The following is a 54,515-nucleotide window of genomic DNA, read 5'->3' as shown; positions in this document are numbered from 1 at the left end:
CCAGGACGCCAATACCAACGGCACCATCAGCGGCGCGAGCGTGGGGCACGGCAGCGTGACCGGCCCGGTCAGCGCCAGCAACGCGATCAACGGCAATGCCGGAATCACCACGGTCTTCCAGAACAGCGGCAACAACGCGCTGATCCAGAACTCGATGACCATCAACGTGACACTGCACTGAAGACAGCCGCGCCGCCGCAGGCAACCGGGACGGCGCGACCGGCGGAAAGGACGACGATGAGCGGGACACAAAGGCACGAGAGGCGGCATCCGGGCGGAATCCCGTGGCGGCGCGCGCTGCTGGCGTTGTTCGGCATCGCCTGCCTCGCGGGCAGGCCGGCGCTCGGCGGCGGCATCCCGGTCAACGGGCTGAGCCTCGGGGCCGGCAGCGTCCGCGTGCCGGTCGAGAGTTTCCAGGCGATGCGGTTCGCGCAGACGATCCACCAGGCCTACGATTTCTCCTGCGGCTCGGCGGCGCTCGCCACCCTGCTGACCTACAGCTATCACCGCAACGTAACGGAGAAGCAGGTCTTTCTCAGCATGATCCGGCACGGCAACCGCCAGGCGATCGAGCGATACGGCTTCTCCCTGCTCGACATGAAGACCTATCTGGCGCGGCAGGGCATTCCCTCCGGCGGGTTCGACGCGCCGCTCTCCCGGCTGGCCGGGCTGCACGTTCCGGCGATCGTGCTGATCAACGACCATGGCTATCGCCATTTCGTCGTGCTGCGCAGCATCGGGGCGGGGCGGGTGCTGCTGTCGGACCCGGCGGTCGGGTTGCGCTCGGAGAGCGTGGCGCGGTTCCGCCGGCAGTGGAGCGGCGTGTTTTTCCTCATCATGAGCGAGGCGGCACGGGCGCAGCGGAGCTTCGAGAACCCGCACCTGTGGCGCGGCAGCCCGCCGGCCCCGACCGACATCGCGCGCTACGCGCTCGGCCTCGCCCGGCTGCAGGAGGTGACAATCCCGATCGCGAACCGGTTCTAGTGTCCCGAACCTGAAATCCTCCGGATTTCAGATTCAAAGTGGACACTAGGAAAATCAATCAATCAGTGTCCTGTTCCTGAAATTCCCCCACGAATTTCAGGGACAAGACACTAGAGCATCATCCGATCAGGTGGATCGGAAACTGCTCTGGCGTCCTGCCCGGAAAGCCCGGCGCGCAGGACGGATCTTGAAAGGAGCCAGATGATGAGACGACTTTGCTCGAGTCCTCGCGCGCTGCTCGGCGGCGGGCTGCTTTGCACCCTGCTGGCAGGCAACCCCGCCATCGCGAGCGCGGCGGCGCCGGCCCTGGCCGGCAATTTCGGCGCCCTGCTGAGCGATGCGCAACTGAGCGATGCGCGGCTCGGCGGAATCCGTGGCGGGTTCGATGTCACGCCTCAGCTGACGGTGGACTTTGCCTATCAGCAGGTGACCAGCGTGAACGGCACGGTGATCGCGGCCATCGCCGTGCCGCAGATCCAGCTCACCTTCGGCGGCGCGGGCGGGCCGCAGCCGGCCAGCGTCATCGCCAGCGCCGCACCCGCGACATCGTCGTTGACGGCGCAGCCTCGGCCGGTGACGGTGACAACGCCATCGCCGGCCGGGCCGGCACTGCTCGCCGGGGTCGCCCACTACGGCGGGGCAAGCGTGGCGACGAGCCTGACCTCCGGCGGGCTGGCGACGGTGATCGCCAATACCGCGAGCAATACGCTGATCCAGAACCAGATCGCGGTGGATGTCGGCACCACCGGCATGCCGGCGCTGCTGTCCACCCAGGCGCACGCGATGATGATTTCACAGGCGATGACCGATGCGAACCGCCGGATGCGTTAGCCTGATCCGCACCGCGGCGCTGCTGGCCGGCCTCGCGGCAACGCTGTGGCAGCCCGGCGCCGCACGCGCCGCCGCGCCCGCGGCGCCGGACGGAAAGCTGGCCGGATTGCGCCTCATCGCCCTGCCGGATGCGGCGCTTGCCCGGGCCACCGGCGAGGGGTTCGCAGCGCCGGCGATCGCGATCCGGTTGCCGGATCGCGGGCGGGTCACGCTATGGGACGAACTCGTGGCGCGGCCCGGCGATGCGGGACTGCCGTCCGGCCTGGTGACGGTGACTGTCAACAGCCGGTAGGGTAGCTCAGACCGGGTCCCAGCAGAACACGTCGCCGCTGAGATCGAGCGGCGTCAGCGCCCCGCGCAAGGCGGGGAAGGCATGATCTCGGATCAGCTCCGGCGTCCAGCCGCCGTTGCGCTGCACCGAACGGGCGGGGCGGCTCTGGTCCATCACGAAAATCTCGTTACGACGGATCGCGAAAATCTGACCCGTGACGTCACCTGAAGCCGCCGAGGCCAGAAAGACCACGAGGGGCACGTTATGGTTGGGGTCGATCTGCTGCAGCCGGGAGACCCGGATCTGTTCCGCTCCCTCGTCCGCGCCGGGCCGGGGCGTGCCGGTCATCCGCGTCCAGGCGCAGGGGGCGACGCAGTTCGAGCGGACATTGTAGCGCCGCATGTCGATCGCGATCGAGCGCGACAGGCCGACGATGCCGAGCTTGGCCGCGGCGTAGTTCGCCTGTGCCTCGCCGCCGATCAGGGCGGATGCGCCGGTCATGTGCACGAAGACACCGGATTGCTGGCGGCGGAACTGCGCGGCGGCGGCGCGGCTGACGAAGAAACTGCCGTTGAGATGCACGCCGATGACCGATAGCCAGTCTTCCGGCATCATTTCGTGAAAGGCGGCGTTGCGCAGGATGCCGGCATTGTTCACGACGATGTCGATCCGCCCGAAGGCGTCCAGAGCGGTCTCGACGATGCGGCAGGCGGAATCCCAGCGGCTGACGGTTTCGCCGCAAACCACGGCGCGGCCGCCGCCAGCCTCGATGATCATCCGCGTCTGCTCGGCGGGAATCGGCGAGCCACCCTCGCCGCCGACCGAAACGCCGATATCCACGATCACCACCGCAGCGCCGGCGGCGGCCATGCCGGCGGCGACGGCGCGGCCGATGCCGCTGCCCGCCCCGGTCACGATGGCCACCTTGCCATCGAGCATCGGCGGGCCCTGGCTCATCGGCCGCCGCCAGCGCGTCGCGGGCAGGCAAGCCGGATCATGCCGCCGCCCCCGGCGCCGCGAAGCGGGCTCGGCCATGATCGACCACGACCAGATCGCGCTCCGCCACCCGGGCGCGGAAGGCGCCGTCGCGCCAGATTTCGGTGCGGATCGTCTCGCCCGGCAGGACCGGGGCGGTGAAACGGAGCGACAGCCCGCGAAATCTTGTTTCGTCGTAATCGCCCAGAACGCGGAGCAGGGCGTGCGCGACCACGCCGAGCGTGCAGAGCCCGTGCAGGATCGGCCGTTCGAAGCCGGCGGCGGCGGCCATCTCGGGGTCGGCATGCAGCGGGTTGTCATCGCCGTTGAGGCGGTAGAACAGCGCCTGTTCCGGCCGAGTCGGCAGGTCGACCACCGCATCCGGCGCACCTGAGGGCGGCGGCGGTGGCGGCGGCACCGGCCCGGGGTCGCCACCGAAACCGCCGTCAGCGCGCAGGAACGTGGTGCTGCGCGTGGTGGCATAGAGGGCGCCGGTGCCGGCATCGCGGAGTTGTTTTTCGGAAAACAGCAGCGCGCCGCGGCCCTTGCCCTTGTCCACCAGTCGGGTGCCCCGGGTGCGCCCGATGATCTCGCCCTCAGCGGGTAGAGGTTGGTGCTGTTCGAGCGCCTGTTCGCCATGGACGAGGCGAACGGCATCGACACCCGTGCGTGGATCGGCCAGCCAGAAGCCCGGATGCCCGAGCACCAGCGCCATCCATGGCAGAACATGCGGCCCGCGATGCGGATCGGCATAGGCGAGCTGGCGCGGATCGGTCGGGTCCTGCCCCATCCCGACCGAGAGCGCATAGAACGCCGCCTCGCGGCCGGTGATGCGCTGGCGAATTTCAGGGATCGGGAAATTCAGCAGAATTTCGGGATCGATCGTCACAAATCCTCCTGAAGTCCGCAGCAGGCCGCCAGATCCGGGCTAATCTCCCGCCGCGCGCCTCGCGGGCACCATATATGGCAACGACGCGAGTCTGCCCCCGGCATTCATCTGTTATCAATTACTTTGCGTTAGCAAAGCGAAATAGCATTCGGAGTCCGGAATGACAATCACTATGGCGAATGTCGATCGCTGAGCGTGAGGCGCGGGACGTGGGCGCCGTGGTTCATGCGGTCCGCATCCTGCGCTACCTGTCGGCCACAGCGACGCCGCGCGGCGTCGCGGCGATTGCGCGGGACACCGGGATCAGCCCGAGCAGTTGCTTCGCGATCCTGCGGACCCTCGCACGATTGCGGTTTGTCGCGTTCGATGCGGTTACCAAGACCTATGCGCCCGGGCTCGGGATCGCGGAAATCGCCGCCGGTTTCGTCGGGCTCGGGCTCGCCGAGGCGATCCGGCCGGATCTCGAACGCCTCGCACGGGACCACGGCGTTCCACTCGTGCTCTGGCGGGTGACCGAGGATGGACATCTCGTGGCGGCGGACCGTGCGCATGGCGGCGTCACGGTGCGGGTGGATATCGCCCCCGGGCTGCGGCTTCCGGCACTGCTCGGTGCCGCGGGGCGCTGCGTCGCCGCGGCGCTCGACCTGCCCCTGACCGAACTGGAACAGCGCTTCGCCCTGCTGCGCTGGCAATCGCCGCCCGACTTCGCGCAATATTGCCGCGAGGTCGCCCTGGCCCGTGCGCGCGGCTGGGCGATCGATGCCGGCAACGCCTATTCCTGCCTGCACGCGGTCGGTGCCGCCATCGTCGATCGCGCGGGGCGTCCGCGTCTTGCGCTGAGCGGCATCGGGCTCGCGGGCCAGCAGGATGGCGCGGCTCTGGAACGGCTCGGCGACGATCTGGGCCAACTCGCGGCCAGTGTCGGGGCGGTGCTGTTTCCGGCCGCCGGCGTGCCTGTGGCATCCACCGGCGAAACCGGCTAGATCGGCGGCGCCTCTTCCTTGCCGGTGTCGCCCGTGATCTCTCCCACGTTCCCCATGCCTGCCCCAATGACGGGATTTCGCGCATGAATCCCGCCGGAATCGTGCATCCGCTGGTTGCCGGGCTCGACATGACCGGCACGCTGGTCTTCGCGATGAGCGGGGCCGCGCGCGGCGTGCAGGAGCGGATGGACCTGTTCGGCGTGCTGGTGCTCGCCTATGTCACCGCGGTGTCTGGCGGCATCCTGCGCGACGTGATGATCGGCGCGGTGCCGCCGGAATCGGTCGCGAGCTGGCACAACCTGGCCATCGCGCTGGCAGGCGGCCTGTTCGTCTTCAGCTTTTTCCGGGTCTTCGCGCGGCTGTCTCATCCTGTGATGTTTTTCGACGCGATCGGGCTTGGCATGTTCGCGGTGGCGGGAACCAGGAAGGCGCTGGACTATGGGATCAACTGGCCGATGGCGGCGATTCTCGGCATGGTCAGCGCGATCGGCGGCGGCATGGTGCGCGACGTGCTGACCATGCGGGTGCCGACCGTGCTGCACGCCGATATCTACGCCGTTGCCGCCCTGGCGGGCGCGCTGGCGGTGGTGTCCGGCGCTGCTCTCGGCATCTCCCAGCCGCTCGCCGCCTGGAGCGGGCTCGCGCTCTGCGTGTTCCTGCGGATGATGGCGATCTATCGCGGCTGGCGCCTGCCCTCGGCGCGGTGATCCTTCGCGCCGGGCGGTGACGACGCTCATCCGCCATGGCGGGGATGATTATTTCATCCGGCGTCGTCATGCAGGCCATAGCCGACGAACTGGGCTATGGCCGCGTCGATCTCGGCGGTGCTGAGAATATGCGGATTGCCGAGCAGCAGCGCGTGATAATATTGCCTGGCGATGGTTTCGAGCTCGACCGCCCGCCACATCGCCTTGTCGAGGGTTTCGCCCAACACGATCATGCCGTGATTGGCGAGCAGGCAGCCCATTCGTCCCTCCAGCGCCGTCAGCGCATGATCCGAAAGCTCCTTCGTGCCGAAGGTGGCATAGGGCGCGCACCGCACATCGGCCCCGCCGAAGGCCGCGATCATGTAATGACAGGCCTCGATGTTGCGCCGGGCGATGGCCAGCGTGGTGGCGAAGGTGGGATGGCTGTGAACGATCGCGTTGACCTCGGGCCGGGCGCGCATGATGTCGAGATGGAAGCGCCATTCGGTCGAGGGTTTCCGCGTGCCCTGCCAGGCGCCGTATTCGCCCGCGATGGGCATGGCGGCGACCATGTCCGGCTCGATCAGGTGATAGGGCGTGGCCGAGGGCGAGATCAGCATCTTGCCGCCATGGCGGACGCTGATATTGCCCGCATTGCCCTGGTTGATGCCGAGCGCGTTCATCTGCCGGCAGGCGGCGATCAGGGCGCGGCGGCTTTCCTGCTCGCTGTCGCCCGGCACGCGCATCAGCCGGCCCGCCCGGCCGGGTGATGATCGCGCCAGAGCTTGCGCGCATACCAGGCAATGAAGACGACGATTGCCAAAGCGGTGAACGCGGTGAAGCCATGCATGAACGATTGCAGTCGCAGTGAGCTGTCCCAGGCGCGGCCGAGTCTGAGCCCGGCATAGGCGAGGCCCAGGCACCAGGGCAGCGAGCCGATGAAAGTGTAGAGCTGGAACGTCCAGAAATTCATCCGCGCGATCCCCGCCGGCAGGGCGATATACGTGCGCACGATCGGCAGCATCCGGCTGATCAGCACGGTCACCGCGCCGAAGCGGGCGAAAAACCGCTCGACCAGCGCGAGTTCGCCGGCATCCAGCAGGATGTACCGCCCCCAGCGCTCGACCAGCGGCCGCCCGCCGGCATAGCCGACCGCCCAGGCCAGGGTCGAGCCGAGATTGCAGCCGATCGCACCCGCCAGCGCCACCGGCCAGAGCTCGAAACGCCCGGTCGAGACCAGATAACCCGAAAACGGAAGAATGATCTCGGAGGGCAGCGGAATGCAGGCGGATTCCAGCGCCATCAGCGCCGCGACCCCGGCATAGCCGAGGTGGAGATGACCGCGGTGATGAGATGCGCGAGCGCGGCGATCAATCGGCCAATCCGGCAAACAGGGCGGTGGAGAGATAGCGCTCGCCATAGGAGGGAATGATGGCGACGATCATCTTGCCGGCGCTTTCGGGCCGCCGCGCCACCTCGACCGCCGCATGCAGCGCCGCGCCCGAGGAAATGCCGACCAGCAGGCCCTCCTCGCGCGCCGCCCGGCGGGCCATGTCCAGCGCCTGGTCGTTGGTCACGCGCACGACCTCGTCGTAAACCCCGGTGTCCAGAATGTCGGGCACGAAGCCGGCACCGATCCCCTGGATCATGTGCGGTCCCTTCTCGCCGCCGGAGAGCACCGGCGAGGTATCCGGCTCGACCGCAACGCAGCGGAACGACGGCTTGCGCTCCTTCAGCACTTGCCCGGTGCCGGTGATGGTGCCGCCGGTGCCGACGCCGGCGACCAGGATATCCGCCGCGCCATCGGTGTCGCGCCAGATTTCCTCGGCGGTGGTGCGGCGGTGGATGTCGGGGTTGGCCGGGTTCTCGAACTGCTGGGGAATGAAGTGATGGGGCCCTGAAGCGGCGATTTCGCGCGCCTTCGCGATCGCCCCGCCCATCCCCTCGGCGCCCGGCGTCAGCACAACTTCGGCACCGTAGCCGCGCAGCACCGCGCGGCGCTCCTTGCTCATCGTCTCCGGCATGGTGAGGATGCAGCGATAGCCCTTCGCCGCGCAGACCATGGCGAGGGCGATGCCGGTATTGCCCGAAGTCGGCTCGACGATCACGCTGTCCGCGTTCAGCAACCCGTCGCGCTCCGCCGCCTCGATCATGGCGACGCCGATGCGATCCTTCACCGAATTGGCGGGATTGAAGAATTCGAGCTTGGCGAGAACCGTGCCGGGCAGGCCTGCGGCGAGGCGGTTGATCCGGACCAGCGGGGTATTGCCGACCAGTTCGGTGGCGTCCTTGGCGATTCTCATGCTTTGCCTCCCTCGAAACGAAAGATCCCCGGCCGCAGCAGCGGGCCGGGGAGCTTTGTAGTGAAGAAGCGCGCGGCGCGAAAGCCGGCCGCGCCCTCGATCAGTTGCGGGTCTTGTCGACCAGCGCGCCCTTCTTGATCCAGGGCATCATGGCGCGCAGCTTCTCGCCGACCTCCTCGATCGGGTGCGCGGCGTTGGCGCGGCGCATCGCCTTGAAGTTGGTCTGGTTCACCTTGTTCTCGAGCATCCAGTCGCGGGTGAAGCGGCCCTTCTGGATATCGTCGAGCACGCGCTTCATCTCGGCCTTGGTCTCCGGCGTGATCATCCGCGGGCCGGTGACGTATTCGCCGTATTCGGCGGTGTTCGAGATCGAGTAGTTCATGTTGGCGATGCCGCCCTCATAGATGAGGTCGACGATCAGCTTCACCTCGTGCAGGCACTCGAAATAGGCCATTTCCGGCGCGTAGCCGGCCTCGACCAGCGTTTCGAACCCGGCCTTGATCAGCTCCACCAGGCCGCCGCACAGCACCGCCTGCTCGCCGAACAGGTCGGTCTCGCACTCTTCCTTGAAGGTGGTCTCGATGATGCCGGCACGGCCGCCGCCGACCGCCGAGGCGTAGGACAGCGCGATGTCGAGCGCATTGCCGGAGGGGTTCTGCGCCACCGCGACAAGGCATGGCACGCCGCCGCCGCGCTGGTATTCGCTGCGCACCGTGTGGCCGGGGCCCTTCGGCGCGATCATGAACACGTCGATATCGGCGCGCGGCTCGATCAGGTTGAAATGGATGTTGAGGCCGTGGGCGAAGGCGATCGCCGCACCCGGGCGCAGATTCGCGGCGAGGCTGTCGCGGTAGAGATCGCCCTGGCCTTCATCCGGCGTCAGGATCATCACAACGTCGGCCCAGGCCGCGGCCTCTTCCGGCGTCATCACCCGAAGCCCGGCGGCTTCGGCCTTGGCCACCGCGGCGGAGCCCTTGCGGAGTGCTACGACAAGCTCCTTCACCCCGGATTCCTTGAGGTTCAGGGCATGGGCGTGGCCCTGGCTGCCGTAGCCGACCACGGCGACCTTCTTCGCCTTGATCAGGTTCACATCGGCATCACTGTCGTAATAAACGCGCATCTCAAGCCTCCCTCGGGCGCTGGGTAACCGGTCCGGCGGATCGAATGGGGGAAAACACGCCGCTTGGCAACCACCCCGGCGCAACATGGCTGGCGTGACGCCGGCTGGCGACGCAATTTTCGGCCTGCCGCGCCCGCCCGGCCCGCATTTATCCGCGTGCCCGCCGCCTCAGCCGACGAGATGGGCGATGTCGTGCCAGGTGACGAAAACGATCAGGCAGACCAGCAGCGCGGCGCCGAATTGCAGCGCGATTTCCTGCACCCGCCGCGGCAGGGCCCGGCCGGCGGCGGCCTCGGCCGCGTAGAACAGCAGGTGGCCGCCATCCAGCACCGGGATCGGCACGAGGTTGATAAGGCCGAGATTGACCGAGAGCAGCGCCATGAAACTCAGCAGGTCGGTCAGGCCATGCGCCACCGCCTGGCCGGAGATCTGCGCGATCCTGACCGGGCCGCCGAGCTGGCTGAGCCCCTTGTGATGGTCGACCAGCTGCCAGAGCCCGTGCAGCGTCGTCACACTCGCCTGCCAAGTCACCGCCACCCCGCGGAGCAGCGCCCGCGGCGGCGAAAGGAGGCGCATCCGCACATCGGCGCCCTCGATGCCGAGCCGGCCGATCTGCCGCCCGCCTTCCGTCACGCTGCCGAGCGACAGATCAAGGCTCCGGGTCTGGCCGCCGCGCTCGTAGCTCAGCGCGATCCGGCCGCCGGGATGGGCGGCGACCATGGCGCTCAGCTGATCGAACGTCGAGATCGGCGCGCCGTTCATGCTGACAATCCGGTCGCCCTTCGCCAGCCCCGCCGCCTGCGCGGGCGAGCCGGCCAGCACCTTGCTGACCACGGGCAGCACCGTCGGCACACCGGCGGTGGCGAAGATCGCGCTGAACAGGACGATCGCGAGCAGGAAATTCGCCGCAGGCCCGGCGGCGACCACCGCCGCCCGGGCCGCCAGCGGCTTGGCGCCGAAACTGCCGGGATCGGCGGCGCCATCGGGCTCGGCGCCGAACTCCGCCCAGCCGCGCATCCGCACATAGCCGCCGAGGGGAATGGCGGAAACCTTCCAGACGGTGCCGTGGCGATCGGTGCGGGAGACCAGGGTCGGGCCGAAGCCGAGCGAGAATACCTCGACGGTCACGCCCCGCCAGCGGGCCACGAGATAATGGCCGAGCTCATGCACGGTCACCAGAACGCCTAGAACGACGATGAAGCCGAGAACGGAACGGAGAAGATCGGTCATGTCGCCTTCGTGTCTGCTGCCGCGGAACCCGCGTCACGATATGGGATTTCCCCGGTTCCGCGATAGGGGGGTCACGCCGCCCGGGTTCCCGACTTTGTCCGCAACTCGGCCTCGGCCACGGCGCGGGCCTCGGCATCGAGGGCGAGCACCGCGGCGAGATCGCCGATCGGCGGCGCGCCGAGGCGCTGCATGGTCCGCTCGACGACGGCGGCGATGTCGAGAAAGCCGATGCGCCGGCGCAGAAACGCCTCGACGGCGATTTCATTGGCGGCGTTGAGCACGGTCGAGGCGCCCTGACCGGCCTCCAGCGCCTCGCGCGCGAGGCGGAGGGCGGGAAACCGCACGGGATCGGGGGCCAGGAAATCGAGCCGGGCGGCCGCGGCAAGGTCAAGCCGGGGCGAGGAGGTCGCGAGACGCGCCGGCCAGGCCAGCGCATGGGCGATCGGGATCCGCATGTCCGGCGCGCCCATCTGGGCGAGCACCGAACCGTCGCGGTAGCAGACCATGCCATGCACGATCGACTGCGGATGCACCAGAACCTCGATCTCGTGCGGCGCGAGGGCGAAAATGCGCGCCGCCTCGATCACCTCCAGCCCCTTGTTGAACAGGGTGGCGGAATCGATCGAGATTTTCGCCCCCATCGACCAGACCGGATGCTTCAGCGCGCTCTCCGGCGTGGCCTCGGCCATCTCCGCGAGACTCGCCTCGCGGAACGGGCCGCCGGACGCGGTGAGGATGATCTTCTCCAGGGCGTCGCGGTTGCCATCGGCCAGCGACTGGAAGATGGCGTTGTGCTCGGAATCGACCGGCAGCAGCGTCGCCCCGGCGGCGGCGATCGCGGCGAGGAACACGTCGCCGGCGGAGACCAGCGCCTCCTTGTTGGCCAGGGCGATGGCGCCGCCATTGCGGGTGGCGGCAAGGGTGGGTTCGAGACCGGCGGTGCCGGTGATCGCGGCCATCGTCCAGTCCGCCGGCTCGGCGGCGGCGGCGATCACGGCGGCGCGTCCGGCCTCGGCGCGGATGCCGCTTCCGGCCAGCGCGTCGCGCAGGGCGGGAAAGGCGCTCTCATCGGCGATCACGGCGATCTCGGCGCGCAGCGCGCGGGCCTGCGCCGCGAGCAGGGCGGCATTTCGCCCGGCGATCAGGGCGCGGACCCGATACGTCGCGGGATCGGCCTGCAGCAGGTCGATGGTCTGGGTGCCGACGCTGCCGGTCGAGCCGAGAATGGTGACGGTCTTCACTGCCATGGCAGTCCCCCTCCGTGGGCGAGCAATGCGAGAGCGGCGGCCACCGGTGCGGCGGCGAGAACGCCGTCGAGCCGGTCGAACAGGCCACCATGGCCGGGAATCGTCCGGCCGGAATCCTTGACGCCAAGCCGGCGCTTGAGCGCGCTTTCCGCGAGGTCCCCGGCCTGGGCGACGGCGCTGAGCACCGCCGCCGGCAGGATGGCCGCCGGCGTGCGGGCAACCAGCAACCCGGCCAGCACGCCAACGGCAAGCCCGCCCAGCGCGCCGCTGATGGTCTTGCCCGGCGAAATCGCCGGGGCGAGCCTGGGCCCGCCGATGAGGCGACCGGCCGCATAGGCACCGATATCGGTCATCCAGACCACCACGAGCAGGAACAGGACGCCGGCAAGGCCGCGCGGCCCGGCCCGCAGCCAGACCAGCGCGAGGCCAGGCACCGCGGCATAGACGACGCCGGCAAGCAGGAAGCGCCGCCGCGCCGCCGGCGCGACGCGACGGCCAAGCCCGATCCACTCCCGCATCAGGCCGGCAAACAGCAGCGCCAGCAGCGCCACCCAGATCAGCCCGCCCCAGGCGAGCGCGCCCAACGCTACCGGCACCAGCACCGCGGCCGAGGCGGCGCGCAGGCCGAGATCGTGGAAGCGTCCGGGCGTGCCGCCGGGCGAGGGCATCGGCGATATCGCGCTCATCCGCCCGCGCCGGCCGCCGGCGGGGGGACCGGTTCGGGGCGGGCGCCGAAACGGCGTTCGCGCCGGGCATATTCGGCGATCGCCTGGCCAAGATTGGCCGCGCCGAAATCGGGCCACAACGCCTCGTCGAACACCAGCTCGGCATAGGCCGCCTGCCAGAGCAGGAAATTGGAGAGGCGCTGCTCGCCGCTGGTGCGGATCACGAGATCGGGATCGGGCATGCCGGCGGTGGCGAGGTGGGTGGCGAAAAGGGTTTCGTCGATCGCCGCCGGGTCGAGCGCGCCGGCCGCGACCGCCGCGGCGATGCGGCGCGCGGCGGTCGCGATTTCCGCGCGGGCACCATAGGACAGGGCGATGACGAGGTTGAGCTTGCGGTTGGCGGCGGTGCGCGCCTCGGCCTCGGCGAGTTCGGCCTGCAAGGAGGGGCCGAAGCGGTCGCGCTCGCCGATCACGTGAAGGCGAACGCCAGCCTCGGCGAGTTCGCGCAGCTCCGCGCGCAGATAGTGCCGAAGCAGGAAGGTGAGATCCGTGACCTCCTCGATCGGGCGCCGCCAGTTTTCCGAGGAAAAGGCGAAGAGGGTCAGCCATTCGACGCCATGGCCGATCGCCGCCTCGATGGTGCGGCGGACCGCCAGCACACCCTCGCGATGCCCTGCCGCGCGCGGCAGGCCGCGCCGCGCCGCCCAGCGCCCGTTGCCATCCATGATGATGGCGATGTGCCGCGGCGCCGGGGCTGGCCGCGCGCCCTGGAAGGGGGAGGACATAGGGGCGGCTCAGACCTGCCGGATGTCCTTTTCCTTCTCGACCAGCAGCTCGTCGATTTTCTTGATCGTCGCGTCCGTCAGCTTCTGCACGCGGTCCGCCCAGTCGCGGCCCTGGTCCTCGCCGATCTGGTGCTTCTTCTCGAAACCCTTGATCGTCTCCATGCCGTCGCGGCGCACGCCGCGCACCGCGACGCGCGCGCCCTCGGCATATTTGCCGGCGGCGCGGGCGAGTTCGTTGCGGCGCTCCTCGGTCAGCAGCGGCAGCGGCACGCGGATGATCTGCCCGTCCGGCTGCGGGTTGAGCCCGAGTCCGCAATCGCGGATGGCGGCGACGGTCGCGTTCACCATGCCGCGATCCCAGACCTGGACGGTGAGCATGCGGCTTTCCGGCACCGCCACGGTCGCCACCTGGTTGAGCGGCATCAGCGTGCCATAGGCCTCGACCTTGACCGGATCGAGCAAAGCGGGGTTGGCGCGGCCGGTGCGCAGGCCGGAGAATTCGCGCTTCAGCGTTTCCATCGCGCCGTCCATCCGGCGTTGCAGGTCGGCGAGCAGGGTATCGAGATCGGCGTCCATGGGAGGCTCCTAGCGCTGTTCCACGATGCGGGTGAACTTGCCTTCGCCCCGCATGACGCTGGCGAAGGCGCCGGGCGCGTGGATGTTGAAGACGATGATCGGCAGGTCGTTCTCGCGGGCGATGCTGATCGCGGCCGCATCCATCACCGAAAGATCGCGGGCGAGAACGTCGTGATAGGTGAGTTCGGCATAGCGTTCGGCGCCGGCCACCTTGCGCGGGTCGGCGGAATAGACGCCATCGACCTGGGTGCCCTTGAGCAGCGCGTCGCACTTCATCTCGACGGCGCGCAGCGCCGCGGCGGTGTCGGTGGTGAAGAAAGGGTTGCCGGTGCCGGCGGCGAAGATCACCACGCGGCCCTTTTCCATGTGCCGCTCGGCGCGCCGGCGGATATAGGGCTCGCAGACGGCGGACATCGGGATGGCCGACTGCACGCGCGTCGCCACGCCGCGCTTTTCGAGGGCGGACTGCATGGCGAGCGCGTTCATCACGGTCGCGAGCATGCCCATGTAGTCCGCCTGGGCGCGGTCCATGCCGCCGGCGGCGCCGGAAATGCCGCGGAAGATGTTGCCGCCGCCGATGACGAGGCAGACCTCGACGCGCATGGCGACGACATCGGCGATGTCCTGGGCGATGGCGGCCACGGTATCGGTATCGAGGCCGTAATCGCGCCGTCCCATCAGGGCTTCGCCGGAAACCTTGAGCAAAACGCGCCGGTAGCGCGTGTGGTCAGTCGGGTCTTGCGGGGTCATGAGGGCGTTTCATCCGATTCCGCTGAAAGACGCAAGGCGGGAGACGTTGTGCGCGGCGCCGTCGGCATGGCGGGAGAACAGCTCGAACAGGCGGCGGGCCACCGGGCCGGGCGTGCCATCGCCAACCGCCGCGCCATCGAGCCGGACCATCGGCTTCACGTAGGAGGTGGCGCTGGTCAGAAAGATCTCGCGCGCCGCGCGCAGTTCCGCCTCGGTCAGGCCGCGTTCCTCGAAGCGGATGCCGGCGGCCTCCATCAGCGCAATCACCGCGGCGCGGGTGCAACCGGGCAGGATGTGATGGTCGAGATGGCGGGTGCGCAGCACTCCCTCGGCATCGACAGCCCAGACGGTGGTGGACGAGCCTTCGGTGACATTGCCGTCGCGGTCGATCAGGATCGCCTCGTAGGCGCCGGCCTCGCGCGCCTTCTGCTTGGCCAGGCAGTTGGGCAGCAGGTTCACGGTCTTGATGTCGACCCGGCCCCAGCGGATGTCCGGCACGGTGACGGCGGTGCCGGTCCAGGCGTCGATATCGCGCGGGAAGGCGGCGCCGTGCCGCGCCGTGATGACCAGCGCCGGCGCTGCGTCGCGCGGGAAAGCGTGGTCGCGCCGGGCGACGCCGCGGCTCACCTGCATGTAGACGATCCCCTCGCGGATGCGGTTGCGGCGCACCACCTCGCGCAGCACGGCGAGCAGGGCGGCATCCTCCATCGGTCTCGCGATGGCGAGTTCGCGCAGCGAGCGGGCGAGACGGGCGAGATGCAAATCGGTATCGATGAAGCGGCCGTCATGAACGTGGATCACTTCATAGACGCCGTCGCCGAACTGGTAGCCACGGTCCTCGACATTCACCGCGGCGTCGCGCTGGGGAACGTAGCGGCCATTGACATAGGCAATGCGACTCATGGTTCAGGTGCCTTCATGATGGTGGGGGTGGGCCGGCTCTCGCCAATCCCGAGCAGGGCAATGCCGAACAGCGCCATCAGCACGCCGATGATGATCACCAGCAGCCGTAGCCGATAGGAGACGAGATTGCTCGCCAGACCCGCATCCTTCGCCACAAGCGCGGCGGCGCGGCTGAGCCCGGCGCGGTCGGGGGCGAGGGTTGCCAGCGTCTTGCGCGCGCTCACGCCCAGCAGCGGGCGCGCGGCGGCGAGGGCCGAGGCCATCGACGCGGGGTCGCCGGAGGCGGCGGCGCGGGCGATCGCCTGCTCGGCGAGAACGCCACGCATGGCCGGAATCGGCGCCGCGAAGGTGGCGAACACGCCGATCAGCGTGATCATCAGGAAGGCGGTCAGCATCAAGCCGATCCGCTGGGCCGAAATCCGCATCCGCTCCGCCATCGTCACACTCCTTGCCGGCCCGTGCCGGTTTCCGTTCCATGCGGCCCGGCCGCCGCCGCGTCAATCGGGGCGGATCTGCGCCGCGGCGGTTGACAGGGGGCGCGGCTCTTTCCATAAGCCGCTGCAACATCCTGAACAGCTCGAGAACCGTGTCATGAAAGTCCGCAATTCACTTCGCTCTGCCAAGACCCGCGACAAGAACTGCCGCGTGGTGCGTCGGCATGGCCGGGTCTACGTGATCAACAAGAAGAACCCGCGGATGAAGGCCCGCCAGGGCTGAGCCGCCGCGCCGGTCCGCCGGCGCCACACCGCTCGAGGAACGACGCCCGGACCGCAAGGCTCCGGGTGATTTCGTTCCGTATCCCCGGCGTATGCCTGAGGATACCCTCTTTCCGTTTCGGCCTCGCGGTATTATTTCACGCGCGGGTGATGGGGAGTGAAAAGCCGTGATAGCCTTGCCGCAGCCGAAGACCGATGTGCTCGACCGGCGCGATGCCGTGCATGAGGGGCTGCGCGCCCTGCTGCCCGCCCGGGCGGTGATCACCGATCCATCCCGGCTCAAACCCTATGAAACCGATGGCCTGTCCGCCTACCGACAGATGCCGCTGGCCGTCGTCCTGCCGGAATCGACCGAGCAGGTGGCCGCGGTGCTGCGCTTCTGCCACCAGAACGGGGTGCGGGTCGTCCCGCGCGGGGCCGGAACGTCGCTCGCGGGCGGCGCGCTGCCGCTGGCCGACGCCGTGGTGGTCGGGATGATGCGGATGAACCGCATTCTCGATGTGAACTACGCCGATCGTTACGCGGTCGTGCAGGCCGGGGTGACCAATCTTGGCATCACCAAGGCCGTCGAGGCGGATGGCTTCTTCTATGCCCCCGACCCCTCCAGCCAGCTCGCCTGCATGATCGGCGGCAATATCGGCATGAATTCGGGCGGCGCGCACTGCCTGAAATATGGCGTGACCGCGAACAACGTGCTCGGCATCAAGCTGGTCACCATCGAAGGCGAAATCCTGGAACTCGGCGGCGCGCATCTGGATACCGCGGGCTATGACTGGATGGGCATCGTGATCGGCAGCGAGGGCCAGCTCGGCATCGCCACCGAAATCACCGTGCGCCTGCTGCGCGCCCCGGAAGGCACAAGGGCGATGCTCGCGGCCTTCAAATCGAACGAGATTGCCGGGCGCTGCGTCGATGCGATCATCGGCTCGGGCATCATTCCGGTGGCGCTGGAATTCATGGACCGCCCGGCGATCCACGCCTGCGAGGCCTTCGCCAAGGCCGGCTATCCGCTCGATGCCGAGGCGATGCTGATCATCGAGGTCGAAGGCTCGGTCGAGGAACAGGATTCGCTGCTCGGGCGGATCAAGGAGATCTGCGGCCGGTTCGACCCGATCAGCCTCAAGGTTTCGCAATCGGCCGAGGAATCGGCGGCGATCTGGAAGGGGCGCAAGGGCGCGTTCGGCGCGATCGGACGGATCAGCCCTGACTATCTCTGCATGGACGGCACGATCCCGACCAGCACGCTGCCCGAGGTGCTGCGCCGCATCGGCGAGATGAGCGAGCAATACGGGCTGGGCGTCGCCAACATCTTCCACGCCGGCGATGGAAACCTGCACCCTCTGATCATGTTCGACGCCAACAACCCCGAGAGCATGCACAAGGCCGAGGCCTTCGGCGCCGATATTCTCAAGCTCTGCGTCGAGGTCGGCGGCTGCCTGACCGGCGAGCATGGCGTGGGCGTCGAGAAGCGCGATCTGATGAGCGTGCAGTTCACCGAAACCGAGCTGGACCAGCAGCGCCGGGTCAAGACCGCGTTCGACGCCGGCTGGCTGCTGAACACGGCGAAGGTGTTTCCGCTCAAGCCCGGCACGGACACGGCGCCGGCGCCGATACCGCACGCGGCATGATCGCCCCCTCCGACGAAGCCGGGCTGGTCGCGGCGATCGAGGCGGCGGCGGCGGCCCGCACACCGCTGACCATCGAAGGGCTCGGCTCGAAGGCCGGTTTCGCCCGCCCGGTGCAAACGGCCGAAACCCTGTCCACCCGCAACCTCACCGGGATTCCGCTGCACGCGCCGCAGGAACTCATCGTCTCCGCCCGTGCCGGCACCACCCTGGCAGCACTCGAGGCGAAGCTGGCCGAAGCCGGCCAGCACCTGATCGCCGAGCCGCCGCATTACGCCTTTCTCGGCGCCGAAGCGCAGACGGTCGGCGGCATAATCGCCACCAACCTGTCCGGCCCGCGGCGGATCGCCTGGGGCGCGATGCGCGACCACGTGATGGGCATCCGCGCCGTCACCGGCCGGGCGGAGGTAATCCGCTCGGGCGGGCGCGTGCTGAAAACGTCACCGGACTCGATCTCTGCAAGCTGTTCACCGGCTCCTACGGCACGCTCGGCGTGATGAGCGAGGTCACGCTGAAAGTGCTCCCCGCACCGGAAGCGACCGGCACCGTGCTGCTGGCCGGGCTTGATGCGGCAACCGCCGTCAAGGCGCTGTCGGCGGCGCTCGGCTCGCCCTTCTCGGTGACTGGGGCAGCACACCTGCCACAGGCCGCGGCGGCGGCGCTGGGCCATGCACGCTCGATCACCATCGCACGGATCGAGGATTTCACCGACTCCGTTCACTACCGCATCGGCCGCCTCGCCGGGATCTGGAGCGGGTTCGGCGCGGTCGAGCAGCTCGATACCACGGCGAGCCTCGCCCTGTGGCGCGCGGTGCGCGATGCCGCGCCGCTTGCCCTGCGCGACGGCGATGCGGTCTGGCGCGTGTCCGTGCAACCCTCCGCCGGACCCGCGATTCTCGACATGGCTCGCGGCGCCGGGCTCGACGGATATCTCGACTGGGGCGGCGGCCTGGTGTTCCTGAGCGGGCCGGGAGGCGAGACGGCGCACGCCGCGATTGCCGCCGCGACGCGGCGGGCCGGCGGCGAATGGTGGCTGCTGCGCGCCCCGGACGCGCTGCGCCATCGCCCCGACGCCTTGCCGCCCGAACCCGAGGCGATGGCCGCGATCCGCCGCCGCGTCGCCGCCGCATTCGACCCGGCCGGGATTCTCAACCCCGGGCGGCTTCACGCCGCCTGAGCAGGAGCAGCGGGCGCCCGCGCCCGAGGACGAGGACACATGCAAACCAATTTCACGCCCGATCAGCTGGCCGATCCCGACATCGCGGTGGCCGACCGGATCCTGCGCTCCTGCGTGCATTGCGGCTTCTGCACCGCGACCTGCCCCACCTTCGTGACCGTCGGCGACGAGGATGACAGCCCGCGCGGCCGGATCTACATGATCAAGGACATGCTGGAGACCGGCGCGCCGGCGAGCGAGCCGGTCGCCTTCCATCTCGACCGCTGCCTGTCCTGCCTGTCCTGCATGACGACCTGCCCCTCCGGTGTCGACTACATGCACCTGATCGACCATGCCCGCACGCGCGTCGAGGAAACCTATGAACGCCCGGCCCACGACCGGGCGCTACGCAGCCTGCTCGCCGCGATCATGCCCTATCCCGCCCGCCTCCGCATGGCCCTGCGCGCCGCCTCGCTCGGGCGGCTCGGCCGCGGCCTCGTCCGTGGCGAGGGGATGCTGATGCGCCGGCTGCGCGCGATGCTCGATCTCGCCCCCGCGCAACTGCCGCCGCCGAGTCCGACCGAGCGGCCCGGCATGTTCCCCGCGACCGGCGAGCGGCGCGCCCGCGTCGCCCTGCTGGCGGGCTGCGCGCAGCAGGTGCTCGATCCCGGCATTCACGACGCGACGATCCGCCTGCTCAACCGCATGGGCGTCGAGGTCGTCGTTGCTGCCGGGGCGGGATGCTGCGGCGCTCTCACCCACCATCTCGGCCGGCATGACGAGGCGCTGGGATTTGCCCGCGCCAATGTCGCCGCCTGGACGCGGGAAATCGGCGCCGGCGGGCTGGATGCGGTGGTGACCGACACTTCCGGCTGCGGCACCGTGCTGAAGGATTACGGCTTCCTGCTCCGCGACACCCCGGAAGCGAAGGACGCCGCGCGGATTTCCGAACTCACGGTCGATATCACGGAACTGCTGCTCCGGCTCGATTACCAGCCGAGCCGGACACCGAAAACACCGCTCACCGTGGCCTATCACGCGGCCTGCTCGCTGCAGCACGGCCAGCGCGTGACCGACGCGCCGAAGACCCTGCTGCGGCGCGCCGGATTCAGCGTTGCCGAGCCAAAGGACCCGCATCTGTGCTGCGGTTCCGCCGGCACCTACAACATCCTTCAGCCGGAAATGGCCGGGCAGTTGCGCGCCCGCAAGCTCGGCACGCTGCACGCGCTGAAGCCGGACCTGATCGCCGCCGGCAATATCGGCTGCCTTACCCAGCTTGCCGGCGATGGACTGCCGACGATCCACACCGTGGAACTTCTCGACTGGATGGCCGGCGGGCCTCGCCCGGCGCGGCTGCCGCAAGGCGCCGGCGGCTGACACCAGCCCGGGCTCGCCGCGTTCATCATGTATTAGGGTCCAGCATGGCATATGCCGGACATGCGCGCTTCGGCTGAGTCTTCGGAGGAGAGGAGAGTGCCGGCGGCGTCCGCCTATGCCGGCATGGCGCTGGCGGCGGCCGCGCTCACCGTTCTCGCCTCCGCCGCGACCATCCCCGCCGTCCTGCACGGAACGCTGATCGACCCTGACAGCTACATGCGGCTGGTGCGGCTCCGCCAGGGGCTGCAGGCCGGTCATCTGCTCAATGTCGTCCGGCGCGACGATTCAGGGCAATTGCTGCTGGTCGAATGGTCGCGCCTGTTCGACGCCTGGATCGTGGCACTCGCCGCGCCACTGGCCCCGCTGATCGGCTGGCACCGCGCGTTGTTCGCGGCAGGCGTCGCCACCGGCCCGCTCTCGGCGGGCCTGCTGGCCGCCGCCCTCGGATTCGCCGCCGCGCCGCTGAGCGGGGGGCGCTGGCTCTGGGCGCCGGCGATCATCGCGCCGCTTTTGCCCGGCATTCGCAGTTTCAACGGCTTCGGCGTGGTGCATTACCATATCGCGCAGGTGGCTCTCGCCGCGCTTGCCCTCGGCTGCACGCTGCGGGCCGGCCTTGGCGCCCGCCGGATGGCCTGGGCCGCAGGGTTGAGCGGCGGTCTTGCCATCTGGCTGATGCCGGAGACGATGCCCTTCGTCATGCTGGGCTATGGCGCGCTGGGCTATGCGTGGCTGTTCCGCCCGCTCGGCGCCACTTTCGCCCGTCTCGGCGCCGGTTTCGCGGCGACCTTGTGGTTCGCGCTCTGGATCGACCCGCCACATGGCGGATGGCTGTCGCCGGAAATCGACCGGCTGTCGATCGTCTATGCCATGCTCGGGCTTGCCGTCATGGTCACGGGCGCCTGCCTTGCCGGGCTCGACCGCGAGGCGCGCGGCAAATGGCGGCTGGGCCTTGGCGTTCTCGCCGCGGGCGCCGCTTTCGCAGCGTGGCTCGCAACCTACCCGACCGTGGCCCTCGGCCCCTATGCGCTGATCCCCATGCGGGAAATGCACGCCTTCTTCGGCGGCATCATCGAAGACCAGCCGGCCACGACGCTGTCGCTGGCAGCAAGCCGCCTCGGGCCGGGATTGCTCGCATTCGCCTATGCCCTGCACCGCGCCTGGCGCTGCCGCCGCGCGCCGGACATTGCGGGGCTCTGGCTGATCTTCATGGCCGGCCTCGCCCTGGCACTCGGCCTCACTGCGCGCATGATGATTTTCCAGCAATATCCTGCCGCCTTTGCCGCGGCGCTGGCGCCCCTCGCGCTGGAGGAGATTTCGCGGCGTTTCGCCGCCCGTCCCAGCCGCGCAGCCCTGCTGCGGGTGGGGCTGGTCTGGGCCCCGGTTGTCCTGGTCTATGTGCCGGGCATGGCCGCTGCGGCGCTCGTGCCGGGAACGCCGAAGCCCGCCGCCCGCTGCTCGCTCCGGTCGGCCACAAACCTGCTGGCGCCAACGGCCGGCCGGGTCGTGCTGACCGATCCGGGTCTTGTGCCTGAACTGCTATACCGCACCAGCGCCATCGGCGTAGGATCGCTCTATCATCATGGGCTCCGCGCCTTCATGCGCGATCGCGCCGCATGGCGGACGCCGGCAGGGTCCACCGAACCGCCAGCGGTGCGGGCGACCCGGGCGGAATTCGTTCTCTTCTGCGCCGCGAAAGGCGATGATTCAGCCCTTGTGCAGGGCGCTCCGCGCGGTGCGCTGTGGCGCGGCCTGGCCGCAAACGCCCCTCCGCCATGGCTCATACGGATGGGGCAGGCAGGTGGTTACCAGCTTTACCGGGTTCGACGACGCGCCGCCCCATGATGGCTGGAAAACTGGTTCATCGCCTCTGAAAGTCACGAATGACTTTCAGAGGCGGATGCTTTGGCGCCGTCCGATCCGGATGGATCGGAACGTGCTCTAATCGACTTCCTGAGGTGGTGCGGATTCTTCCTGATCGCCATCCGGCTTCGGCAGGGCCGGCTTCGGCGCCTCCGCAATGTCAAAGGCGAGTTCGCCGTCGCGGACCGTCACCTTCACCGCGCCGCCGGTGGCGAGACGGCCAAACAGCAGCTCTTCGGCCAGCGGCTTCTTGATTTCCTCCTGGATCACGCGGGCCAGAGGCCGCGCGCCATACAGCGGGTCATAGCCGCGTTCGGCAAGGAACTCCTTCGCCGCCGAGGAAAGCTCGATGGTGACGTTGCGATCGGCGAGCTGGGCCTCCAGCTGCATCACGAACTTCTCGACGACACGGGCGACGATTTCCGGCGTCAGCCCCGAGAACGGGATGATGGCATCGAGGCGGTTGCGGAATTCGGGGGTGAAGAGCCGCTTGATCGCCTCCTCATCCTCGCCGATGCGAACCTCCCGGCCGAAGCCGATCGCGGTCTTCGCCATGTCGGCCGCACCCGCATTGGTTGTCATGATCAGGATGACGTTGCGGAAATCCACCGTCTTGCCATTGTGATCGGTCAGTTTGCCGTGGTCCATGACCTGCAACAGGATGTTGAACAGGTCCGGATGCGCCTTCTCGATCTCGTCGAGCAGCAGGACGCAGTGCGGGTGCTGGTCGATCGCGTCGGTCAGCAGGCCGCCCTGATCGAACCCGACATAGCCCGGCGGCGCGCCGATCAGGCGGGAAATCGAGTGGCGCTCCATGTATTCGGACATGTCGAACCTGGTCAGGTCGATGCCGAGCGTGGAGGCGAGCTGCCGGGCGACTTCCGTCTTGCCGACGCCGGTGGGGCCGGAGAAGAGGTAGCAACCGATCGGCTTCTCGGCGTCGCGCAGGCCGGCGCGCGCCAGCTTGATCGCGGCCGAAAGCGCCTCGATCGCCGAATCCTGCCCGAACACCATCGATTTCAGGTCGCGTTCCAGCGTGCGCAGCGTTTCCTTGTCATCGGCGGAAACCGATTTGGGCGGAATCCGCGCGATCTTCGCGACGATTTCCTCGATATCCCGCAGCGTCACCGTCTTGCGCCGCTTGTTCTCGGGCAGCAGCATGCGGGAAGCCCCGACCTCGTCGATCACGTCGATCGCCTTGTCCGGCAGCTTGCGGTCATGGATGTATTTCGCCGACAGCTCCACGGACGCGCGGATCGCCTCTTCGGTGTAGCGAACCTTGTGGTGCTTTTCGTAGGTCGATTTTAGGCCGCGCAGGATCTTCACCGCATCGTCGATCGTCGGCTCGTTGACGTCGATCTTCTGGAACCGGCGGACCAACGCCCGATCCTTCTCGAAATAGGAGCGGAATTCCTTGTAGGTGGTCGAGCCGATGCAGCGCAGCGCCCCCGAGGACAGCGCCGGTTTGAGCAGGTTGGAGGCGTCCATCGCGCCGCCGGAAGTTGCGCCCGCGCCGATCACGGTATGGATCTCGTCGATGAACAGCACCGCGCCGGGCGTGTTTTCAAGCTCGGTAACGACAGCCTTGAGCCGCTCCTCGAAATCGCCGCGATAGCGTGTGCCGGCCAGCAGCGCTCCCATGTCGAGCGCGAAGATCGTCGCCTTGGCCAATACTTCGGGGACCTCGCCATCGACGATGCGCTTGGCCAGCCCCTCGGCAATGGCGGTCTTGCCGACGCCGGGGTCGCCCACGAAGAGCGGATTGTTCTTCGAGCGGCGGCAAAGGATCTGGATGGTCCGCTCAATCTCGGTATCGCGGCCGATCAGCGGGTCGATCTTGCCAGCCTGCGCCTTTTTATTGAGGTTGACGCAGTAATTCGACAGCGCATCCTGCCCGCGCTTGGGTTTCTGCTCAGGCTCGGCCTCGCTGGACTCCGCACTGCCCGAGGGCGTCCGCGGGACGGAGCGCCCCGGCGACTTCGCGATGCCGTGGCTGATGAAATTGACCGCGTCCAGCCGCGTCATGTCCTGCGCCTGCAGGAAATACACCGCATGGCTCTCGCGCTCCGAGAACAGCGCGACCAGGACATTGGCGCCCGTGACCTCGTCCCGCCCGGAAGACTGCACATGGATCGCGGCACGCTGGACCACGCGCTGGAACCCGGCGGTCGGCTTCGGATCGCCCCCCCGGTCGGTGGCGAGGCCGGCCAGCTCCTTGTCGAGGAACTCGGTCGTCTCGCGGCGCAGCCTCTCGATATCGACACCGCAGGCGCGCAGCACGGTGAGTGCATCGGCATCGTCGATCAGGCCGAGCAGAAGATGCTCCAGCGTGGCGTATTCGTGCCGGCGTTCCGCGGCGAAGCCAAGGGCCCGATGCAGCGTCTGTTCAAGGTTGCGAGACAGCATATCCGAAACTCTCCAAGTCGGACTTCCGTCGGGCCGCCCTTGCCGCCCTGGTCAAGCCCGATGCGGCCGAAACCGCGTTTACATCGCCGGACCAGAGGTTCTGGCCCTCCGCCCGGCCTGTCGCACTACTGACATGATAGACCGAAAAACTTTCGCAATGGTGACTGCGGACAACACGCCCATGCCACAGCCGCGACCCGGAATGGCGGCATCAAGCGCGCTATTCCTTCTCGATGGTGCATTGGAGGGGATGCTGGCTCTGGCGGGCGAGATCCATCACCTGCGTCACCTTGGTTTCAGCCACCTCGTAGGTGAACACGCCGCAGACCCCGACGCCGCGCCGATGCACATGCAGCATGATCCGCTCGGCCTCCTGGCGGCTCTTGCCGAAGAACCGCTCCAGAACGTGCACCACGAATTCCATCGGCGTGTAATCGTCATTGAGCATCAACACCTTGTAGAGCGACGGCTTGCGCGTTTTCGCGCGCGTCCTGGTCGCCACCCCGGTGCCCAGCCCGTTTCCAGTGCCTCTGCGATCCGCGCCTGACATGAACGTATTCTCGAACCTCACACGCTTATCCTATCCACACGTCCCGGCGCTGGGAAAGAGAAAATTTTCGGCCCGACGCCGATTCTGCCGGCCCGCCCTCAGAACCGGACGGATGCGGCCAGCGAACCATATTCATGAATGCCGCCGGTCTGACCATGAAAGCGCTCGGTCTGGAACACCTGTGTATAGGTCAGGCGAACACCGCGCCAGATCACCGCCGCCCCAGCCTCGAAGGAGCCGACGACACGGTTCGGCCGCACCGAACGGCTGGGCTGATAGAGCGCGCCTTGGAGGTATTCGTCATGCGCGACCAGCTTGGCCCCGGCACCGGCAAAGACATACCATGCGAAATGCCGGGCGCTGTAGGCGTCGCCGCCGGACGGCCCCGGGCTGAGCAGGGGCGCCCCGAAATCGGCGTCCAGCCCCTCGCCAATGCGGAAGACCACCCCCGGCTCCGCATAGATTTCGGTCGTGCCGGCCATGGCGGACAGCTGCGGCAGGGCGTCCGCCTGCAGCCCGGCGCCCGATCCGGCCAGCTTCAACCGCCAGATGCGGCTGGCGAACACGTCGAAGGCGGGCTCGCTCGGCAACTGGTAGGCCCAGCCATGGGTCCGTCCCTGGCCGATGATCGCATGGGTGGTATTCTGCACGATCTCGGCCCCGGCATCGCGGCCGAACACGCCGGTGTCGAAACCCATGATCGTCCGGCTGCCGGCGGTGTCCTGAATCAGGCTGAAGCTCGCCAGCAACGAACCCGCATAAGGCTCGTCGTTTGCCGGCGGATTGATGAGCGTTGTCGCCGCCGGGGTGAAGATTTTCTGGGTCAGGCTGATGCTGATCCGCTGCCGGCCCTGGCCGAGCACCGCATGGCCGAACGCGGCGACCGCGCCGGGAACCTCCCCCGCATTCGAGGTCCAGCCGAGATGCACGCCGTTCACATAATAGCGATCGGTCAGGGCCTGCGTGCTGATCGAGGCGTTTTCGTCCTGAATCGTCCAGATGCCGCCCGGAAACGAACCGTCCGCACGGGATGTTGCCGGGATCAGGACGGACAGCGAGGCGGACATGGCAAGAACGGCCAGGGTTCGGTTCATCAGCTTGATCCTGCGTGGAATGCGGGCCGCGGAAGCGGTCCGGCGTTGAAGGCCTGAGCTCAAATCGTCTCAGGCGGGGCGATTGCAAGTCAAGTGCAGGAAATGGGATACAGCCGGCCGGGCAATGCCAGCGGAGACTGCATGGGACATATGACGACGGTTTCAGAGCAAAAGCATCCCGCGGCAACCATGTAAGCGAATAATGCTTTCATCATTCTCAAATATTATACGACGCGATTTACGAAGCTGGGCGAGGCTGTGCTGCCTGTCGGCCGCAGCACTCGCGTGCCTTGCCGGCATTGCCGCCGCAGCACCCGCAACGCAGGCCGTCTCACCCATCGGTGACTGGCTGACGGGCGAAGGCGGCGCCGTTGTCAGGATCGCCCGCTGCCCCGGCGTGAATCATGGCAACCACGCGCTGTGCGGGCATATCGTCGGCATTCTGCTCGATCGCGGCAGCCCGATGCCGACCGACTGGCAGGGCCGCAGCCAATGCGGCTTCGAACTGATCCGCCCCTCGGCGCCGCGCCCCGGCGGCAAGGTCTGGCACGGGCGCATCATCAACCCGCACAACGGCGCGCGCTATCATGCGGAATTCCATGTCGACCGCACCGGATCGCTGGCGCTGCGCGGCTATGTCGGCCTGCCGATCTTTGGCGAAACGCGGCACTGGCTGCCCTTCCACGGCGCAGTGCCGGCATCCTGCCGGCTCGACCAGGCGGCGATCGCCTCGGTCGGGCGCAAAGGGCACGCCGGGGCGCAATAGGGCACTTTCCGATCCATCCTGATCGGATGTGGCGCTCCATGAGATTGATCGGTCACGGCGGAGCGATGCGGGTTTCCGTCTCCAGCCCGACGAGCGAGCCTAGCCGGGCGAGCCGCCGCTCGATCGGATCGCCGGCAAACACCCCGCTCTTGGCGTCGAGAAACAGCACCAGCCGGTCGCGGTCGCGCACCAGGCGGGTGGCGGCGAGCAGGGCCGGAGTGCCGGCCGACAGCGTATAGGCGAGGCGCAGCGCCGCCCCCAGGGTTTCGGCGCGGCGGGCCGTTGCCATGTCGAGCAGGGCGCGCGAGGGCGCGAGGAACGCGCTTTCCACCGGCGCCTCGTAGCGCAGGGCAAGGGTGAGGGCGAGAAAGGCGCGGGCATGATGATCGAGCCCGACGCCGGTCTGCCGCAGGACGCGCAGGAAGGCCTGCTCGGCGCGGTATTCGGGATGCTCGTGATTGCCGATATCGGAGAACCAGCACGCCGCCTCGCGCAGCCGGCGGTGCGAGGCGGGCTCATCAGGGAACAGCGCGGCGGTCCAGGCGATCAGCGCCCCCGGCAGCGCCGGGTCGCGCAGCAACCCCACCGTCAGGTCGCGGCCGGCGGCGATCAGCGGGTCCTGCTGGCGCATCGACTCCGGCAATTGCCGCAGAAACCAGCCCTCGCGCAGGCCATTGGCGCTGAACACGACGCGGCCAGCCCCGGTCGCCCGCAGCAGGCGGCGCAGGATGAGCGCGGCATAGGGCAGATCCTCGATCCGCTTGCGCGCCACTCCCGGCATCCGCTCGATGAGCTTGCGGCTCGCATCGCCGATCACGGCGGAGAGGTCACGCGCCTCGTCCCGCCCGACCGTGTAATGATGGACCATCGCCAGTGGATAACCGGTCTGGGCGATATGGATGCGCGCCAGCGCCCGAAACGCGCCGCCTGACACATACAGATCGCCCCCTTCGCCCTCGCCGAGAAACGGAACGCTGGCCAGTTCATCCGCGACGATCGCCCGCGCCCGGGTCCGGTCCTCGAGCGCGCGCTCGGCAAGGCGGATCACCCCGACCGGCACCGTCGCGGCCGGGCCGATCCGCCCCTCGGACAGACGGACGAGTTCGAGCGAGCCGCCGCCCAGATCGGCCAGAATGCCATCCGCGCCCGGAATGCCGCACAGAACCCCTCGGCGGAGAGCCGCGCCTCCTCCTCGCCGCTCAGCACGATGACCCTGAGGCCCGGAATTTCAGCCTCGAGACGGGCAACGAACGCCGCGCCATTGGCCGCATCGCGCACGGCGGAGGTGGCCAGCGCCTCGAACGGCGCCGCACCCATGGCGCGGGCAATGGCGCCGTAGCGGCGCATCACCGTCACCGTCTCGTCCATCGCCGCGTCGTCGAGCCGGCCGGTGCGGATCAGGCCGCGGGCCAGGCGCGGCACCGCCTTCTCGTTGAAAATCTGCATCGGGTTGCGGGATTCGCCCTGAAAAACGACGAGGCGGACCGAATTCGACCCGAGATCGACCACGGCGCGGCGGCGCGAACTGTCCGGTGCCGTCTCGTGAGACATGCGCGTCATGAGGCCTGCGTAGCGCAGCACGGGCGCGGGCGGTAGAGGGGGATCGGCCCGCCGCGCAGCCCGCCGCAAAGTGCAACCCTGCCGCGCCCGAGGGGTTTCATGCGCCGATATCGCCCCCCGGCGTTTGACTTGGCGGCCCGCCTTCGCACAATAGCGTGGTTGCGAGAGAAAGTGACCACGACATGATCCCTGCCCTCATGCCGAATTACAACCGGATCGACGTGTCGTTCAGCCATGGCGACGGCGCCTGGCTGATTGCCGATGACGGCCGACGATTCCTCGATTTCGGCGCCGGCATCGCGACGTCGTCGCTCGGCCACGGCCATCCCGGCCTGACCAGGGCGATCGCCGAACAGGCGGCGAAGGTGATCCACGTCTCGAATCTCTATCGGGTGCCGCAGGCGGAGCGGCTCGCCGCCCGCCTCGTCGCGGCGAGCTTCGCCGACAGCGTGTTCTTCTGCAATTCCGGCGCCGAGGCCAACGAGGCGCTGGTGAAAGCCTTCCGCAAGACCATGGCGCGCGAGGGCAAACCCGAGCGCTATCGCGTCATCTGTGCGCAGGGCGCGTTCCACGGCCGCACGCTGGCGATGATCAGCGCGACCGGCAACGCCAAGTATCTCGAAGGGTTCGGCCCCGCGGTCGACGGGTTCGACCATGTGCCGTTCAACAATCTCAACGCGCTGCGCGACGCCATAACGCCCGAGACCGCCGGCATCCTGGTCGAACCGATCCAGGGCGAAGGCGGCATCCGCCCGGCCACGGCGGACTATCTGCGCGGCCTGCGGGAGGCGGCCGACGAGTTCGGCCTGCTGCTCGGCTTCGACGAGGTGCAGTGCGGCATGGGCCGCACCGGAAAGCTCTTCGCCCATGAATGGGCCGGAATCGCGCCCGATGCGGTCAGCACCGCGAAGGGCATCGCCGGCGGGTTTCCACTGGGCGCGCTGCTCGCGGGCGAACGCGTCGCCGCGAGCCTGGTGCCGGGCAGCCATGGCACGACCTATGGCGGCAGCCCGCTCGCCTGCGCCGCCGGCAATGCCGTGCTCGACGAAATTCTGGCGCCCGGCTTCCTCGACGCGGTGGCGCGGGCCGGAGCACGGCTGCGCGCCGGGCTCGATGCACTCGCGGCGCGTCATCCGCGGGTATTTTCCGGCGTGCGCGGCCAGGGGCTGATGCAGGGTCTGGTGTGCGCCGTGCCGAATGGCGAGGTGCAGAGCGCCTGCCTCGCCGAGGGTCTGCTGGTGGTCGCCGCCGGCGACAACGTGGTGCGCCTGGTGCCGCCGCTGATCGTGCGGGATGCCGAGATCGACGAGGCCCTCGCCCGGCTCGACGCAGCCTCCCGGCGCTGCGCGCCCTCCGGCGCGCAGGACGCCGCGCAATGAGCGCCGCGATCGAGACCGGACGGTCCGCGCCGGCGCCGCGCCATTTCCTCGACCTGTCGCTCATCGACGCGCCGACGCTGCGCCACATGCTCGACACCGCCGCGCGGTTCAAGCGCGCCGGCCGCGCCCTCGGCCAGCCGCTCGCCGGGCGGGCGCTGGCGCTGATCTTCGAGAAGCCCTCCACCCGCACCCGCGTCAGCTTCGAGATCGGCATGCGCCGGCTCGGCGGCGAGGTCATAATGCTGTCATCGCGGGAAATGCAGATCGGCCGGGGCGAGACGGTGGCGGATACCGCCCGCGTGCTCTCGCGCTATGTCGACGGCATCATGCTGCGGACCGACCGCGAGGAAAAGCTGCGCGAACTCGCAGCACACGCCAGCGTGCCGGTGATCAACGGGCTGACCGAGCGCTCGCACCCCTGTCAGGTGATGGCGGACGTGATGACCTTCGAGGAAAAGCGCGGCGCGATCGCCGGCCAGCGCATCGCGTGGATCGGCGATGGCAACAACATGGCCAAGAGCTGGATCGAGGCTTCGGCGCGATTCGGCTTCCAGCTCCGCCTCGCCTGCCCGGAGGAACTGCCGCCGGACGCGGAAGCCCTGGCCTGGGCGCGCGCGCAGGGCGCCGACATCCTGCTCACCGCCAGCCCGGCCGAAGCGGCCGAGGGCGCGCGCTGCGTGACCACCGATACCTGGGTGAGCATGAGCGACGAGGATGCGGAGAGCCGGCACGCCATCCTCGCCCCCTATCGCGTGGACGAGGCGCTGATGGCCCGCGCCGCGGCAGATGCGATCTTCATGCATTGCCTTCCCGCCCACCGCGGCGAAGAGGTCAGCGCCGGGGTGATCGACGGCCCGCAATCGGTGGTGTTCGACGAGGCGGAGAACCGGCTCTTCGCCCAGCAGGGGATTCTCGCCTGGGCGTTCGGCGCGGCCTGACCAAAGCTCAGGCCGGGTAAACTCAAGCCGGGTAAGCTCAAGCCGGGCGGGGCAGCCGCGCCGCCCGCCAGCGCGGGTAGAACACACTGATCGCGAGCCCGGCGATGACCAGCCCGGCGGCGGCCAGTTTCCATCCCGGCATCGGCTCGCCAAGCCAGACGACGGACGCCGCCATGCCGAAGACGGCACAGCAGCGCCATCGGGCTGACCGTGGCGGAGGGATAGCGCGCCAGCAGAAACGCCCAGCTGCCATAGCCGAACCAGCTATTGCCGACCGACTGCCAGATCACCGCGACCCATCCGGCGGGCGTGGCGTGGGTTATCGCGTGCAGCAGCACGGCCGGCCCCTGGCGCAGCAGCGCGACCAGAAGCAGCGGCGGCGCGGCGAACAGGCTCGACCAGACCACATAGGCCAGGGCGTTGCGAGCGCCGCTCTCGCGGGCGACGATATTGCCCACGGCCCATGAGGAGGCGGCGAGCAGGACGAGCAGCAGGCCGAACAGGGTCGTGGTACCGCCATGCAGGTGCAGCATGATGACGCCGATGCCCGCCACGGCGAGGAGGCAGGCAACAACCTGGAATCCCCGCAGCCGTTCGCCGACCCGCGCCATCGAGAGGAAAATCGTGAAAAAGACCTGGGTCTGGATCATCAGCGAGGCCAGGCCGGGGGAAATCCGCCCATCCATCGCAAAGAACAGCAGGCCGAATTGTCCGGCGCCGATCAGCAGCCCGTAGGCCGCGAGGTTGGGCCACTTCACCCGCGGCCGGGGCAGAAAGAACACGCCCGGCACGGCCGCCAGGGCGAAGCGAAGCCCGGCGAGAAGAAAGGCGGGAACTGATCCAGCGCAAGGCGGATCACGACGAAATTCGTTCCCCACACCGCAACGACGGCGAGGGCCAGCAGCGCATGGCGCGGACTCAGAACTGGCGATTCACTCACGACCGAACCTGTCAGACAGATGACGGCACGGGCGGACGCGCCAGGGGAAGCCGGCCGCCTCGGCGGGTCGTCAGCTCCAGACGGTGAACGCGGCGATCAGCAGAACCGTGACGACCACGCAGATCGTGGTGACGGTGATGAACCGCGAGAAACTGTTCCAGCCCGTCTGGCTGGACTCCTCAAGCTGCTCCAGACTGATTCGCAGCTTGTTCGGGTGTTCCGTGTCAGCCATCATTCCTGCCTTGAACCTTTCTTGCCGTCGCCACCTTGCGTGACCATTCGAAGTCCTGTCCGGTCACACGGAACGTGACGCGCCCTTGACGACGCTACACATCCTTGTGACCTTGGAAGTTGCTATAACGTCCCGACATCAAACGCAAGGGTTGAAAAGCCTGGCCGCCGGGTCGGCCGGAACCGCCGTACCGCGGATGAGATCGCGCAGCGCCATCGGATAGAGAACATGTTCCTGGGCAAGCACCCGGGCGGCCAGCGCGGCCTCGGTGTCACCGGGCAGCACGGGCACGGCCGCCTGCGCGAGGATCGGCCCCTCGTCCATCGTCTCGGTCACCAGATGCACCGTGCAGCCATGCAGCCGCACACCGGCTTCCAGCGCCCGGGCATGGGTATCGAGCCCGGGAAAGGCGGGCAGCAGCGAGGGATGGATGTTCAGCATCCGCCCGCCCAGCGCCCGACGAGAAACGGCGTCAACAGCCGCATGTAGCCGGCAAGGCAGACCAGCTCGCATCCGGCCTCGCGGAGCGCGGCATCGATCGCCGCCTCGTGCGCCGCACGATCGGCACCGAACTCCCGCCCGGGAATCGCGGTGGCCGGAATGCCGGCGCGCCGTGCGGCCGCGAGCCCGGGCGCCGCCGCCCGGTTCGACAGCACGATGGCGATTTCGGCGGGATAATCCGCCGCGGCCGCCGCACCGATCAGCGCCTCCATGTTCGAGCCACGGCCCGAGATCAGGATGCCGACGCGGCGCTTCATGCGAACAGCGTGTCCGCCGGCCCGATCGTGACCGCCGGCGCGCCGTCACCGGCCGTGATCCGGCCAAGATGGTGCGCGACGACCCCCGCGCCGGCGAGCAGGTCGAGCGCCGCCGCCTCATCCGCCGGGCGGACCACCAGCACCATGCCGATGCCGCAATTGAACACCCGCAGCATTTCCTCCGGCGCCACATTGCCGGTCCGCGCCAGCCAGGCGAACACCGGCGGCACCGGCCACGCCCTGTCGATCATGGCCGCGGTGCCCTCGGGCAGCACCCGCGGCAGATTGCCCTGCAGACCGCCGCCGGTGATGTGGGCGGCGGCGCGCAACAGCCCCGCCCGCGCCAGCGCCAGCACCGGCCGGACATAAAGCGCCGTCGGCGCCATCAGCGCCGCGCCGAGCGTCTGTTCCGGCGCGAAGGGGGCGGGCATGTCGAGCCCGATCCCGCCAGCGTCGATGATCCGGCGGACCAGCGAAAACCCGTTCGAGTGCACGCCGGTGCTGGGCAGGCCGAGCAGGATGTCGCCGGGCGACACCCCCTCGGGCAGCAGGCGCCCGCGCTCCGCCGCGCCGACCGCGAAGCCGGCCAGGTCATAATCCCCCGCGCCATACATGCCGGGCATTTCCGCCGTCTCGCCCCGGTCAGCGCGCAGCCGACCTGCCGGCAGCCCTCGGCGATGCCGGCGATGACGCGCGCCGCAATCGCGGGGTCGAGCCGCCCGGTCGCGAAATAATCGAGAAAGAACAGCGGCTCCGCCCCTGCACCACAAGGTCGTTGACGCACATCGCCACGAGGTCGATGCCGACGGTGTCGTGAATGCCGGTATCGATCGCCAGCCGGAGCTTGGTCCCCACCCCGTCGGTCGTCGCGACCAGGATCGGGTCGGCGAACCCCGCCGCGCGCGGATCGAACAAGGCGCCGAACCCGCCGATGCCGCCGAGCACGCCCGCCCGCGCGGTGGCCTTCGCCAGCGGCTTGATCGCCTCGACCAGGGCATCGCCGGCCTCGATGTCCACCCCGGCGGCGCGATAGGTTTCGCCGTTCGACCCGTCCTTGCTGGTCATGCCCGCCTCCGATGCGCTAATCTCGGTTCATGAAAGCTTCGGCCACACTGCTCAGCGGCACCCGCCCGCCCGCCGGGACATTCCCGGCCATCGCGTTGGCGCGGTTATCACCACAGCGCGCGCCTCAAGGCAACACAGCCGGCCGCCATCGCTCATGACCGGCGAACCCCAGGCCGGCTTCCGCTGGCAGCGCTTCGGCTGGATCGTGGCGGGGATCGTCCTCGTCGTCCTGTTCCTGCGGCTGTTCTCGGCGATCCTGCTGCCCTTCGTGGCCGCCGCCGGCATTGCCTATTTCCTCGATCCGGCGGTCTCCGCCCTGAACCGGCTCGGCCTGCCGCGCTCGCTCGGCGCGATCATCATGCTGCTGGCGATGATTGCCGGCGTCGGCCTCTGCGCGCTGCTGCTCTATCCGCTGATTTCCGCCCAGATCAGCCTGCTCGCCCAGCAGCTGCCCGGCATGATCGCGGGGCTCCAGCAATTCACCACCCACCAGATCAGCCTGATCCAGGCTCGCTTCGGCTCCGGCTTCGTCTCGAACAAGCTGCAATCGCTGGTCAGCAACGAGGCCGGCGCGATCGTGAATTTCGCGGGCTCGGCGGCGCGGCAGGTGCTCGGCACCGGCTTCGCGCTGTTCAACATTCTCACGCTCCTGGTGATCACGCCGATCGTCGCCTTCTATTTCCTGCGCGACTGGCCGCTGGTGATGGGGCGGCTCGATTCCTGGCTGCCCCGCTCGTATGAAAGCGTCATCCGCAACCTCGCGCGCGAGATCAGCCGGATCCTGAATGCCTGGCTGCGCGGCCAGGCGATATGCTGCCTGTTTCTCGGCGTGTTCTACGCGCTCACCCTGACGATCGCCGGCCTCAATCTCGGCCTCGTGGTCGGCCTGACCGCCGGACTGCTCTCCTTCATTCCCTATGTCGGCACGATCGTCGGCGCGGTCTCCTCCATCGTGCTCGCGCTCGGCCAGTTCAGCGGGCTCGACCACGTGCTGATCGTCGGCGGCATCTTCGTCGTCGGCCAGTTGCTCAACGACTATGTGGTGGCCCCGCGCTTCCTCGGCGACCGGCTCGGCCTGTCCTCGGTGTGGGTGATCTTCGCCCTGTTCGCCGGCGCCGAAACCTTCGGCTTCCTGGGCGTTCTGCTCGCCGTCCCCGTCACCGCAACCCTTGGCGTGCTCGCGCGGTTCTGGCTGCGCCACTACCTGCAGAGCCCGCTCTATCTCGATCCGCCCCGGCACGGTGCGTAACGAGGGGTACGAGCCGCGGCAGATGGCGCTGCCGTTCGACGAACCGGAGCGCTTCGCCGCGGCCGATTTCGTTGACGCGCCATCGAACGCGCGGGCGCGCGCCGCCCTCGCCGCGCCGGAGAACTGGGTGAACCGCCGTCTTGTCATCTGGGGCGAGGCGGGCGGCGGCAAATCCCACCTCGTCTGGCTCTGGGCCGCCCGCACCGGCGCGATCCGGCTCGACGCCGCGCGCCTGCGCGCGCCCGCCAGCCCAGGGGAAGCGCCGCTGGTGATCGAGGATATCGACGCCGCGGCGGCGCCGCTCGCCCTGTTCGCGACACTCGAACGCGCCACCCAGGCCGCCGTGCCGGTGCTGATGACCTGCCGCACGCCGCCCGCGCGCCTGCCGATCGAGCCACCGGATCTTGCAAGCCGTTTGCGCGCCAGCCTGACCATCCGCATCGAGCCGGCCGAACCGGCCCTGCTCGATGCGCTGTTGCACCGCCTCGCCGCGGCACGGCAGATGAACCTGTCGCCCGCGCTGCACCAGTTCCTGCTGAACCACCTGCCGCGGCGTCCCGCCGTGCTGCGCGAGGCCATCGCCCGGCTCGACCGCTATGCTCTTGCTCTCGGCACGGCCCCGTCGCGCCGGCTCGCCGAACGGCTGGTCGACGAACTCGCCGACCCGGACGAAGGCGCGGCGCAGACCGACCCCGCCGCCCGCATGCCCGACCCGCCGGCCGCCGCCATCACATCTTTGCTTTAGCTGTCAGGGCTTTCATGGCAATGTGCCGGCATGGACGAGGAAACCCTGCCCGAGATCGCCGTTGAGCCGACCCTGGCCGATGGAACGTCGCGCTTCATCAACCGCGAACTGTCATGGCTGGCCTTCAACGCCCGGGTCGTCGCCGCCGCCGACAACCCGCGCTACCCGTTGCTCGAACGCTTGCGCTTCGTCTCGATCAGCGCCTCCAATCTCGACGAATTCTACTCCGTCCGCGTCGCCGGGCTGATCGGCCAGGCCCGCGCCGGAGTCGCCCTGCGGTCATCGGACGGGCTGACGCCCACCCAACAGCTCGCCGAAATCAACCGCTGCGCCAGGACCCTGATGGAAACCCAGCAGCGCGTTCTTGGCAGCGTTCTCGCCGAGCTTGCCGGCGCCGGCCTGACCGTGATCGCCCCGCACGAGCTGAACGAGGCCGACCGCGCCTTTCTCGACCAGCATTTCATGGAGCGGGTCTTCCCCGTCCTCACCCCGCTCGCGATCGACCCCGCGCACCCGTTCCCCTTCGTGCAGAACATGGGACTCGTGCTTGCGCTCAAGCTGATCCGCCAGGACGATTCAGGCGTGATGCGCGCACTCATCCCGCTGCCCGCGCAGATCCGGCGCTTCATCCGCCTGCCCGACCCTCGCCGGCCACGATCCGCTTCATCAAGCTCGAGGATCTGGTGATCCTCTTTCTCGACCGCCTGTTTCACGGCTTCCGCCTCGCCGGCTCCGGCCTGTTCCGCGTCTGCCGCGATACCGATGTCGAGTTCGAGGAAGAGGCGGAGGATCTGGTCCAGTCCTACGAAACCGCGCTGAAGCGCCGCCGCCGCGGTGCCGCGATCGAACTGACCCTGGCCGCCAACATGCCGGACGATCTGCGCAGCCTCGTCATCGACGAGGTGGAAGCGCCGGAAAACCATTTCTTTATCGAATCCGGCATGCTCGGCCTCGTCGATCTCAAGGAAATGATCGTCGACGACCGGCCCGAGCTGCTGTTTCCCGCCTACACGCCGCGCTTCCCCGAGCGCATCCGCGATTTCGGCGGCGACTGTTTCGCCGCGATCCGCAACAAGGACATCATCGTCCACCACCCGTTCGAGAGTTTCGACGTGGTGGTGCAGTTCCTCCGCCAGGCCGCCTCCGACCCGAACGTGGTCGCCATCAAGCAGACGCTGTACCGCACCAGCCGCGATTCCCCGATCGTCGGCGCGCTGATCGAAGCCGCCGAATCGGGCAAGAGCGTCACCGCGATGGTGGAACTGCGCGCCCGTTTCGACGAGGAGGCCAATATCCGCCTCGCCCGCACGCTGGAAGCCGCCGGCGTTCAGGTCGTCTATGGCTTCCTCGGGCTGAAGACGCACGCCAAGCTCTCGCTCGTGGTCCGGCGCGAGGGCAGCGCCATGCGGTCCTACGCGCATTTCGGCACCGGCAACTACCACCCGATCACCGCGCGCATCTACACAGACCTGTCCTTCTTCACCTGCGACCAGCAACTGACGCGCGACGCCGCCCGCCTGTTCAACTACATGACCGGCTATGCCCGGCCCGAACAGATGGACCAGCTGGTCTACAGCCCGATCACCACCCGCCGCGCCATCGGCGCGCTGATCGACGCCGAGATCGAGGCGGCGCGCGCCGGCCGCCCGTCGGGCATCTGGCTCAAGCTGAACTCGCTGGTCGACGAACGGCTGATCGACCATCTCTACCGCGCGTCCGCCGCCGGCGTGCCGGTCTCCTGCGTGGTGCGCGGCATCTGCTGCCTCCGCCCCGGCGTGCCCGGACTGTCGGAGAACATCCGCGTCAAGTCGATCATCGGCCGCTTCCTCGAACACGCCCGCATCGCCGTCTTCGCCAACGGCGCGCGAATGCCCGACCGCGAGAACAAGGTCTTCATCTCCAGCGCCGACTGGATGGCCCGCAACATGGACTGGCGGGTGGAAACCTTCGTGCCGATCCACAATCCCACGGTCCACGCCCAGGTGCTCGACCAGATCATGGCCGTCGATCTGCGCGACGACGTCGATTCATGGGCGCTCGGCCCCGATGGCGCCTGGTCGCGGGTGACGCCGGGCGAGGCGCCGGTCTCCGCGCACGACTATTTCATGACCAACCCCTCGCTGTCCGGCCGGGGCTCGGCGCTGCGCGGCCCGCTCACCCAGCAGCAGCGCGACCAGATCCGCTATCGCAAGACCTTCCTGACCAACGACTGATGGCGCGGCGCTGGCGCCGACAAGGCACCCGGCCGGCGCAGAACGCCGGCCACCGCCGCCAGATGATTGCGGCAGATCTCGCCCGCTTCCCATAATTCCGCGACATAGGTTGCAACCGTCGACTGGCGCCGCGCCACCGGCACAGAAGGCGCCGGCGGGCATGAGAGCAGGGAGGGCGGCACCAGCGGCGTCACGACCCTGATGCGGGTAACGACCCGCGGCGGCGGGGCCGCGCATCCGGCCAGCAGCATGGACGCCACGAGGATGAACCCACCCCGGATCATGGCTTCGCCCCCGCGCCCTGCGCCGCCCCGAGTTGCGAGAGCGCGCCATCCAGCACCGGGGCCACGGGACCATCCTGTTTCGGCGGCGCGGCGGCCACGCTCGTCAGAATCCGCTGCGAAAGCGCGACGCCCCGCGCATCCGCCGCTGCCGCCGTCGTCAGCGCGGTCTGCCAGGCCGCCTCGTCGGCGCGCAAGCGGGCGAGTTCGGCGCGGTTTTCCGCATTCGTCGCCATCAGCCGTGCGATCGTGCCCTGCCCGTCCCGCACCGCGATCCGCGCGGCGCGCAGCGCGACCTCCAGATGCCAGCCATAGAGCAGCAGCCCCGCCACGAGCAGGCCGCCCAGAATCCACGGCGCGAACCGCCCGAGCACCGACAGCATCACGGCTGGCATCGCGCACCTCCGGCGAGCCTGGCCTTCAGTCCCATCCCGAAGGCACCGGCAGCGATCGCCGACCCGAGGCCCATGCCATAGGCATCGGGTTCGAAAGGCTGGCCGCGCACCACCACGGCGAACACACCGAGAAAAATGTAGCTGAGCACGCCCAGCACCGAGAGCAGGGCCATCCCGTCGGATCGCCCCGCGGCGTCCGAGACGATCTCCAGCAGAAAACGTCGCATCCGAATGTCCTTTCAGCCGATGAAACGCAACCAGTGATCGGCGACGCTGCCGATCACCGCCGAAATCACGCCGATCACCACCATGATCACCCGATGGCTGCCCGATTGTTCGCCGCGGAACTGCGCCAGTTCCGAGCGGAACTGCGCGAAGGCCTCCACCAGCTCGTCCGATTTGTCGATGAAGCGCTCCTGCGTGCCGGCCACCTGCAGCTCGAAGCGGTTGCGCCAGGCCTCGAGCGCCAGATGCCGCGCCTCGATCGCGGCGATTTCACGCCGGGCGGAGGCGATCTCGGCCTGGAGCATGCCGACATCCGAACGCAGATCCCCGAGCGCGTCCCGCAAGAAGGCAATCGTGTCTTCCGCCATGGCGCTCACCCGGGCGCGGTCGAAAGCGGAACGCCGTAGGCGGTCGCCTGCAGCGGCATGTCGATGGCGAAAGCCTCCCCCAGATCCGCCGCCATCGACCATCCGGCCGGCGGCGCGAGGCTGGCGAGATTGTCGGTCACCGCATCGCCCCGGCCGATCTGCGTACTGCCATAGGGATAATAGAGCAGGCACGACGCTGCCGGGTTCACCGGCGCGCGCTGCAACGTCACCGCGACATGCGTCGCATCCACGCGCGTGGCGGCGATGGCCGGGATCATCGGACCCGGATTTGCCACTGTGCCGCCATCCATCACCGCGAACCCCGCGCCGTTCGCCGCCTGCAGATTGATCTTCAGATCGGTGCCGGCATCGTGCCGGATGGTCAGGACGATCTGATCCGGCGCCGCCTGATACGCATGTGCGATCGCCGGCCCGCCCGCCACCGGCAACCCGCTCGCCGGCACGGCAGATGCCGGAATGGTGTCCGAAAGCCCCAGCGCCAGCGCCGCCCGCGCCGCCGCATGCGCGCCGATCCGGCCATAGCGCAGCAGGTCCGGCTGGTCCCGATGCTGCGGATCGCCACCGGAAAAAAGGCCGGTCGCCGGGTTCCAGGCCGCGTTCAGCGGGTTGGAATCCGCCGTCTGCGCGGCGAAGATCACGGCGTTCCCGGTCGGGTCGAGCGACAGATCGAGCACGCTCTCGCGCACCATCTGCACCCCCTGATCGGTCTCGTAGGGAATGGCGCTCCAGAGCAGCAGCGGCAGCGAGGCAACACTCCGCCCCAGAATCTGCCGCGTCAGCGCTGCGAGCCGGCTGACGCTCTCCTTGTAGAGCGTCTTGTTCGCGTAAGGCATCGTGCTGTCCTGCTCGCTCCACGGCCAGAGCAGGAAGGCGATATCCGCCTCGTCCACCGCCGAGACCAGCGCCTGCGCGCCGGTCAGATAGGCCGCGAGCGCCTGCCCGTCCGGCCCCGGCGCCCAGGTCGCGGGTGAGGACCCGTCGCCGGGATTGGTCAGGAACGTGCCGTTGCCCGCACCCGGCGGGAACAGCGGCGGCGAGGAGTTCGACACGGGATGCCCCGCAATCATCGAATACCGCGCCGGGCTGACGACATTCCCCGCCGGCAGCGACGTCGCCGCCCAGGCGGCCGCTCCCAGATACCAGGCCACGCCCTGCGCCAGCGCCAGCGCGCCGCCAGCCTGCACGAACCACTCGGCGTTCGACTGGCCCATGACCAGCAGGTTGACGCCCCGCCGCGCGCCCAGCACCCACCGCCCCTGCGCGGCCAGCAGCGTCACGATCTCCGCCGCATCCAGCGCCCGGGTCCAGCACGCCGCCTCGTGAAACCAGCACTGCGCCGAGCCCTGCACCGTATTGTCGTGGAACAGCAGCACGTTGCCCGCCGCCGCCGCCGGCAATGGATTCGCGGCAGCGCTGGCCACCTGTGTGCCGTCGAGCCACACATCCACACCGGCCCCCGGCGTGTTGCGCAGGATCAGCGCATGGGTATGCCGCCGTTCGATCGTCGTGGTGATGCCGCGACTCGCGGCGGTGCCGGGAAACAGCGTCAGCCCGCCGCCGCCCGGCCCGCCGGCCTCGATGATCGTCGTTCCCGTCGCCATCGCATGGATCAGCGGGATCGGCGCATTGTCGACCTGGATCGTGCCCTGCCGCCAGTTCGGCCGGGTCCAGACGAGATAGAGCGTCCAGGCCGTGTCGCTGCCGAGGTCGAACCCCGCGAGCGTCAGCCCCCAATCCGGATCGAGCGTCGGTCCGTACTGCGCGATGGCCGGGTCCGGACTGCCCGCCGCACCGAGAAACCCGTTGACCCGCGGCACCGCCATCATCGCCGCCGGCGCGGTATCCGCCGCGATGTGAAAGGGCAGCAGGGTCCGTCCATTGCCGGACTTGTCGGCCAGCGCCGCCGCCGGGGCGTTCCAGGCGCCAAGCGGATTGCCATTGGCATCGAGAACGGCGCCGAGCGCGCCGGCATCCCACCAGCCCGCCAAACCGGCAATCGCGGCCGGCGTCGGCCCGGCGAAGGCGCTCCCCACCGGCACCGAACCCGCTGTCTGGGCGCGGGCGAACAGCCGTCCCGTCCCGTCGCGCAGCGGCGCCGCCGGGCGTACCGAAATCAGGTTCATGCTCAGGTCACCGTGATCGTGAAGCCGGACACCGAAGCCGCCTGCCCCGTCGCGGTCTCGACCCACACGTAATAGGCCCCCGGCGTCGCCGGGACCGTCGCATAGACCGCCCAGAGTGCGTTGTTGTCGATGATCGAGGCCGCCTGCCAGCCGCTCGCAGGCGGCGCGGCGTTCGAGGTCGAGAACGCCACCTGGGTCGCGATCGCCTGCGCCGGGCTGACGCCGCCATTCAGCGCCAGCGTGCCCGATCCGGCGGCGACCGAAACGGCCGCGGGCTGGTTGATCGTGTACGTCACGACAGGCGCCGCGGCCATCACCGCGATCGCGCCGGACACCGCCTTCACGGCTGCGTCCGCCGTCTGCTCGGCCCATAGATAGACCGTTCCCGCCGCGCTGCCCGCCGGCAGCGTGGCCGACCAGGTGCCGCCGCTCACCGTCGCGGCGATAAAGCTTGCCGGCGGCGTGGCCGCGCTCGCCGAAAGCCCGACCTGCACCGCGGCGCCGGCCGGGGCCACGGTGCCACTGACCGCGATCGTGCCACCCGCCACCGCGCTGGCCGGCACCGCCGCGAGCGCGACCGCCGCCGTCGCCACGCTGAACGGCGCGCTCCGGCCAACCACGCCGGTCGCGTTATGATCGCGCACCGAGATCGTGTAGCTGCCCGCTGGCAATCCCGGGACCTGAAAGGAATACGACCCGGCCCCGATCATCGGCGATGCCGCAGCGGTCCACGTCACCCCGTCCGTCGAATAGTCCAGCGCGGTCGGGGCCTCATCGAACAGGGCGCCACTCAGCGTGAACACGGTGTTGGCCGTCAGGCTGCCGGGCGCGTTCACCGTGATGGTCGGCGCCGGCAACGCGACCCCATCCCACCAGACCAGCGATCCGCCGGAATAGGTCAGCGCCGTCAGCTCCGCCCCGGTGCCGGGCGGCAGCGCGGTCACCCCGGTGCCGGAGCTGATGCCGGTGCCCATCGTCACCGGCCCGGCGGCGAGGTTGATCACCCGGCAGGTAAACCCGCTGCCCATATTGGTGAAATTCGCCGTCAGGGTGATCGGCTGGCTGACCACCAGAATCCGCTGGTTATGCGTCGTCGCGTCAAGCACCGTGTTGCTGTTCAGCTCGACGACCTGCCGCCGCATGGTCGGAATTTTCTGCGCCACATAGGTCCAGATCGCCGCGAAGCTCTGGCTCGCCAGCGCGTTGCCGCCCTGCGCGACCAGCAACAGGTCGGAATCCGCCGCCGGCCCCGCCGCGGGCAGCTGGTCGATCGTCTGCCCGCCCACCAGCTTTTCGTAGGATATCCAGGCATTGGCGCCATTCTGCCAGATCGCGACGAAGTCGGCGCCGCCGATCGTGCTGGCCGAATTCGCAGCCCCCGGCGCGCTCAGCCCGGAACCGGCAGGCCCCGCCGGCCCCGCAGGACCGGCAGGGCCGGCAGGACCCGCAGGCCCGGTCGCCCCCGCGATCGCGCTGGCCGTGACGCTCAGCGTGCCGTTGGCATCGATCGCAAGGCCGGTCCCCGCTGAAAACAGGCCGCGCAGGGCCGCAACCGGAAGCCGGCCCGGCGCGCCCTGGGCATTGACCACCACCTCGTCGGTCGTCGAAAGCGCGCCGAGCAGCGGAAAGCCGAGATGATCGGCCCCCGTGGCCGCAAGCGTGCCGGCGCCGAGCGCAAGCCCGGTCCCCGGCGTCACCGCCTCCGGCGTTCCCGCCCCGGCGCTGTTGCGCCCGAGCAGATCGCCGGTCGGCAGGCTGATCTCCCGCTGTAGCCCGGCGGTCACCTGGGCGACGCTCGCGGCATAGAGCATGCCGTTCTGCGACAGCGCCAACAGGTCGGTCGGCCCCACGCTCGCGGCGGTGGGCAGTTGCGGTATCGTCGTCATGGTTCGGGAATGTCCTCTCGCGCTGCCTCAGGCGATCGCGGTCCAGCCGGTCGCGTCGGTCGCGGTCTGCTTGATCCAGAAGGTTGCCCCGGCGCCGCCGTCGAGGTTGCGATAGCTCGATCCGGGCGGCGCGGTCACCGCACCGAGCGGCGAGCCCCGCCCGATCAGCGCCACGCACCCGGTCGGCTCGGTCGGCGAGATCAGCCGGACCGCGCCACCCGTCGCCGGCCCGAGCCGCACATCCCCAGCCTGGCTGCCGAGCGTGACGCTGCCATCGGCGGACGGCGCCAGATAGTCCGACTGGATGAACCGCGCCGCCTGCCAGGCCCCGGCATGCCCCCGCCACTCGATTGTCGCGCCGGCCGGCACGGTCAGCGGCGCACCGGTCCAGTTTTCCTGCGCCGGCACGCTGCCGGCGGAAGCGAAACGCACCGGCGCAAGACATTCGATCTCCAGCCGCCGGCTCTCGAGCACCGGCAGCCCGACCTGCACGCTCGCCGTCGCCCCGGTGCCGTCGCCGCTGATGTTCACCTGCGTGCCCGCGCCATAGCCGCTGCCGGCCGCGGTGATATACACCCCGATGACGGCGCCGTTGGCGATCCAGGCGCCCGCCGCCGCCCCGCTGCCCGTCCCACTGATCGAGACGGTGGCGGTGGTGTAGTTCGCTCCGCCGCTGGTCACCTTACTCAGCAGTCGGTAATATAGGCGACAGTTGGTGCTTTGAAGAATGATTGCACGAGACGTGGTTTGCGCTTGATGGCGGCGAGTTGGGCTTCGATTTTGTCCTGAAGCTTTTCGCCTTGGCGTAGCGGAGTCCGGGCGACGCCCGTCCGCTTCATGTGGCTCCAGACCAGTTCATCTGGGTTCAGGTCAGGGGCGTAGCCTGGCAGAAAATGCAACGTCAGCATTCCATTGGTCGACGCCACGTAGGCTTTCACCAGCGCTGTTTTGTGGGCAGGCAGCCCGTCGAGGACCAGGTGCACCGGCCTCGTGCGGTGCCGCATCATCCGGCGTAGCAGCGCTACGAACAACTCAGCATTCAGGCCGCCTTCATAAGTGCAATACCAGAACCCGCCGCGGGCTGTCACCGCCGAGGCGGCGCTGATCGATTGCCGTTGGCCCGGACGCTCGACGATCGGCGTCTGTCCCTTCACGCCCCAGGTCTTGCCATGCACGGCGTCGGCCCGAAAGCCGGACTCGTCCCAGAAAAAGACCTCGCCGCCACAGGACTTGGCCTGCCTGGCGATTTCAGGAAACCGCTCACGTCGCCATGCCTCGATCGCCTCCGGATCGCGCTGATAGGCACGCTGCAACGGCTTTTGCGGCGTCAGGCCCAGTTTCGACAGCAGTTCGCCCACAGCCGTCACACCGAGTTTGATACCAAACTTGCGCTCGATCAGTTCGGCCACAACGTGCCGGGTCCACAGCCCGAAATCCAGGCCGTATTGGCGCGGATCGCGGCCATTGATCCAACGCAACACCTGCTGCTCCTGGCGCGGCGTCAGACGCCGCGGCCGGCCGGTTGCCGGCCGTGACCGCAAGGCTTTCACCCCGACCCCAGGCTTCGATGCCGCGCTGAGCCATTTATAGATTGTTGTGCGGCTGAACCCGTATGAGGCAATCACCAAAGAGGCCGCTTCGCCCTCGCGCACCCGCTCTACAGCCATCAGCCGGATGGTTTCCAGGGTGCGATGATCAAATCTGCGACCGTCCCGTTTCATGCCAGAATTATATCATCCCCGCAAACATACGACTAGCAAAATGTCGTCTTAATTACCGACTGGTGAGTAATATAGCTGATCGTGCCCGCGCTCCGCTGCGCGGTGGCGCTGACGATCGACTGCACCTCGCCGGTGCCTTGCGATACCGTCAGCCGGTCCACCAGATCGGGATAGACCAGCGCGTTCAACCCGTTCGATACCACGGGATTGACCGCGAAACCGTCCGCGAAATTCAGGATGTTGTTCCGCAGCACGACCGAATCGGTATAGGCCAGCAGCGCGTTGAACGGATCGCCCCCGGTGCCGGAGGAGACGATATTGTCCCGCACCACGACCAGCTGCGGCGCGTCCTTCAGAACGATGCCATAACCGCCGGGGCCGTAATTGATCCGGTTTCCGGCAATCTCCAGATTGTTGCAGGCGATGCCGAAATTGGTTCCCCGCCCGTCGGATTCGACGTTCAGCGCCTCGATTCCGGTCGTGCAGTCCTGGATGAAATTGCCCCGCACCGTGCAGTTCTGGCTGCCGCCGATACCGATGCCGATGGTCTGGCCATCGCAGTAATTGCCGGACAGCTCGACATAGACCGACCCGCCCGCATCGATCCCGAACCCGCCCGAATTGGTGATCATGTTGTCGGCCACGCGGCAATAGCCGGAATTTACCAGCATCCCGCCGCCGGCCGGCCCGTTATCGACCAGCAGGTTCCCGGTCGCCAGGATGTTCCGGCCCGAAATCGAGATGCCGTAGCTGGTGTTGGCAAAGGCGCAGTTCTGCGCGACCAGCGCACCGAGCACGTCGGGATTGGCATTGCCGTAGGTGCCCGGCTGAAGGTTCGTCTGGTTGAAATTGCCGACCACGATGCCGGTCTGGTTGTTCCAGCACGTGTTGCCGACCACCTGCACATCGCGAATCTTCAGCGTCAGCGTCGGGTCCTGGTTATCGACATAGATGCCGTTGCGGGCGTTGTCGTGCGCCCGGCAGCTTGTCACCGCCACCGCGTCGGTCGCCGCGATCCAGAGCCCGTCCACCGCGTTGGCGGTGAATTCGCAGTCATGCACGTGATGCTGCGTCACCGCCGGATCGCTGGGCGCGATCGCGAGGCCCCAGCCAAAGATCGATCCCTTGGCATTGCGGAACTGCGAGCGCGTGACGATCGACGCCGTGCAACCTGCCTGGATCACCACGCCCCAGGTCTGCGCCGTGATCGCGGCATTGGCGTCGAAGATGATGCCATCGGCGGTGAAGGTCGCAGCATTCACGCTGATCCACGCCGCCTGGCTCGATGTGCCGGCAACACTCTGCGCGCCGCGCGTCAGCACCGTCTGCCCCGGCACGCCGATCAGCGTCGCGGCGGCGCCGGCAATGTCGCACTCGCCGTCGATCCGATAGGTTTTCGGCCCGAACCTGACCGCGCTGCCCGCGGCGAGTGCCGCGCGCAACGCCGGCGCGTCGTCGGTCACCCCGTCGCCCTTGGCGCCGAAATCCTCGATCGCGACGGCGTTGGCCGCCAGTGCGGCGACCGATCGCACCGCGCTCGCGCCCGCCGCGACCGCCTCGAACCCGTCCGCCCGCACGCCCTGCACGGATGATATCCCGCCCATGAAGGCGCCATAGCTCAGCGCGACATTCGCGCCTCCCTGGCCGAGCGGCACGGAATCGCCACTGGCAGGAGCATTCCCCGCCGGCAGCGCCGCGATCTCGAACGGCGCGGCGGTGGCGGTGAGTGTGGTGCCGCTGAGCGACAGGTTGGCGCCGATCGTGACCGGCACCGGCGCCGCCACGCCGGGGCCGACGCCGCCGAGCAGCGTGCCCTGCGGCAGGGTGATAAGCTGCTGCATGCCGGCGAGAAACTGCGCGCGCGTCGCCGCCACGGTCTGTCCGGCCTGATAAAGCGGCAGTTCGTCGCTGTCCGAAACCGAATTCGCCGCCGGTAGCTGTCCGATGGTGGGCATGCCGCCTCCTCAGGTTGCGGTGATGGGCTGGCCGAACGGGCTGGTGATCGGCGCGCCGTCCGGCGTGGTGAGCGCGCTTGCCGGCGCTGGCACCGATGCCAGCGCAACCACCGGCAGCGCGATGCTTCGGGCGAGGTTCCGCCCGGCCAGCGTGGTGATGGAAACCGTCACCGTATAGGTCGTGCCCGGCTGCCCCCCGGCGAGCCACAGCACCGCCCTGGTGCCGTCGATCGCGGTCGAGGCCAGGGTGAGATCGCCCGGATTGTCCGGGCTCAGGCTGGCCGAGACGGTGGCGATCGCGTCCCCCGGGCTGCCCGCCAGCGCGGGCGCCACGTCGAACGTGTAATCCAGCGTGTCGCCGGGATCCTTTTCCGGCCAGGCCAGCGGTCGCGGCGGCAGCAGCGCGATCCCGCGCGGTGTCGGAATGAACCCCTCGATCTCGATCAGCCGTGCCGAGGCCGCCTGCCAGATCCGGCTGGCCGGTGTCATGGTTGCGCTCATCTGGAGGGCTCCGCTCAGTATTCGACGATGACAATGCCAGGCGCGCCCGCGCCGCCCGGGCTGCTGGTGGGCGCAGCACCGATCGAGGCGCCGCCGCCGCCGCCGCCGCCGCCAAAGCCAGTCGCCGGCAGCCCCGGCAGAGGGCCGCTCGCGCCCCGCCCGCGGCCCGGCCCGCCGCCATCGCCGCCACGCCCGGCAACGACGATGCCATCGCCGCCCATCGCCCCGCCCTGCACGATCCGCGCCCCGAGCCGATGCCGCCCGCACCGCCGGCGGTGGCGAAGAGTGTCGCGGTGCCACCCTCGCCACCGCCACCGCCGGTCGCCGAAAGGTAACCGCCAAAGCTCGACGTGCCGCCGCTGCCACCATTGGCCGGCGCGCCCGGCGCGATACCTCCCGCGCCCACCGTCACCGGAATCACTTGCCCCGGCGCGAGACCGGTGACGATGTCGATCGCCGTCCCCCCGGCGCCACCGCCACCACCCGGCATCGAGGCGTGATATCCCGCCCCCCCGCCGCCGCCGACCACCGTCACCTTCGCCTGCGTCACGCCCGGCGGCACGACGAAATTGCCCGAGCTGTCGAACACCTGCATCTGCGAGAAGCCCGGCCGCAGCTGCGGCAGCTTGAACGGCAGGAACGGCGCCTGCGGCAGCGTGACGATATCGCCCGCGGCAATCGCGGTCTGCCCGTAATTGACGGTGACGACATAAAGCCCCACCCATCCCGCATCCACCGGCGGCGTCACCTGGGTTCCCGCCGCCGCCGCGGCACCCGGCTTGACCTGAAGCTGAACCCGCTGCTGCCGCTGGGTGTTCTGCGCCCCGCCCGAATTGCCCGGCCCGGAATACGGCACCGAGGGATCGGCGGCGTTCACATAGGGCAGCACCACCGGGTCAGCATCCGCCTCCGAAAACGTGGCCTCGATCAGATAATTCACCGACTGGCCGGAACTAGGCGGTGCCGCCAGGGTGAACGTGACCGGATCGAGATTGATGCCCATCCGCACCGTCTGCTGGCCGGTATCCTGCGGCAGGCTGCCATAGCTGTTGGCATCGACCGGCCCGAGCTGGGTGATCGATCCCGGCGCCACCGTCACCGTCAGCGAGGCCGGCACGGTTGGCGTGCAGGCCAGCCCGTCCGCGACCATGCCGCCGCCGAGCATCGCGGCATTGAGCGCGCCGATCGCGACCATCACGTTGCGGTTGAGGTTCAGAATGTCCGTATCCAGCGGGATCGCCCCGGGATAGACGATGGTCCTGTCCATGAAGATGTCCTTGTCATGAGGCCGCGCGACGGCGCCCGCCGCATCAGGGCGGCGTCCGTCCGGCAGGAAGGAAAAGGCGCGGGATGGCCGGTCAGTTCAGCAACCGCGTCCAGGCGATGGCGTTCACCGGCAACACATCGGCGATCGTGGCGTAGATGTCGGCATCGGTAGCCAGCCCCACATCCTGCGCCAGATCGCTCCAGGCCAGCGGCGCGGTCGAATAGCCGCCCGGCCCGTAGCCGAACCCGCCGGAGGCGCCGCTGCCGGCCACGCGCGGACGATAGGCCGTCACGAAGCACTGATAGGGCAGAGCAAGGCTGCCATAGCCGCCACGCACGCCATACCCGAGCGTGCTGGCGCCATAGCCGCCGGTATCGCCGGTATTGGCCGGCTCGAAAATCATCGGCTCCCGCCCGGTCTCGGCGGCAATGGCCGCCACCAGCGCCGCCCGCGTTGCCTTCGGCGTCAGCAGATTGGCGCGGAGCCGCGCGCTAAACGCGGCATCCGTCTCGCCCGCCCGCCGCGTGAGGCGCCCGCCCAGATAATCCCGCGCGGCGATGTCCAGCATCGCCCCCGTCGCGGTCGCGATCCGGGTCTGCCGCCGCACGGTCCCGATCAGCGCGTAAAGCGCCGCCCACAGCGCGCCGAGGCCACCGAGAACCAGGTCGAGCACCGGTGTCGCATCGGCGAACCAGCCGGCCGGCAGCGCCATTTTCAGCCGCGCCGCCATGTCGGCCGCGCCGCCGGGGGGATTGGTCGCTCCGCTCATGGCTCAGCTCACGCCGATCGTGCCGGCCCGCACCACCCCGAAGGCGGGCGGCGCCAGATCGGCCGTGCCGCCGTTCAGCACGGCGTCGGTCACGTTCACCACCGCGTCGGACGCGTCATAGGCAAGCTGCAGCAGTTTCGAATAAGGCAGCGCGGCACCCACCGACAGCCCGCCGATATAAGCCGCGATCGCGTCCGTCACCGCAGCGGTCGCGGTCTGCGGCACCGTGCCGGGCGCGAGCACCAGCGTCATCGACACGTTCGCCGCCACCACGCTCGGCCCCTGCACCGCGAACCGCGTGCCCACCGGCCGCACCGCATCCACCGCCCGGCCCAGCGTCGCCAGCAGCGCGGCCGGCGGATGGCCGGTTCCGTCATCCACCGTGACGATGAAATTGCCCATGCTGACCGCGCCGGTCTGATCGACATTCTCGCTGACCGTCACCGAAAGCCCCTGCTGCACCCCGGCCACCGCCTCCTCGATCGCGCCGGTCGTCGCGCGCGAGAGGCTGGCGAGATAGTTGCCGAACCGCGCCTTGAACGCGGCGTCGCTCTCCGCATCCACACCGCCGCCCATCGGCGCCGCGTTGCTCACCGTATCGATCCCGGCGATCGCCGTGGTCAGCAGCGAGATGGCCCCCGCCATCACATTGCCCGCAGCCCCCGGCGCCACGGCACTCACCGGCAGATCGATCGCGGCGACACCCGCCGCCAGCGTGTATCCGCCTTGCGTCGCCGAAAAATCCGGGTTCGCCGGGTCGCCCGTCACCGCGAAACTCTGGCTGCCATCGGCCGTCATCGCCGTCGCGCCGACCGGCACGAAGGCCGACAGCACAGGGGCGAACCGCGCGAAGGTCACGCTGCCGGCCGCCGCCACCGCCGGCAGCCGGGCAAAGCCGAAATCCGCGCCGAAACTGTCGCAGTCGGCCCCGGTGCTGGTGGAAAGCCGCGTGGTCAGCAGCACCTGCACGATCATCCATTGCAGCCAGAGGCCGAGCGAGGCATTCGCCTCCAGCAGCGCCCGCAGGACCGACCCCACGGTCAGGTCCAGCGCCTGGCTCGCCGCCCCCTGCAGGGCGGCCGCCATCTGCTCCACCATGGCGGTGAAGCTTTGCAGCGATAATTGCATCGGAATTCCCTGTGATGATCAGACGGAACCCGGCAGCGCGAGTACGCGCGCCCGTCCCGTCGCGGCGTCCTGATAGGCAATGGTCATCGCCAGCCCGCCCGGATTGCCCTGGCTGAGCGTAATCTGCGGCGGCGGCGCACTCGCCACCCGCGCCTCGCCGCGCATCTGCGCGCGCGCCAGCGCGCCGGCCGCACCCGCCGCCCCCGCCGCGCCCACGAACTGGCCGAGCCCCGCGCCATAGGAAAGCTGCCAGACATACCCGCCCGGATTGGTCAGCAGCCGCCGCAGCACACGCTGCTCGGTCAGCGCCGCCGCCCCGGCCAGAGCGAGATCGCCGGAATTGCCGAATGCGAGATCGCCGCCAAAGGTCAACGCCAGATCCGCCATCACACCACCGCCGAGGGCGTGCCGGTCGAGCCGCCCTGCGGATCGGGATGGGTGTGCCCGTCATAGGCCTGCCGCAGCGTATCGAGACTGCCATGCGTCCCGCTCCGGTCCGAAACCTCGCCGCTCACCATCAGATCCCCCTCGATCGAAACCGTCGTCGCCTTCATCGCGATCGTCCCGTCATTGCGCAGCCGCAGGAACGAGCCGCTCTGATGCACGAGCCACAGCTCGCCCACCGCCGCCTGCGGCGCCGGATCGCGGTCGGACCACAACCGACCGAGCACCACCGCCTGTTCGGCGTCGCCCTCCTGGCCGAGCACCAGAACCTGATCGCCCGGCGACAGCGGCGCCGCCATGCCCCAGCCGGCGCCGACCCATCCCGCCAGCACCGGCAGCCAGCCCGAGAGCACGCCCTCCGGCTGCAACGTCACCCGCGCCGCGTAGGCGGCCGGATCGAAACTCGCGACCACGGCGAACCGCGCCTGCGCCGAAAGCCCGTCGAGCGCCGCCGCCCGGCCTTTCACCGCGTTCCAGAAATGCTCCATCATGCCGTCCGCATCGCCTCGAAATGCTGCAGAAACCCGATCCGCCCGTCGATGATCCGCTCCACGCCGCGCACCACATACGCGCCGTCGAGGGCCGTCTGCGTGCCCTGGAGCAGGATCGCGGTCCCCGGCGCCATCGACGTCTCGCCCGGCATGCTCGCCTGCAACCGCACCGCCTGCGCGGCCAGCGCCGCCTGCGCCGCCGCCGCAACCCGCTCCGCCTCGCCCTGGGTCAGGTTCGGGCGGATCAGCGTCGTCCCGCCGGAACCGCCAGCGCTCGAACTGAACGCCGCCTTGCTCTTCGGGTTCCAGCTCCGCACCGTCACTTTCGGCGCCGCCAGCGCCAGCGCGCGGTCGCAGCCCAGCGTCATCAGGTCCCGCCCATAGGTCAGCAGCATCGGCGCGCCCGCCGGCGGCGCCGTGAAATTCAGCGTCGTCCCGGTCACCGAAAGGCTGAACTGCTCGCGCATCGCGAGTGCGGCCAGCAGGTCCCACCGCGTCGCGTGCCGCGAATGCAGGCCAAGCCCGGTCTGCGCATGCGCCAGCTCGTAATACTGGCCGATCCGCGTCGTCGTCGCGTCCACATTCGCGGCAAGCCCAGCCTGGCCTGCAAACGCCGTCGCCACCTGGCTCGCGGTCAGGTTGGAAAAGGTCTGCTCCACCTCGGCGTCGATCAGCCGCGCGGCCAGATCCCGCCCGCTCAAAGTCGCGACGCCGAGATCGAACCGGATCGCGACATTGTCGATCTGCCCGGTGACCAGCGCCGTCCCGCTGCCGGTGCCGGCGGTCACCACCCCGCCCTGCAATCCCGCGAACCAGGCAGCACCACCCGGCACCGCGCCGATCGCGAATTCGAGGGCGAAACACGCCGCCTCGAACGAGCCCGGCTGGCGGATTTCCAGCCGCTCCAGCCCCGGCAGCAGGGTTCCGTCGAGCTTCGCGAACGGCGCGATCGCCCGCACCGTCACCGCCTCAGACACGCGGCACCCCGCCGCCCGCATTCGGGTCCACCGGCGGCAGCAGCAGCGTCACCAGCCCGACCAGCACCGGATCGGACAGATCGTTGAGCTGCGCGATGCGGATCCACTGCGTCGCATCGCCCAGATGCCGCGCGGCGATCTCGTAGAGATTCCCCCCCGCGACCGTGATCGTCGTCGTCCCGCTCATGCCGCCCCCAATGAAGCATTGCCGGCGGCGCGGCCGAGATAGGCCGCGGCCCCGCCGAGCGCCGCGAGCGACAGGCTCGCCGTGCCCATCGCCTGCAGCGCCCGCGTCGCCGTGGACGCGCCAGCGCTCGCGCCGAACGCGCCATGCGCCGCCGCCAGCCCGTTTTCTGCTGCCCTCAGCGCGCCACCCACAACACCCTGCGCCGCGGCGATGCTCGCGGGCGCCGTCGCCGCCATCGAGCCGAGCGAAAGCCCCGCCAGCCCGGCCAGCCCGCCGGCGCTGACGAGGTCGAGCCCCGCCTGCGCCAGCGCGTCCGGCACCGCCGTCACCAGATTCTGTGCCTCGACCAGTTCGATCGAGAACGGAATCCACCAGGGTTTCTCGTAAACAGCGACGAAATCCGCGATCACCACCTCGAAGGCGAAGCCGCTCCAGGCCAGCGGCAGTATCGCCCCCGCCATCCGCGCCGCATCCAGCAATTGCGCCCGCGCCTCGGCATCAGGGCCGGAGAACGTGCCGCCGAAGCGGATGCTCCCCGCCGCCGCGCCAAGCGTGTCGATCACGCGGCCGCCGCCGACCAGCTCATGCACCGCCAGCCTCTGGCTGCCACCGAACTCGATCGCCTGCGGCACCTCGAAATCCCGGAAGGCGACGCCGCCCAGCATCACCATGATAGCCGCCATCTTCCGCCTCCCGTTGTCAGAATCCCGGCTTGCGGCCCGGGAACACAGGCGACATGCGCGTGTCGTATCCGGTCACGCCCGAAGGCGGCCGCCGCGCCTCGTCGCCGAACAATCCGCCGAGCCAGCGGCCAAGATCGATACGCTCCGGCGCCGCGAACCGCGCCTCCGGCCGCACCGACGCCGCAGCCGCAGCTGATCCCCCATGAACCGCCCGCTCCGGCACGATCGGCGCCACCGGCCGCGCCCACGATGCCGCCGAAGCACGCCCGCCGTTCCCGGCGCCTGGCCCGAAGCGACGTGAGGACACGTACGGAGCCATCCGCCGGCGCGAAGCCCCGAGCGCCGGATCACCGGCCCGCAGAGCGGTGCGGCTCGGCCGCGCCTCCCGCACCGGCGCATACCTGGCTCCCGCCGCCGGCGCCCGATGCGCGGGCAGATGCCCGCCCGCCCGCCGGATCTCCGGCGCGAAGCCATCCGCCACACGCCGCCCCGTCACGGGCACCACCCGCACCACGGCGCGCGACGGCACGTCGCGCCACACACGCCACGCGAGCCGCATCCGGCCCGTCGAACGGCGCGCGGCATGTTGCCATCCACCAGGCCGTGCCGACGCCGCACCGCCACGAGGGCCGATTTTCGGCAACACCACCCGCGCCTCATGCAGGGCGGAGGTCACCGCTCGCCGCAGTCTCCGCGCCACTGTCCGCGGCCGCCGCGGCGCGATCCGCCCGAACCCGCCACGCACAAGCCCGGCGAACCGCGCCCCGGCGCCATCGCGCCATGTCACTCCTGCACCCACGCCATCGCCTTCCAGTCGAATGTCAGCCCGTCCAGCTCCCCGCACGCGACGACGAAGGCGATCCGCTCCGCCTCGCCGAGCGTGAAGGCCACCTCGAACGGCACCCCGCGCCCGACCAGGTAGAGACAGTCGATCAGCGCGGAGTGCCGGCTCAGTTTCCCGCGAGCACCTTCACCGTGTCGGCATCTTCCGGCTGCAATGCCGCCGCCGCCGCCTCGATGCCCGCCTCGCCCAGCCGCTCGACGGCGTTTTCCACCGCCGCCTCGCTCGCCGGAAACGGCAGCGGCACGCCATCGATCGCGCTGACCGACGCCGCCAGCGAGGCGACGCCGAGATACGCGTCGTTCATCGACAGTTCCGGCCCGAGCGCCTTGAACAGGCGCAGCCGGTCGAGCATCGTCAGCGGCCGCAGCGCGAGCACCCGCCCGCGCGCGTCCTCCACCGTGCCGCCGCTCATACGCGCCTGC

The 54,515-nt window shown here is 69.2% G+C and carries 56 protein-coding genes and 6 pseudogenes (1 of these 62 running past the window's edge); 19 read left to right on the top strand and 43 right to left on the bottom strand.

Translation table 11 applies throughout. The features are described 5' to 3' along the window. The 4 genes from ACIDOCELLA78_RS90895 to ACIDOCELLA78_RS90880 form a co-directional block, all read left to right on the top strand. Positions 1–181, top strand: the end of a protein-coding gene (locus ACIDOCELLA78_RS90895; RefSeq protein WP_201729004.1) for a hypothetical protein. It extends 227 nt beyond the left edge of the window; only the last 181 of its 408 coding nucleotides appear in the window; its start codon lies off the left edge, out of view; it ends in the stop codon at positions 179–181. A 56-nt stretch (positions 182–237) separates the two neighbouring features. Beyond that, positions 238–984 (top strand): C39 family peptidase, encoded by a 747-nt coding sequence (locus tag ACIDOCELLA78_RS90890; RefSeq protein ID WP_201729003.1) that lies wholly within the window; start codon positions 238–240, stop codon positions 982–984. A 204-nt stretch (positions 985–1,188) separates the two neighbouring features. After that, the gene (locus tag ACIDOCELLA78_RS90885; RefSeq protein WP_249676067.1) at positions 1,189–1,815 is read left to right on the top strand and encodes a hypothetical protein; all 627 of its coding nucleotides are present in this window, start codon (positions 1,189–1,191) and stop codon (positions 1,813–1,815) included. Further along, entirely contained in the window at positions 1,793–2,107 is a 315-nt protein-coding gene (locus ACIDOCELLA78_RS90880; protein WP_201729001.1) for a hypothetical protein, read from the top strand. The genes ACIDOCELLA78_RS90885 and ACIDOCELLA78_RS90880 overlap by 23 nt, the downstream gene beginning before the upstream one ends. Before the next feature lie 6 nt (positions 2,108–2,113). Here ACIDOCELLA78_RS90880 and ACIDOCELLA78_RS90875 read toward each other — a convergent pair whose 3' ends face one another. Together ACIDOCELLA78_RS90875 and ACIDOCELLA78_RS90870 are read right to left on the bottom strand one after the other, a co-directional pair. Continuing rightward, on the bottom strand, positions 2,114–3,043 hold the full coding sequence (locus tag ACIDOCELLA78_RS90875) for an SDR family NAD(P)-dependent oxidoreductase (RefSeq protein WP_249676063.1): 930 nt from the start codon (positions 3,041–3,043) through the stop codon (positions 2,114–2,116). A gap of 37 nt (positions 3,044–3,080) precedes the next feature. After that, positions 3,081–3,950: a MaoC/PaaZ C-terminal domain-containing protein gene (locus ACIDOCELLA78_RS90870; protein ID WP_201729000.1), complete on the bottom strand. Its 870-nt coding sequence runs from the start codon at positions 3,948–3,950 to the stop codon at positions 3,081–3,083. A 179-nt stretch (positions 3,951–4,129) separates the two neighbouring features. Between ACIDOCELLA78_RS90870 and ACIDOCELLA78_RS90865 the strand changes: the two genes are divergently transcribed. Together ACIDOCELLA78_RS90865 and ACIDOCELLA78_RS90860 are read left to right on the top strand one after the other, a co-directional pair. Continuing rightward, a complete protein-coding gene (locus tag ACIDOCELLA78_RS90865) occupies positions 4,130–4,933 on the top strand; it encodes an IclR family transcriptional regulator (protein WP_201728999.1) in 804 nt (267 codons plus the stop codon). Between the two features lie 83 nt (positions 4,934–5,016). Then, entirely contained in the window at positions 5,017–5,640 is a 624-nt protein-coding gene (locus ACIDOCELLA78_RS90860) for a trimeric intracellular cation channel family protein (RefSeq protein ID WP_201728998.1), read from the top strand. A gap of 53 nt (positions 5,641–5,693) precedes the next feature. On the opposite strand, the gene ACIDOCELLA78_RS90855 is transcribed toward ACIDOCELLA78_RS90860, so the two are convergent. The 12 genes from ACIDOCELLA78_RS90855 to ACIDOCELLA78_RS90800 all read right to left on the bottom strand — a co-directional run bounded on the left by ACIDOCELLA78_RS90855 (position 5,694) and on the right by ACIDOCELLA78_RS90800 (position 15,524). Beyond that, entirely contained in the window at positions 5,694–6,365 is a 672-nt protein-coding gene (locus ACIDOCELLA78_RS90855; protein WP_201728997.1) for a class II aldolase/adducin family protein, read from the bottom strand. Next, positions 6,365–6,922, bottom strand: coding sequence for a DedA family protein (locus ACIDOCELLA78_RS90850; RefSeq protein ID WP_249676060.1), 558 nt, complete (start codon positions 6,920–6,922; stop codon positions 6,365–6,367). Before ACIDOCELLA78_RS90850 ends, ACIDOCELLA78_RS90855 begins: the two co-directional genes overlap by 1 nt. 67 nt (positions 6,923–6,989) lie before the next feature. Then, positions 6,990–7,922 (bottom strand): cysteine synthase A, encoded by a 933-nt coding sequence (cysK, locus tag ACIDOCELLA78_RS90845; RefSeq protein WP_201728996.1) that lies wholly within the window; start codon positions 7,920–7,922, stop codon positions 6,990–6,992. A 100-nt stretch (positions 7,923–8,022) separates the two neighbouring features. Then, a complete protein-coding gene (ilvC, locus tag ACIDOCELLA78_RS90840; protein WP_201728995.1) occupies positions 8,023–9,042 on the bottom strand; it encodes a ketol-acid reductoisomerase in 1,020 nt (339 codons plus the stop codon). Between the two features lie 168 nt (positions 9,043–9,210). Further along, a complete protein-coding gene (gene rseP / locus ACIDOCELLA78_RS90835; RefSeq protein WP_201728994.1) occupies positions 9,211–10,272 on the bottom strand; it encodes an RIP metalloprotease RseP in 1,062 nt (353 codons plus the stop codon). A 71-nt stretch (positions 10,273–10,343) separates the two neighbouring features. Then, entirely contained in the window at positions 10,344–11,519 is a 1,176-nt protein-coding gene (gene dxr / locus ACIDOCELLA78_RS90830) for a 1-deoxy-D-xylulose-5-phosphate reductoisomerase (RefSeq protein WP_201728993.1), read from the bottom strand. Then, entirely contained in the window at positions 11,510–12,205 is a 696-nt protein-coding gene (locus tag ACIDOCELLA78_RS90825) for a phosphatidate cytidylyltransferase (protein WP_201728992.1), read from the bottom strand. Before ACIDOCELLA78_RS90825 ends, dxr begins: the two co-directional genes overlap by 10 nt. Then, the gene (gene uppS, locus ACIDOCELLA78_RS90820) at positions 12,202–12,969 is read right to left on the bottom strand and encodes a polyprenyl diphosphate synthase (protein ID WP_201728991.1); all 768 of its coding nucleotides are present in this window, start codon (positions 12,967–12,969) and stop codon (positions 12,202–12,204) included. Before uppS ends, ACIDOCELLA78_RS90825 begins: the two co-directional genes overlap by 4 nt. A gap of 9 nt (positions 12,970–12,978) precedes the next feature. Next, on the bottom strand, positions 12,979–13,545 hold the full coding sequence (gene frr / locus ACIDOCELLA78_RS90815; RefSeq protein WP_174503631.1) for a ribosome recycling factor: 567 nt from the start codon (positions 13,543–13,545) through the stop codon (positions 12,979–12,981). Positions 13,546–13,554: 9 nt separating this feature from the next. After that, on the bottom strand, positions 13,555–14,295 hold the full coding sequence (pyrH, locus tag ACIDOCELLA78_RS90810) for a UMP kinase (protein WP_201728990.1): 741 nt from the start codon (positions 14,293–14,295) through the stop codon (positions 13,555–13,557). Between the two features lie 9 nt (positions 14,296–14,304). Next, positions 14,305–15,198, bottom strand: coding sequence for a D-amino-acid transaminase (locus tag ACIDOCELLA78_RS90805; protein ID WP_201728989.1), 894 nt, complete (start codon positions 15,196–15,198; stop codon positions 14,305–14,307). Continuing rightward, entirely contained in the window at positions 15,195–15,524 is a 330-nt protein-coding gene (locus ACIDOCELLA78_RS90800; RefSeq protein ID WP_249676058.1) for a hypothetical protein, read from the bottom strand. Before ACIDOCELLA78_RS90800 ends, ACIDOCELLA78_RS90805 begins: the two co-directional genes overlap by 4 nt. A 265-nt stretch (positions 15,525–15,789) precedes the next feature. Here ACIDOCELLA78_RS90800 and ykgO point away from each other — a divergent pair, with 265 nt between their 5' ends. From ykgO to ACIDOCELLA78_RS90770, 6 genes are all read left to right on the top strand, one after another. Beyond that, entirely contained in the window at positions 15,790–15,915 is a 126-nt protein-coding gene (gene ykgO / locus ACIDOCELLA78_RS90795) for a type B 50S ribosomal protein L36 (protein WP_201728987.1), read from the top strand. A 166-nt stretch (positions 15,916–16,081) separates the two neighbouring features. Beyond that, positions 16,082–17,542, top strand: coding sequence for an FAD-linked oxidase C-terminal domain-containing protein (locus tag ACIDOCELLA78_RS90790; protein WP_201728986.1), 1,461 nt, complete (start codon positions 16,082–16,084; stop codon positions 17,540–17,542). Beyond that, positions 17,539–18,036 (top strand): FAD-binding protein, encoded by a 498-nt coding sequence (locus tag ACIDOCELLA78_RS90785; protein WP_249676055.1) that lies wholly within the window; start codon positions 17,539–17,541, stop codon positions 18,034–18,036. Before ACIDOCELLA78_RS90790 ends, ACIDOCELLA78_RS90785 begins: the two co-directional genes overlap by 4 nt. Continuing rightward, on the top strand, positions 18,036–18,716 hold the full coding sequence (locus ACIDOCELLA78_RS90780; protein ID WP_249676053.1) for an FAD-linked oxidase C-terminal domain-containing protein: 681 nt from the start codon (positions 18,036–18,038) through the stop codon (positions 18,714–18,716). Before ACIDOCELLA78_RS90785 ends, ACIDOCELLA78_RS90780 begins: the two co-directional genes overlap by 1 nt. A 39-nt stretch (positions 18,717–18,755) precedes the next feature. After that, the gene (gene glcF / locus ACIDOCELLA78_RS90775; RefSeq protein ID WP_201728985.1) at positions 18,756–20,072 is read left to right on the top strand and encodes a glycolate oxidase subunit GlcF; all 1,317 of its coding nucleotides are present in this window, start codon (positions 18,756–18,758) and stop codon (positions 20,070–20,072) included. A gap of 96 nt (positions 20,073–20,168) precedes the next feature. Further along, positions 20,169–21,914 (top strand): hypothetical protein, encoded by a 1,746-nt coding sequence (locus ACIDOCELLA78_RS90770; protein WP_249676050.1) that lies wholly within the window; start codon positions 20,169–20,171, stop codon positions 21,912–21,914. A gap of 96 nt (positions 21,915–22,010) precedes the next feature. Here the strand turns inward: ACIDOCELLA78_RS90770 and clpA are convergent, their stop codons facing one another. The 3 genes from clpA to ACIDOCELLA78_RS90755 form a co-directional block, all read right to left on the bottom strand. Then, positions 22,011–24,338, bottom strand: a complete 2,328-nt coding sequence (clpA, locus tag ACIDOCELLA78_RS90765; protein WP_201728984.1) for an ATP-dependent Clp protease ATP-binding subunit ClpA — start codon at positions 24,336–24,338, stop codon at positions 22,011–22,013. A 220-nt stretch (positions 24,339–24,558) separates the two neighbouring features. Continuing rightward, on the bottom strand, positions 24,559–24,888 hold the full coding sequence (gene clpS, locus ACIDOCELLA78_RS90760; protein WP_201729024.1) for an ATP-dependent Clp protease adapter ClpS: 330 nt from the start codon (positions 24,886–24,888) through the stop codon (positions 24,559–24,561). 98 nt (positions 24,889–24,986) lie between these two features. Further along, positions 24,987–25,982 carry a lipid A deacylase LpxR family protein gene (locus ACIDOCELLA78_RS90755; protein WP_201728983.1) on the bottom strand — a complete coding sequence of 332 codons (996 nt, stop codon included), beginning with the start codon at positions 25,980–25,982 and terminating at the stop codon, positions 24,987–24,989. Positions 25,983–26,184: 202 nt separating this feature from the next. On the opposite strand from ACIDOCELLA78_RS90755, the gene ACIDOCELLA78_RS90750 reads away from it, so the two are divergent. Beyond that, positions 26,185–26,748, top strand: a complete 564-nt coding sequence (locus tag ACIDOCELLA78_RS90750; protein WP_201728982.1) for a DUF2147 domain-containing protein — start codon at positions 26,185–26,187, stop codon at positions 26,746–26,748. Between the two features lie 52 nt (positions 26,749–26,800). On the opposite strand, the pseudogene ACIDOCELLA78_RS90745 reads toward ACIDOCELLA78_RS90750, so the two are convergent. Then, positions 26,801–28,308, bottom strand: a pseudogene (locus ACIDOCELLA78_RS90745) (Ppx/GppA family phosphatase). A 182-nt stretch (positions 28,309–28,490) separates the two neighbouring features. Here ACIDOCELLA78_RS90745 and ACIDOCELLA78_RS90740 point away from each other — a divergent pair. Further along, positions 28,491–29,687: an aspartate aminotransferase family protein gene (locus tag ACIDOCELLA78_RS90740; protein ID WP_201728981.1), complete on the top strand. Its 1,197-nt coding sequence runs from the start codon at positions 28,491–28,493 to the stop codon at positions 29,685–29,687. Next, positions 29,684–30,625, top strand: a complete 942-nt coding sequence (argF, locus tag ACIDOCELLA78_RS90735) for an ornithine carbamoyltransferase (protein WP_201728980.1) — start codon at positions 29,684–29,686, stop codon at positions 30,623–30,625. Before ACIDOCELLA78_RS90740 ends, argF begins: the two co-directional genes overlap by 4 nt. A 251-nt stretch (positions 30,626–30,876) precedes the next feature. Here the strand turns inward: argF and ACIDOCELLA78_RS90730 are convergent. From ACIDOCELLA78_RS90730 to purM, 5 genes and pseudogenes are all read right to left on the bottom strand, one after another. Continuing rightward, positions 30,877–31,407 (bottom strand): annotated as a pseudogene (locus ACIDOCELLA78_RS90730) (EamA family transporter); the annotation flags it as partial. Continuing rightward, entirely contained in the window at positions 31,380–31,565 is a 186-nt protein-coding gene (locus ACIDOCELLA78_RS90725) for a hypothetical protein (protein ID WP_249676042.1), read from the bottom strand. The pseudogene ACIDOCELLA78_RS90730 and the gene ACIDOCELLA78_RS90725, both read right to left, overlap by 28 nt. A 70-nt stretch (positions 31,566–31,635) precedes the next feature. Then, positions 31,636–31,797, bottom strand: coding sequence for a hypothetical protein (locus ACIDOCELLA78_RS90720; protein WP_201728979.1), 162 nt, complete (start codon positions 31,795–31,797; stop codon positions 31,636–31,638). Between the two features lie 138 nt (positions 31,798–31,935). Then, positions 31,936–32,555: pseudogene (purN, locus tag ACIDOCELLA78_RS90715) on the bottom strand (phosphoribosylglycinamide formyltransferase). Next, positions 32,552–33,620: pseudogene (gene purM / locus ACIDOCELLA78_RS90710) on the bottom strand (phosphoribosylformylglycinamidine cyclo-ligase). The pseudogenes purN and purM overlap by 4 nt, the downstream one beginning before the upstream one ends. Before the next feature lie 154 nt (positions 33,621–33,774). On the opposite strand from purM, the gene ACIDOCELLA78_RS90705 reads away from it, so the two are divergent. The 3 genes and pseudogenes from ACIDOCELLA78_RS90705 (at position 33,775) to ACIDOCELLA78_RS90695 (ending at position 37,827) form a co-directional block, all read left to right on the top strand. Next, the gene (locus tag ACIDOCELLA78_RS90705; protein WP_201728978.1) at positions 33,775–34,869 is read left to right on the top strand and encodes an AI-2E family transporter; all 1,095 of its coding nucleotides are present in this window, start codon (positions 33,775–33,777) and stop codon (positions 34,867–34,869) included. Beyond that, positions 34,862–35,614: a DNA replication protein gene (locus ACIDOCELLA78_RS90700; RefSeq protein ID WP_249676039.1), complete on the top strand. Its 753-nt coding sequence runs from the start codon at positions 34,862–34,864 to the stop codon at positions 35,612–35,614. The genes ACIDOCELLA78_RS90705 and ACIDOCELLA78_RS90700 overlap by 8 nt, the downstream gene beginning before the upstream one ends. A 30-nt stretch (positions 35,615–35,644) precedes the next feature. Continuing rightward, positions 35,645–37,827, top strand: a pseudogene (locus ACIDOCELLA78_RS90695) (RNA degradosome polyphosphate kinase). Positions 37,828–38,107: 280 nt separating this feature from the next. Here the strand turns inward: ACIDOCELLA78_RS90695 and ACIDOCELLA78_RS90690 are convergent. From ACIDOCELLA78_RS90690 to ACIDOCELLA78_RS90640, 11 genes and pseudogenes are all read right to left on the bottom strand, one after another. Next, a complete protein-coding gene (locus ACIDOCELLA78_RS90690) occupies positions 38,108–38,503 on the bottom strand; it encodes a hypothetical protein (RefSeq protein WP_201728977.1) in 396 nt (131 codons plus the stop codon). Beyond that, positions 38,491–38,730 carry a hypothetical protein gene (locus ACIDOCELLA78_RS90685; protein WP_201728976.1) on the bottom strand — a complete coding sequence of 80 codons (240 nt, stop codon included), beginning with the start codon at positions 38,728–38,730 and terminating at the stop codon, positions 38,491–38,493. Before ACIDOCELLA78_RS90685 ends, ACIDOCELLA78_RS90690 begins: the two co-directional genes overlap by 13 nt. Positions 38,731–38,742: 12 nt before the next feature. Then, the gene (locus ACIDOCELLA78_RS90680) at positions 38,743–39,096 is read right to left on the bottom strand and encodes a hypothetical protein (RefSeq protein WP_201728975.1); all 354 of its coding nucleotides are present in this window, start codon (positions 39,094–39,096) and stop codon (positions 38,743–38,745) included. 5 nt (positions 39,097–39,101) lie between these two features. After that, positions 39,102–41,240, bottom strand: coding sequence for a hypothetical protein (locus ACIDOCELLA78_RS90675; RefSeq protein WP_201728974.1), 2,139 nt, complete (start codon positions 41,238–41,240; stop codon positions 39,102–39,104). Positions 41,241–41,242: 2 nt separating this feature from the next. Next, positions 41,243–43,126, bottom strand: coding sequence for a collagen-like protein (locus ACIDOCELLA78_RS90670; protein ID WP_201728973.1), 1,884 nt, complete (start codon positions 43,124–43,126; stop codon positions 41,243–41,245). A 27-nt stretch (positions 43,127–43,153) separates the two neighbouring features. Next, positions 43,154–43,807 carry a hypothetical protein gene (locus ACIDOCELLA78_RS90665; protein WP_249676036.1) on the bottom strand — a complete coding sequence of 218 codons (654 nt, stop codon included), beginning with the start codon at positions 43,805–43,807 and terminating at the stop codon, positions 43,154–43,156. Between the two features lie 5 nt (positions 43,808–43,812). Then, positions 43,813–44,847 carry an IS630 family transposase gene (locus ACIDOCELLA78_RS90660; RefSeq protein WP_201727480.1) on the bottom strand — a complete coding sequence of 345 codons (1,035 nt, stop codon included), beginning with the start codon at positions 44,845–44,847 and terminating at the stop codon, positions 43,813–43,815. A 32-nt stretch (positions 44,848–44,879) separates the two neighbouring features. Then, a complete protein-coding gene (locus ACIDOCELLA78_RS90655; protein WP_249676033.1) occupies positions 44,880–46,802 on the bottom strand; it encodes a right-handed parallel beta-helix repeat-containing protein in 1,923 nt (640 codons plus the stop codon). A gap of 9 nt (positions 46,803–46,811) precedes the next feature. Continuing rightward, positions 46,812–47,303: a hypothetical protein gene (locus tag ACIDOCELLA78_RS90650; protein WP_201728972.1), complete on the bottom strand. Its 492-nt coding sequence runs from the start codon at positions 47,301–47,303 to the stop codon at positions 46,812–46,814. Positions 47,304–47,317: 14 nt separating this feature from the next. Then, complete coding sequence (locus ACIDOCELLA78_RS90645) at positions 47,318–47,539, bottom strand: hypothetical protein (protein ID WP_249676030.1); 222 nt, start codon at positions 47,537–47,539, stop codon at positions 47,318–47,320. Continuing rightward, a pseudogene (locus ACIDOCELLA78_RS90640) lies at positions 47,524–47,793 on the bottom strand (glycine-rich domain-containing protein); the annotation flags it as partial. The pseudogene ACIDOCELLA78_RS90640 and the gene ACIDOCELLA78_RS90645, both read right to left, overlap by 16 nt. 559 nt (positions 47,794–48,352) lie before the next feature. On the opposite strand from ACIDOCELLA78_RS90640, the gene ACIDOCELLA78_RS90635 reads away from it, so the two are divergent. After that, positions 48,353–48,553, top strand: a complete 201-nt coding sequence (locus tag ACIDOCELLA78_RS90635; RefSeq protein WP_249676027.1) for a hypothetical protein — start codon at positions 48,353–48,355, stop codon at positions 48,551–48,553. A 108-nt stretch (positions 48,554–48,661) separates the two neighbouring features. Here ACIDOCELLA78_RS90635 and ACIDOCELLA78_RS90630 read toward each other — a convergent pair whose 3' ends face one another. From ACIDOCELLA78_RS90630 to ACIDOCELLA78_RS90590, 9 genes are all read right to left on the bottom strand, one after another. Next, the gene (locus ACIDOCELLA78_RS90630; RefSeq protein ID WP_201728971.1) at positions 48,662–49,339 is read right to left on the bottom strand and encodes a hypothetical protein; all 678 of its coding nucleotides are present in this window, start codon (positions 49,337–49,339) and stop codon (positions 48,662–48,664) included. 3 nt (positions 49,340–49,342) lie between these two features. After that, positions 49,343–50,467: a baseplate J/gp47 family protein gene (locus ACIDOCELLA78_RS90625; protein ID WP_201728970.1), complete on the bottom strand. Its 1,125-nt coding sequence runs from the start codon at positions 50,465–50,467 to the stop codon at positions 49,343–49,345. Positions 50,468–50,485: 18 nt separating this feature from the next. Continuing rightward, the gene (locus tag ACIDOCELLA78_RS90620) at positions 50,486–50,839 is read right to left on the bottom strand and encodes a hypothetical protein (RefSeq protein ID WP_249676023.1); all 354 of its coding nucleotides are present in this window, start codon (positions 50,837–50,839) and stop codon (positions 50,486–50,488) included. A 14-nt stretch (positions 50,840–50,853) separates the two neighbouring features. Continuing rightward, positions 50,854–51,402 (bottom strand): phage baseplate assembly protein V, encoded by a 549-nt coding sequence (locus tag ACIDOCELLA78_RS90615; RefSeq protein WP_201728968.1) that lies wholly within the window; start codon positions 51,400–51,402, stop codon positions 50,854–50,856. Next, the gene (locus ACIDOCELLA78_RS90610; RefSeq protein WP_249676018.1) at positions 51,399–52,379 is read right to left on the bottom strand and encodes a hypothetical protein; all 981 of its coding nucleotides are present in this window, start codon (positions 52,377–52,379) and stop codon (positions 51,399–51,401) included. The genes ACIDOCELLA78_RS90615 and ACIDOCELLA78_RS90610 overlap by 4 nt, the downstream gene beginning before the upstream one ends. Further along, positions 52,372–52,566: a hypothetical protein gene (locus ACIDOCELLA78_RS90605; RefSeq protein WP_201728966.1), complete on the bottom strand. Its 195-nt coding sequence runs from the start codon at positions 52,564–52,566 to the stop codon at positions 52,372–52,374. The genes ACIDOCELLA78_RS90610 and ACIDOCELLA78_RS90605 overlap by 8 nt, the downstream gene beginning before the upstream one ends. Next, positions 52,563–53,249, bottom strand: coding sequence for a hypothetical protein (locus ACIDOCELLA78_RS90600; RefSeq protein ID WP_201728965.1), 687 nt, complete (start codon positions 53,247–53,249; stop codon positions 52,563–52,565). Before ACIDOCELLA78_RS90600 ends, ACIDOCELLA78_RS90605 begins: the two co-directional genes overlap by 4 nt. 16 nt (positions 53,250–53,265) lie before the next feature. Further along, positions 53,266–54,048 carry a hypothetical protein gene (locus tag ACIDOCELLA78_RS90595; RefSeq protein WP_249676016.1) on the bottom strand — a complete coding sequence of 261 codons (783 nt, stop codon included), beginning with the start codon at positions 54,046–54,048 and terminating at the stop codon, positions 53,266–53,268. 151 nt (positions 54,049–54,199) lie between these two features. Continuing rightward, the coding region (locus ACIDOCELLA78_RS90590; protein WP_307850912.1) for a hypothetical protein at positions 54,200–54,515 on the bottom strand (316 nt) is incomplete at its 5' end.

Source organism: Acidocella sp. C78 (assembly GCF_907164655.1).
The sequence above is the reverse complement of the archived record's forward strand: the minus strand, read 5'-3'. Positions and strand labels throughout refer to the sequence as shown.

Coding starts and splice junctions, on each gene's coding strand:
- ACIDOCELLA78_RS90890 (WP_201729003.1), top strand. CDS start 238: ATGAGCGGGACACAAAGGCACGAGAGGCGGCATCCGGGCGGAATCCCG.
- ACIDOCELLA78_RS90885 (WP_249676067.1), top strand. CDS start 1,189: ATGAGACGACTTTGCTCGAGTCCTCGCGCGCTGCTCGGCGGCGGGCTG.
- ACIDOCELLA78_RS90880 (WP_201729001.1), top strand. CDS start 1,793: ATGCGAACCGCCGGATGCGTTAGCCTGATCCGCACCGCGGCGCTGCTG.
- ACIDOCELLA78_RS90875 (WP_249676063.1), bottom strand. CDS start 3,043: ATGAGCCAGGGCCCGCCGATGCTCGATGGCAAGGTGGCCATCGTGACC.
- ACIDOCELLA78_RS90865 (WP_201728999.1), top strand. CDS start 4,130: ATGTCGATCGCTGAGCGTGAGGCGCGGGACGTGGGCGCCGTGGTTCAT.
- ACIDOCELLA78_RS90860 (WP_201728998.1), top strand. CDS start 5,017: ATGAATCCCGCCGGAATCGTGCATCCGCTGGTTGCCGGGCTCGACATG.
- ACIDOCELLA78_RS90855 (WP_201728997.1), bottom strand. CDS start 6,365: ATGCGCGTGCCGGGCGACAGCGAGCAGGAAAGCCGCCGCGCCCTGATC.
- ACIDOCELLA78_RS90850 (WP_249676060.1), bottom strand. CDS start 6,922: ATGGCGCTGGAATCCGCCTGCATTCCGCTGCCCTCCGAGATCATTCTT.
- cysK (WP_201728996.1), bottom strand. CDS start 7,922: ATGAGAATCGCCAAGGACGCCACCGAACTGGTCGGCAATACCCCGCTG.
- ilvC (WP_201728995.1), bottom strand. CDS start 9,042: ATGCGCGTTTATTACGACAGTGATGCCGATGTGAACCTGATCAAGGCG.
- rseP (WP_201728994.1), bottom strand. CDS start 10,272: ATGACCGATCTTCTCCGTTCCGTTCTCGGCTTCATCGTCGTTCTAGGC.
- dxr (WP_201728993.1), bottom strand. CDS start 11,519: ATGGCAGTGAAGACCGTCACCATTCTCGGCTCGACCGGCAGCGTCGGC.
- ACIDOCELLA78_RS90825 (WP_201728992.1), bottom strand. CDS start 12,205: ATGAGCGCGATATCGCCGATGCCCTCGCCCGGCGGCACGCCCGGACGC.
- uppS (WP_201728991.1), bottom strand. CDS start 12,969: ATGTCCTCCCCCTTCCAGGGCGCGCGGCCAGCCCCGGCGCCGCGGCAC.
- frr (WP_174503631.1), bottom strand. CDS start 13,545: ATGGACGCCGATCTCGATACCCTGCTCGCCGACCTGCAACGCCGGATG.
- pyrH (WP_201728990.1), bottom strand. CDS start 14,295: ATGACCCCGCAAGACCCGACTGACCACACGCGCTACCGGCGCGTTTTG.
- ACIDOCELLA78_RS90805 (WP_201728989.1), bottom strand. CDS start 15,198: ATGAGTCGCATTGCCTATGTCAATGGCCGCTACGTTCCCCAGCGCGAC.
- ACIDOCELLA78_RS90800 (WP_249676058.1), bottom strand. CDS start 15,524: ATGCGTGGCGTTCTCGCCGAGCAGGCGATCGCCCGCGCCGCCGCCTCC.
- ykgO (WP_201728987.1), top strand. CDS start 15,790: ATGAAAGTCCGCAATTCACTTCGCTCTGCCAAGACCCGCGACAAGAAC.
- ACIDOCELLA78_RS90785 (WP_249676055.1), top strand. CDS start 17,539: ATGATCGCCCCCTCCGACGAAGCCGGGCTGGTCGCGGCGATCGAGGCG.
- ACIDOCELLA78_RS90780 (WP_249676053.1), top strand. CDS start 18,036: ATGAGCGAGGTCACGCTGAAAGTGCTCCCCGCACCGGAAGCGACCGGC.
- glcF (WP_201728985.1), top strand. CDS start 18,756: ATGCAAACCAATTTCACGCCCGATCAGCTGGCCGATCCCGACATCGCG.
- clpA (WP_201728984.1), bottom strand. CDS start 24,338: ATGCTGTCTCGCAACCTTGAACAGACGCTGCATCGGGCCCTTGGCTTC.
- clpS (WP_201729024.1), bottom strand. CDS start 24,888: ATGTCAGGCGCGGATCGCAGAGGCACTGGAAACGGGCTGGGCACCGGG.
- ACIDOCELLA78_RS90755 (WP_201728983.1), bottom strand. CDS start 25,982: ATGAACCGAACCCTGGCCGTTCTTGCCATGTCCGCCTCGCTGTCCGTC.
- ACIDOCELLA78_RS90750 (WP_201728982.1), top strand. CDS start 26,185: ATGCTTTCATCATTCTCAAATATTATACGACGCGATTTACGAAGCTGG.
- ACIDOCELLA78_RS90740 (WP_201728981.1), top strand. CDS start 28,491: ATGATCCCTGCCCTCATGCCGAATTACAACCGGATCGACGTGTCGTTC.
- argF (WP_201728980.1), top strand. CDS start 29,684: ATGAGCGCCGCGATCGAGACCGGACGGTCCGCGCCGGCGCCGCGCCAT.
- ACIDOCELLA78_RS90720 (WP_201728979.1), bottom strand. CDS start 31,797: ATGGCTGACACGGAACACCCGAACAAGCTGCGAATCAGTCTGGAGCAG.
- ACIDOCELLA78_RS90705 (WP_201728978.1), top strand. CDS start 33,775: ATGACCGGCGAACCCCAGGCCGGCTTCCGCTGGCAGCGCTTCGGCTGG.
- ACIDOCELLA78_RS90690 (WP_201728977.1), bottom strand. CDS start 38,503: ATGCCAGCCGTGATGCTGTCGGTGCTCGGGCGGTTCGCGCCGTGGATT.
- ACIDOCELLA78_RS90685 (WP_201728976.1), bottom strand. CDS start 38,730: ATGCGACGTTTTCTGCTGGAGATCGTCTCGGACGCCGCGGGGCGATCC.
- ACIDOCELLA78_RS90680 (WP_201728975.1), bottom strand. CDS start 39,096: ATGGCGGAAGACACGATTGCCTTCTTGCGGGACGCGCTCGGGGATCTG.
- ACIDOCELLA78_RS90675 (WP_201728974.1), bottom strand. CDS start 41,240: ATGAACCTGATTTCGGTACGCCCGGCGGCGCCGCTGCGCGACGGGACG.
- ACIDOCELLA78_RS90670 (WP_201728973.1), bottom strand. CDS start 43,126: ATGACGACGATACCGCAACTGCCCACCGCCGCGAGCGTGGGGCCGACC.
- ACIDOCELLA78_RS90660 (WP_201727480.1), bottom strand. CDS start 44,847: ATGAAACGGGACGGTCGCAGATTTGATCATCGCACCCTGGAAACCATC.
- ACIDOCELLA78_RS90655 (WP_249676033.1), bottom strand. CDS start 46,802: ATGCCCACCATCGGACAGCTACCGGCGGCGAATTCGGTTTCGGACAGC.
- ACIDOCELLA78_RS90650 (WP_201728972.1), bottom strand. CDS start 47,303: ATGAGCGCAACCATGACACCGGCCAGCCGGATCTGGCAGGCGGCCTCG.
- ACIDOCELLA78_RS90630 (WP_201728971.1), bottom strand. CDS start 49,339: ATGAGCGGAGCGACCAATCCCCCCGGCGGCGCGGCCGACATGGCGGCG.
- ACIDOCELLA78_RS90625 (WP_201728970.1), bottom strand. CDS start 50,467: ATGCAATTATCGCTGCAAAGCTTCACCGCCATGGTGGAGCAGATGGCG.
- ACIDOCELLA78_RS90615 (WP_201728968.1), bottom strand. CDS start 51,402: ATGATGGAGCATTTCTGGAACGCGGTGAAAGGCCGGGCGGCGGCGCTC.
- ACIDOCELLA78_RS90605 (WP_201728966.1), bottom strand. CDS start 52,566: ATGAGCGGGACGACGACGATCACGGTCGCGGGGGGGAATCTCTACGAG.
- ACIDOCELLA78_RS90600 (WP_201728965.1), bottom strand. CDS start 53,249: ATGGCGGCTATCATGGTGATGCTGGGCGGCGTCGCCTTCCGGGATTTC.